The organism is Streptomyces sp. NRRL B-24484 (assembly GCF_000717715.1).
Taxonomy (GTDB): Bacteria; Actinomycetota; Actinomycetes; order Streptomycetales; family Streptomycetaceae; genus Kitasatospora.
This window is the reverse complement of sequence record NZ_JOAI01000012.1, coordinates 1-55771: the sequence shown is the minus strand read 5'-3', so window position 1 is coordinate 55771 and position 55771 is coordinate 1. Positions and strand designations below refer to the sequence as shown.

Here is a 55771-nt window from a genome sequence, read left to right as displayed (position 1 = left end):
CGCCCTGGACGGCCGGGACCACCGGGTGCCCGCGGGCTCCACCGCCTCCTACGAGGCGTCCGCCGCGCACGCCTACCGCAACGAGGGCGAGGTGCCCGTCCGGCTCACCCTCGTCGTCTCGGTGCCCCCGCCCCCGCCCTCGCGCTGACCCCCCCGCACGCACGGCGGCGCCCCCTCCCCGGGCCGGGGAGGGGGCGCCGCAGGATTCGGGCCGTCAGTCGCGGCCGTACCGCCGCCGGTACTGCTCGATCCGGCCGGCCTGGTCGAGCACGCGGGCGCGCCCGGTCCAGACGGGGTGGCTCGCCGACGAGGTCTCCACGTCGACCACCGGGCGGACGGTGCCGTCCTCCCAGACCACCGTGGACGAGGACGTCAGCGTCGAGCGGGTGAGGAAGGCCAGGTCGCCGGCCTTGTCGCGGAAGACGACCGGACGGTAGGCGGGGTGGATGCCGTTCTTCATGGGGCTGCTCCTTCGGGGGCCGGGGTGGGTCGGTGGGCTGGGGCGGACCGGGGCGTGCGGCCCCGGCTCAGCGCGCTTCGCGGAAGGCCACGTGCTGCCGGGCGACCGGGTCGTACTTGCGCAGCACCAGGCGGTCCGGGTCGTTGCGGCGGTTCTTGCGCGTCACGTAGGTGAATCCGGTGCCGGCGGTCGACGTCAGCCGGACGACCGGGCGCAGTTCGCTGCGGGCCATCTGCTCCTCCTCGGTGGGCTCCGACCCCGGTTCCGGACCCTTGTCCGAAACGGAAGTCGTTTTCGTACGGCTCCAACGCGGGCCCGGGGCTTTCCATTCCCGCACCGTTCGTCCCCTTCCCGTTCCCTCGTCCGCCGACGGCTCGCCGCGCGCGCCCTCCCGCGGGCCGCACCCCCTTTCCGGCCCTTTCCGGGCCGTGCCGTCCGGCTCGCCCGGCTCGACGGGCGCGCGCCGTCCGCAGTTCGTAGGCTCGTGGCATGTCCGATGCGTACGCGGCGCGGCGGGAGCGCCTCAGGGAGCACTGCAGTGCGTCGGGGGTCGACGCGGCCCTGGTCACCCGGGCCTCCAACGTCCGCTACCTCACCGGCTGCCCGCCGTGCGGGGCGAGCCTGCTGGTCACCCGCGAGCGGGCCCTGCTGGCGCTGCCCGACGACCTGCCGCCCGAGGAGGGCGGCGAGCACCTGCTCGGGCCGGACATCGGCCAACTGCTGGTGCCCGCCGACACCGACACCGCGCTGGCCGCCGCCGAGGCCGCCGGCCGACTGCGGGTCCTCGACCTCGCCGTCGAGGAGCACGACCTCACCGTCCGCCGCCACCGCGCGCTCGCCGACGTCGCCGAGGGCGTCCGCCTCGGCGACCTCGGCACCGCGGTCGAGGGGATGCGCGTCGTCAAGGACGAGCACGAGATCGCCGACCTGCGGATCGCCGCCGAGATCGCCGACCAGGCGCTCAGCGAGCTGCTGGAGTCGATCCTGGTCGGCCGCACCGAGCGCCACCTGGCGATGGAGCTGGAGCGCCGCATGATCGACCACGGTGCGGACCGGGCCGCCTTCCCGGTCTCCGTGGGCACCGGCAGCCACTCCGGCCTGGAGGCCCACCAGCCCACCGACCGCCGGGTCGAGGAGGGCGACTTCCTCACCGTCGTGCTCGGCGCCTGCTACCGCGGGTACGGCGTCTCCACCGCGCGGACCTTCGTGATCGGCGCCGCCCCGGCGCCCTGGCAGGTCGAACTCCACCGGCTGGTGTTCCGCGCCCAGCGGGCCGGCCGGGAGGCCCTCGGCCCGGGCGTCCCGGAGTCCGTACCCGATCTGGCGGCCCGTGAGGTGCTGCAGGCCGCGGGCCACACCGACAGCCCGGCGCACCCGGTCGGACACGGCATCGGCCTGGAGATCCGGGAGGCGCCGCGCCTGGGACCCGCCGACATGGGTAAACTGGACAATCGCGTGCCGGTCACCGTCGGCCCGGGGGTGCACCTCCCGGGGCGGGGCGGGGTCCGGATCGAGGACACGCTCGTCGTGCGCCCCCTCGAGGAGGGCGGGCCCGAGCTGCTCACCATCACCACCAAGGAGCTCCTCGCCCTGTAGCCCGCACAGCGGGCGGCAGGAGGCGCAGCCCTTGGTTCCTTGACAGCTATATCAGGAGTTAGTGCGCTCGTGGCTTCTACGAACGATCTCAAGAACGGCATGGTCCTCAAGCTGGAGGGCGGCAAGCTCTGGTCCGTCGTCGAGTTCCAGCACGTGAAGCCCGGCAAGGGCCCCGCCTTCGTGCGCACCAAGCTCAAGGAGGTCCTGACCGGCAAGGTCGTCGAGAAGACCTTCAACGCGGGCATCAAGGTCGAGACCGCCAACGTCGACAAGCGCACCATGCAGTACTCGTACCGCGACGGTGAGCAGTTCATCTTCATGGACATGGACACCTACGACCAGGTGCCGGTCGACGCCAGCACCGTCGGCGACTCCGCCAAGTACCTGCTGGAGGGCTTCGAGGCCCTGGTCGCCCAGAACGACGGCGTCCCGCTGTACGTCGAGCTCCCGGCCGCCGTCGAGCTCACCATCGCCGAGACCGAGCCGGGCGTCCAGGGCGACCGCTCCACCGGCGGCACCAAGCCGGCCACCCTGGAGACCGGCGCCGAGATCCAGGTCCCGCTCTTCGTCACCACCGGTGAGAAGGTCAAGGTCGACACCCGCGACGGCAGCTACCTCGGCCGGGTCAAGTAATCGTGTCCAACGCGCGCACCAAGGCCCGCACCCGGGCCTTCCAGATCCTGTTCGAGGCCGACCACCGGGGGGTCGCGCCCGAGCGCGTGCTCGCCGAGTGGGTGGGCCGGGCACGGGAGGCCAAGCCGGGTGAGACCACCCCGCAGGTCGGCGAGTACACCATGCAGCTGATCGAGGGGTACAGCGAGCACGCCCGCCGGATCGACGAGCTGATCTCGACGTACGCCGTCGGCTGGACGCTCGACCGGATGCCGATCGCGGACCGCAACGTCCTGCGGATCGGTGCTTACGAGCTGATCTGGGAGGACGGCGTCCCGGACGCGGTCGTCCTCGACGAGGCCGTCGAGATCGCCAAGGAGTACTCCACCGACGAGTCCCCGGCGTTCGTCAACGGCATGCTCGCCCGCCTCATGGATCTCAAGCCGCAGATCCGTCGCGCCTGAGACCCGTCGCGCGCGGCACCCGCCGCGCCCGGCGTCCGTCGCGCCCCGGTGGCGCGCTCGCACGGACGGCCCGAGAGGCCGCCGGACCGATCGGTCCGGCGGCCTTCGCGCGTTCCCGGGGGAGGCGTAGGCTACTGGTGAGTAGTGGCCGATGCGAAGGGCGTACCACCGATGACCACCGCGACACGCAGCGAGTTCGACCAGGGCATCGCGCTCACCCCGCACGCCGCGGAGCCCGGCCGCTACGACGCCGAACTCGGTGCGGGCTGGCAGATCGGCGGGGGCGTCAACGGCGGCCTGCTGCTCGCCGTCGCCGGGCACGCCCTCTCCCTCGCCAACGGCGACCACCGCGACCCGTTCTCCATCACCGGCCACTACCTCTCCGCCTCCCGCCCCGGCCCGGCCGCCGTCCGCACCGAGACCGTCCGCCGCGGCCGCACGCTCACCACCGGCACCGCCTCGCTCGTCCAGGACGGCGAGGAGCGGCTCCGCGTGCTCGCCACCTTCGGCGACCTCGACACCCTCGACGGCGAGGTCGCCACCAGTGCCGCACCGCCCGTGATGCCGCTGCCCGACGAGTGCATCGGCGTCGAGCACGCCCCGCCGCAGCTCGTCGAACAGGCCGCGCTGCTGGAGCGGTTCGACCTGCGGCTCGACCCGGCCACCGTGGGCTGGGCCCTCGGGCAGCCGTCCGGCAACGGCCGCATCCAGGGGTGGTTCCGGCTCGCCGACGGACGGCAGCCCGACCCGCTGCTCCTGCTGCTGGTCGCCGACTCGCTGCCGCCCGTCACCTTCGACCTCGGCCGGCCCGGCTGGGCGCCGACCGTCGAACTCACCGTCCACCTCCGGGCGAAGCCGGCGCCCGGCTGGCTCCGCGTCGCGCACGCGACCCGGAACCTGGCCGGCGGTTACTTCGAGGAGGACTGCGAGATCTGGGACGAGACCGGCCGCCTGGTCGCCCAGTCCCGCCAACTCGCCCGCGCCCCCAGGTCCTGACGGGCCGTCGGCCCCGGGGGTACGTGGGCATCCGCCCCCGAGGGGTCGGCCGTGCCCCGGGAGGGCTCGTTGCTTTCAGTTACAGGGCTGTGACAACCGGTGCGTGTGCGGCCCGCGGGGATGGGGAGGAACAGGGGCGACCGACCGCACCACCCGCAGGAGTCGACGATGTCCCGCAACCCCCGGGCCCCCCGGCCCTCCCGCTGCACCGCCAACGCCGCCGCCGGCCGGCCGCACGGCGACGAGGCCTTCGTGACGGGCATCCTGACCAGCGCCGAGGACTTCGAGCGGGCCCGCGCCTGGCACCTCACCGACGCCCGGGACTTCGACGGCTACCTGCTGGACACCGCCGTCCTGCTCGCCGAGGCGCGCCGCACCTACGGCACCGTCCAGGCCCGGATGTTCCACGTCGACGACTTCGCCGACTTCTGCCTGCTGCACCGGCTCGACCCGGCCGAGCCGGCGGCCCGGGACCGCTACCTCGTCAACCCGCCGCTGCAGACCCAACTGCTGCCCTATCAGGGCGAGGAGCTCGTCGGCGACTTCGTGCCGAGGCTGGTCCGCGCGCGGGACAACGGCCTGACGCTGCGCCACGTCGAGCTGCTGCTGGACGGCGGCGCGGACGGCTGCGGCGCGGACGGCGCCCCGGAGGAGGCGGGCGTGCAGGTGCGCCAGGCTCACCAGCGGGGGGCCGAGCTGTTCCGGAGGATGCTGGTCGGCGCAGGGTTCGGCGCGTACCGCTTCCTGTGCGCGGTGGAGGCGCCCGGCGGCAGGCTGGAGGCGGAGGCCCGGATCCTGCACTGGGAGGACGGGGTGGTGCGGATCAACGACGAGGACCTCGACCTGGTCTGCGCGGTGCTCTGCGCGGGCCTCTACCGGGAACTGCCGGGGGCGGCGCTGCTGCACGGCTCGCAGGGGGCGGCCGGCGCCTGCGGCGAGTACCGGCAGGTCGCGTGGGCCTGCCCCCCCGGGGCCCGCGGCGCCCCCCGGGCCGGGGAACGACCCGGGGGGGGGCGGGCGGCCCCGCCCCCCCCCCCCGCCGTGACGTTTCTGCACAGGGGGGAAGGGTCAGCCCGCGTCTTCCTCGCGGACGGCGCGGCGCGCGTCCGGGTTCAGCACGCCCCAGCTGATGAGCTGCTCGGTGAGGATCGACGGCGACTGGTCGTAGATCACGGCGAGGGTGCGGAGGTCGTCCTGGCGGATCGAGAGCACCTTGCCGTTGTAGTCGCCGCGCTGGCTCTGGATGGTGGCCGCGTAGCGCTGCAGCGGGCCGGCCTTCTCCGACGGGACCTGGGTCAGTCTCTCCAGGTCGAGGACCAGGCGCGGCGGCGGCTCGGCCGCACCGCCCGGGGTGCCGCCGGGCAGCAGCTCCTGCACCGGTACGCCGTAGAACTCCGCCAGCTCGGCGAGGCGCTGGACGGTCACGGCGCGGTCGCCGCGCTCGTAGGAGCCGACGACGACAGCCTTCCAGCGACCCTGGGACTTCTCCTCGACGCCGTGCAGGGAGAGACCCTGCTGAGTGCGGATGGCCCGGAGCTTGGCCCCGAGCTGCTTCGCGTAGTCGCTGGACATTGATCTCCCCGGACAATATTGCTTCGCGTGCAGTGAAGAGCCACGAGAGCGCGGGTGGTGACCGCGGACCGTTCGTCCGAACCGGTGGGTACGGCGCCGGTCCCGTAACTCACTGTGAGGTTACGTAGAGTGAGGTAGTCGCGTCAAGCCGAATGGGGCAGTCGTGCGAATAGCGCGGCGGCGGGCCGCCCCGCAGGCCCCGGAATGCGGGCTGACCTGCGAGGACACCAAACGGAACGGCGCCCTCCCGGGCCGTGGTGCCCGCACTGATAGCATGGGCGCGGCCCCGGTGCGCCGGGTGCCAATCCCAGACATCCTTTAAGACCCGTCCCGTGAGGCGGGGAAGGAGGTCCGCTTCGGCATGACCACAGACGGAACCACTGCGCCGCGTCCGCCGCACCAGGTGCTGGACGCCACCGACATCGCCCGGGTCGTCACCCGGATCGCCCACGAGATCGTGGAACGCGCCAAGGGTGCCGAGGACGTCGTCCTCCTCGGCATCCACACCCGCGGTGTCCACCTCGCCCGCCGGCTGCACGCCAGGCTGGTGCAGATCACCGGCCGCGACATCCCGCTCGGCACCCTGGACATCACGATGTACCGGGACGACCTGCGGCTGAAGCCGGCCCGCGCCCTGGAGCACACCGAGATCCCGGCCTCCGGCATCGACGGCAAGCTGGTCGTCCTCGTCGACGACGTGCTCTTCTCCGGCCGCACCATCCGCGCCGCGCTCGACGCCCTCAGCGACATCGGCCGCCCGCGCGCCGTCCAGCTCGCCGTCCTGGTCGACCGCGGCCACCGCGAGCTGCCCATCCGCGCCGACTACGTGGGCAAGAACCTGCCCACCTCGCTGCGCGAGGCCGTCCAGGTGCAGCTCGCCGACAGCGACGGCCGGGACGCCGTCCTCGTCGGCGACCGCGACTACACGGCCCGGTCCACCCAGGCGCTCGCCGCCGACCCGCACCTTCCGGAGTGACCCGCGTGAAGCGCCACCTCGTCTCCACCGCCGACCTCGCCCGCGACGACGCCCTGCTCATCCTGGACACCGCCGAGGAGCTCGCCCAGCTCTCCGGCCGCGCCGTCAAGAAGCTGCCGACCCTGCGCGGCCGCACCGTCGTCAACCTCTTCTTCGAGGACTCGACCCGCACCAAGACGTCCTTCGAGGTCGCCGAGAAGCGGCTCTCCGCGGACGTCATCAACTTCTCCGCCAAGGGCTCCTCGGTCTCCAAGGGCGAGAGCCTCAAGGACACCGCGCTCACCCTGCAGGCCATGGGCGCCGACGCGGTCGTCATCCGGCACCACGCCTCCGGCGCGCCGGCCCGGCTCGCACAGTCCGAGTGGCTGCACGGCAGCGTCATCAACGCCGGCGACGGCACCCACGAGCACCCCACCCAGGCCCTGCTCGACGCCTTCACCATGCGCCGGCACCTCAACCCGGGCCCCGGCCGCGACCTCGCCGGCCGCCGGGTGACGATCGTCGGCGACGTCCTGCACAGCCGGGTCGCCCGCTCCAACGTGCACCTGCTGACCACGCTCGGCGCCGAGGTCACCTTCGTCGCCCCGCCGACCCTGGTGCCGATCGGCATCGAGAACTGGCCCTGCCAGGTCAGCTACGACCTCGACGCCGTGCTGCCGAAGACCGACGCGCTGATGATGCTCCGCGTCCAGCGCGAGCGGATGAACGCCGCCTTCTTCCCCACCGAGCGCGAGTACTCCCGCCGCTACGGCATGGACGGCATCCGGATGGCGCAGCTCCCCGAGCACGCGATCGTGATGCACCCCGGTCCGATGGTCCGCGGCATGGAGATCACCGCCGAGGTCGCCGACTCGCCGCGCTGCACCGTGGTCGAGCAGGTCGCCAACGGCGTCTCCATCCGGATGGCCGTCCTCTACCTGCTGCTCGGCGGCGCGACCCTCGCCGACAGCCCCCGCACCGACTCCTCGGAGACCGCCCAGTGACCAGCTACCTGATCCGCAACGCCCAGATCCTCGGCGGTGCGCCCAAGGACATCCACATCGCCGACGGCGTCGTCCGGGAGATCGGCGAGGGCCTGACCGCCGAGGCGGACGTCGACATCGACGCCCACGGCCTGATCGCCCTGCCCGGCCTGGTCGACCTGCACACCCACCTGCGCGAGCCCGGCCGCGAGGACGCCGAGACCGTCCTCACCGGCACCCAGGCCGCCGCCAAGGGCGGCTACACCGCCGTCCACGCGATGGCCAACACCTTCCCCGTCGCCGACACCGCCGGCGTCGTCGAGCAGGTCTGGCGGCTCGGCCAGGAGTCCGGCTACTGCGACGTCCAGCCGGTCGGCGCCGTCACCGTCGGCCTGGAGGGCAAGAAGCTCGCCGAGCTCGGCGCCATGCACGACTCCGCCGCCGGCGTGCGGGTCTTCTCCGACGACGGCAAGTGCGTCGACGACGCCGTCATCATGCGCCGCGCCCTGGAGTACGTGAAGGCCTTCGACGGCGTCGTCGCCCAGCACGCCCAGGAGCCCCGCCTCACCGAGGGCGCCCAGATGAACGAGGGCCAGGTCTCCGGCGAGCTCGGGCTCGGCGGCTGGCCGGCCGTCGCCGAGGAGTCGGTCATCGCCCGCGACGTGCTGCTCGCCGCGCACGTCGGCTCCCGCCTGCACGTCTGCCACGTCTCCACCGCCGGCTCGGTCGAGATCATCCGCTGGGCCAAGGCCAAGGGCTGGAACGTCACCGCCGAGGTCACCCCGCACCACCTGCTGCTCACCGACGAGCTGGTGCGCACCTACGACCCGGTCTACAAGGTCAACCCGCCGCTGCGCACCGCCACCGACGTGGAGGCGCTGCGCGCCGCGCTCGCCGACGGCACCATCGACGCGGTCGCCACCGACCACGCCCCGCACCCCGCGGAGGACAAGGACTGCGAGTGGGCGGTCGCCGCGATGGGCATGGTCGGCCTGGAGACGGCGCTCTCCGTCGTCCAGCAGACGATGGTGGACACCGGCCTGCTGAACTGGGAGGCGGTCGCGGACCGCATGTCGTACCGCCCGGCGCGGATCGGCCGTCTCACCGGCCAGGGCCGCCCGATCTCGGTGGGTGAGCCGGCGAACCTGGTGCTGTTCGATCCCGCGTACCGTGGTGCCGTGGATCCCGAGAGCTTCGCCACCCGCAGCCGAAACACCCCCTACCGCGGCCTGGACCTGCCCGGACGCGTGCACGCGACCTTCCTGCGCGGCCGCGCGACCGTGCTGGCCGGCGAGCTGGCCGACCGGGACGGGCTGGCGTGACCGGCCTCGCCGCCGAGCAGGCCAGGGTCACCAACTGGCCCGGCTACATCGGCTGGACGGTCGGCCTGCTGATCCTGATCGCCCTGGTCTACTGGCTGATGCGGCAGGGCTGGAACTGGCGCCGGACGCTGCAGTCCGAGCTGCCGCCGCTGCCCGCCGCGCCCGCCGACCCCGGGGCGCCGCTGCTGCAGGCGAAGGGCCGCTACCACGGCTCCACCACGGCCGGGAACTGGCTGGACCGGGTCGTCGTGCACGGCCTCGGCACCCGCAGCCTGGCCGAGCTGACCCTGACCGAGCAGGGACTGCTGGTCCGCCGCCCCGGCGACGAGGACCTGTGGATCCCCGCCGCGGCGCTGACCGGCGCCCGGCGCGACTCGGGCATCGCGGGGAAGGTCGTCCCCGCCGGGCTGCTGGTCGTCACCTGGGACCACCGGGGCACCGCCCTGGACTCGGGCTTCCGGGCCGACCACCCCGACGAGCACACCGCCTGGGTCGAGGCGGTCGAGGCTCTGACCGAACGAACGAAGACGAAGAAGACGGAAGAGGCCGCAACATGACCGCACCTGCCCCCACCACGCCTCGCACCAGGCGGGAGCGAGTGCCCGCCGTGCTCATCCTGGAGGACGGCCGGACGTTCCGCGGCCAGGCGTACGGCGCCGTCGGCGAGACCTTCGGCGAGGCGGTCTTCAACACCGGCATGTCCGGCTACCAGGAGACCCTGACCGACCCGTCGTACCACCGCCAGGTGGTCGTGATGACCGCCCCGCAGATCGGCAACACCGGCTGGAACGACGAGGACGACGAGTCCAAGCAGATCTGGGTCGCCGGGTACGTCGTCCGCGACCCCGCCCGGGTCGCCTCCAACTGGCGCTCCCGCCGCTCGCTGGACGAGGAGCTGGCCAACCAGGGCGTCGTCGGCATCAGCGGTATCGACACCCGGGCGCTCACCCGCCACCTGCGCGAGCGCGGCGCGATGCGCGTCGGCATCTTCTCCGGCGAGGCCCTGGCCGACGAGCAGACCCTGCTCGGCCGGGTGCTGCAGGCGCCCGAGATGAAGGGCGCCGACCTGTGCGCCGAGGTCGCGACCACCGAGCCCTACGTCGTCCCGGCGATCGGCGGGAAGAAGTTCACCGTCGCCGCGCTGGACCTCGGCATCAAGGCGATGACCCCGCAGCGGATGGCCGAGCGCGGCATCGAGGTGCACGTGCTGCCCGCCGACGCCACGATCGAGGACGTCTACGCGGTGAACCCCGACGGCGTCTTCTTCTCCAACGGCCCGGGCGACCCGGCCACCGCCGACCACCAGGTCGAGGTGGCCCGCGGCGTGCTGGAGCGGGGCACCCCGTTCTTCGGCATCTGCTTCGGCAACCAGATCCTCGGCCGCGCCCTGGGCTTCGGCACCTACAAGCTCAAGTACGGCCACCGCGGCATCAACCAGCCGGTGCAGGACCGCACCACCGGCAAGGTCGAGGTCACCGCGCACAACCACGGCTTCGCCGTGAACGCTCCGCTGGACCGGGTCAGCGACACCCCGTTCGGCCGCGTCGAGGTCTCCCACGTCTGCCTGAACGACGACGTGGTCGAGGGCCTGCAGTGCCTGGACACCCCCGCCTTCTCGGTGCAGTACCACCCGGAGGCGGCGGCCGGCCCGCACGACGCCGCGTACCTCTTCGACCGCTTCGTCAACCTGATGGCCGGCGCCCCGGCCCGTACCACCGCTGGGAGCTGACCCGTGCCGAAGCGCACCGACATCAAGTCCGTCCTGGTGATCGGCTCCGGCCCGATCGTCATCGGCCAGGCGGCGGAGTTCGACTACTCCGGCACCCAGGCCTGCCGCGTCCTCAAGTCCGAGGGCCTGCGCGTCGTCCTGGTCAACTCCAACCCGGCGACGATCATGACCGACCCGGAGATCGCCGACGCCACCTACGTCGAGCCGATCACCCCGGAGTTCGTCGAGAAGATCATCGCCAAGGAGCGCCCCGACGCGCTGCTGCCGACCCTCGGCGGCCAGACCGCGCTCAACACCGCGATCTCCCTGCACCAGGCGGGCACCCTCGACAAGTACGGCGTCGAGCTGATCGGCGCCGACGTCGAGGCGATCAACAAGGGCGAGGACCGCGACCTCTTCAAGGGCGTCGTCGAGGCCGTCAACGCCAAGATCGGCCACGGCGAGTCCGCCCGCTCGGTGATCTGCCACTCGATGGACGACGTCCTCAAGGGCGTCGACACCCTCGGCGGCTACCCCGTCGTCGTCCGCCCCTCGTTCACCATGGGCGGCGCCGGCTCCGGCTTCGCCCACGACGAGGAGGAGCTGCGCCGCATCGCCGGCCAGGGCCTCGCCCTCTCGCCGACCACCGAGGTGCTCCTGGAGGAGTCCATCCTCGGCTGGAAGGAGTACGAGCTGGAGCTGATGCGCGACAAGCACGACAACGTCGTGGTCGTCTGCTCCATCGAGAACTTCGACCCGATGGGCGTCCACACCGGCGACTCCATCACCGTCGCCCCGGCGATGACCCTCACCGACCGCGAGTACCAGATCCTCCGCGACATCGGCATCGCCGTCATCCGCGAGGTCGGCGTCGACACCGGCGGCTGCAACATCCAGTTCGCCGTCAACCCGGAGGACGGCCGGGTCATCGTCATCGAGATGAACCCGCGCGTCTCCCGCTCCTCGGCGCTCGCCTCCAAGGCCACCGGCTTCCCGATCGCCAAGATCGCCGCCAAGCTGGCCGTCGGCTACACCCTGGACGAGATCCCCAACGACATCACCGAGCAGACCCCGGCCTCCTTCGAGCCGACGCTCGACTACGTCGTGGTCAAGGTCCCGCGCTTCGCCTTCGAGAAGTTCCCGTCCGCCGACGCCACCCTCACCACCACCATGAAGTCGGTGGGCGAGGCCATGGCGATGGGCCGCAACTTCCCCGAGGCGCTGAACAAGGCGCTGCGCTCGCTGGAGAAGAAGGGCAGCCAGTTCACCTGGGCCGGCCCCCTCGGCGACAAGGCGGAGCTGCTCGCCAAGGCGGTCGTCCCGACCGACGGCCGGATCAACACCGTCATGGAGGCGATCCGGGCCGGCGCCACCCCGGAGGAGGTCTTCGAGTCCACGAAGATCGACCCGTGGTTCGTCGACCAGCTCTTCCTGCTCGACGAGATCGCCGGCGAGCTCGCCGAGGCCGAGAAGCTCACCCCCGAGCTGCTCCGCCACGCCAAGCGGCACGGTTTCTCGGACCAGCAGATCGGCGAGATCCGCGGCCTGCGCCCGGACGTCGTCCGCGAGGTCCGGCACGCCCTCGGCATCCGCCCGGTCTTCAAGACCGTCGACACCTGCGCCGCCGAGTTCGCCGCCCGGACCCCGTACTTCTACTCGTCCTACGACGAGGAGACCGAGGTCGCCCCGCGCACCAAGCCCGCGGTGATCATCCTCGGCTCGGGCCCGAACCGCATCGGCCAGGGCATCGAGTTCGACTACTCCTGCGTGCACGCCTCCTTCGCGCTCGCCGAGGCCGGGTACGAGACCGTGATGGTCAACTGCAACCCGGAGACCGTCTCCACCGACTACGACACCTCCGACCGGCTCTACTTCGAGCCGCTCACCCTGGAGGACGTCCTGGAGATCGTCCACGCCGAGCAGCAGGCCGGCCCGCTCGCCGGCGTCATCGTGCAGCTCGGCGGCCAGACCCCGCTCGGCCTCGCCCAGGCGCTCAAGGACAACAGCGTGCCGATCGTCGGCACCCAGCCCGAGGCGATCGACCTCGCCGAGGAGCGCGGCGCCTTCGGCCGCGTGCTGCGCGACGCCGGCCTGCCCGCCCCCAAGCACGGCACCGCCTTCTCCTTCGACGAGGCCAAGGCCATCGCCGACGAGATCGGCTACCCCGTGCTGGCCCGCCCGTCCTACGTGCTCGGCGGCCGCGGCATGGAGATCGTCTACGACGAGGCCTCGCTCGCGTCCTACCTGGAGCGCCACGCCGGCCTGATCTCCGAGCACCCGGTGCTCATCGACCGCTTCCTCGACGACGCGGTGGAGATCGACGTCGACGCCCTCTACGACGGCACCGAGCTCTACCTCGGCGGCGTCATGGAGCACATCGAGGAGGCCGGCATCCACTCCGGCGACTCCGCCTGCGCGCTGCCCCCGATCACCCTCGGCGGCTACGACATCAAGCGCCTGCGCACCTCCACCGAGGCGATCGCCCGCGGCGTCGGCGTCCGCGGCCTGATCAACATCCAGTTCGCGCTGTCCGGCGACATCCTCTACGTGCTGGAGGCCAACCCGCGCGCCTCCCGCACCGTGCCGTTCACCTCCAAGGCGACCGCCGTGCCGCTGGCCAAGGCCGCCGCCCGGATCTCGCTCGGCTCCACCATCGCCGAGCTCCGCCAGGAGGGCCTGCTGCCGGCCGAGGGCGACGGGGGCACGCTGCCCGCCGACTGCCCGATCTCCGTCAAGGAGGCCGTGCTGCCGTGGTCGCGCTTCCGCGACGTGGCCGGCCGCGGCGTCGACACCGTGCTCGGCCCCGAGATGCGCTCCACCGGCGAGGTCATGGGCATCGACCGGGTCTTCGGCACCGCCTACGCCAAGTCCCAGGCCGGCGCGTACGGCGCCCTGCCCACCAAGGGCAAGGTCTTCGTCTCGGTCGCCAACCGCGACAAGCGCAACCTGGTCTTCCCGGCCCGCGCGCTCGTCGAGCTCGGCTTCGAGCTGCTCGCCACCACCGGCACCGCCGAGGTGCTGCAGCGCGGCGGCATCCCCGCCACCGTGGTGCGCAAGCACAGCGAGGGCGAGGGCCCGAACGGCGAGCGGACCATCGTCCAGCTGATCCACGAGGGCGCCGTCGACCTGATCATCAACACCCCGTACGGCACCGGCGGCCGCCTCGACGGCTACGAGATCCGCACCGCCGCCGTCTCCCGCGGCGTGCCCTGCCTGACCACCGTCCAGGCGATGGGCGCGGCCGTCCAGGGCATCGACGCGCTGCACCGCGGCGACGTCGGCGTCATGTCGCTCCAGGAGCACGCGGCCCTGATCAACGCCGGCCGCAAGTAGTCCGACCACCGTGGGGGGCACCGGAGACCCGGGTGCCCCCCACAGCCCCCCTCCCGCCGCCCGACCACCGCCCCTGCTGGACGGGCTTCGCCCGACGATCCCAACAGGAAGGGCGCTGTGTACAAGCTCCTGTTCGACCTGGTCTTCAAGAAGATGGACCCGGAGAAGGCCCACCACCTCGCCTTCTTCTGGATCCGGCTGGCCGCCTCCGTCCCGGGCCTGCGGCAGCTCGCGAAGGCCGTCCTCGCCCCGCGCGACCCCGCGCTGCGCACCACCGCGCTCGGCCTGGACCTGCCGGGCCCGTTCGGCCTCGGCGCCGGCTTCGACAAGGACGGCATCGGCATCGACGGCCTGTCGATGCTCGGCTTCGACTTCGTCGAGATCGGCACCGTCACCGGTGAGCCGCAGCCGGGCAACCCCGCCCCGCGGCTGTTCCGGCTGATCGAGGACCGCGCCCTGATCAACCGGATGGGCTTCAACAACCAGGGCTCCGCCCGGGTCGCCGCCCGCCTCTCCGGCCGGATCCGCGCCACCGGCACCCCGGTCGTCGGCATCAACATCGGCAAGACCAAGGTGGTCGAGGAGGCCGACGCCACCGAGGACTACCTGAAGTCCACCCGGCGTCTCGCCCCGCACGCCGACTACCTGGTCGTCAACGTCTCCTCGCCGAACACCCCCGGCCTGCGCAACCTCCAGGCCGTGCAGATCCTCGGCCCGCTGCTGTGGGACGTCCGCAAGGCCGCCGACGAGGTCACCACCCACCACGTGCCGCTGCTGGTGAAGATCGCCCCCGACCTCGCCGACGAGGACATCGACGAGATCGCCGACATGGCGCTCACCCTCGGCCTGGACGGCATCATCGCCACCAACACCACCATCGGCCGCGAGGGGCTCGCCACCGACGCCGCCCGGGTCGAGGAGATCGGCATGGGCGGGCTCTCCGGCGCCCCGCTCAAGGCCCGCTCGCTGGAGGTGCTGCAGCGGCTGCGCGCCCGCACCGAGGGCCGCCTCGCGATCGTCTCGGTCGGCGGCATCGAGACCGCCGAGGACGCCTGGCAGCGGATCGTGCACGGCGCCGACCTGGTGCAGGGCTACAGCGCCTTCGTCTACGAGGGCCCGTTCTGGATGCGGCGGGTCCACAAGGGCCTCTCCGCGCGCCTGCGCGCCAGCGGGCACCGGACGATCGCCGACGCCGTCGGCACCGCCAAGGCGTAGCCGCCGGCCGCCGCGGGCGCGGGGAACGGCGCGCGGCGGGAGGATCGTGGCGTGACCTGCGGGCCGCCCGGCGAGTTGCAGGTGTGGACGCGGGACCCCGGGCGCGGACGTGCGCTGCGCGCCGGGGCGTCCCGGATCGATCGAGAGGTGTCGGACATGGCCCATCCGGTGCGGTGGCGGGCGGAGGTGTACGGGTGCACGGCGGAGGGCGCGTACCACCGCCTGGTGCTGGAGGTGCCCGAGGCCGCGTCCCGTGCCCGCCCGGGCCACTTCGCCTCGCTGGCCGGCGACCACGCGGTGGTCCGCGAGGCCGTCCCGATCGCCCGGGCCGACGCCACCACCGGGACCCTGGACCTGCTGGTCGCCGACGGCCCCCGTAGCGGACCGCTCGACCTGATCGCCCCGCTCGGCACGCCCTTCCCCGTCCCCGACGCGCCGGTACGGGCCCTGCTGGTCGGCCACGGCCAGCACGCCGCCCCGCTGCCGGCCCTCGGCGAGCAGCTCAGGGCCCACGGCGGCCAGCTCGGCTACCTGCTCGGCGCACCGACCGCAGCGGCCCTGCACGCCGTCGACGCGGCCCGGGCGCTCACCCAGGACGTGCTGGTGGTGACCGAGGACGGCTCGGCCGGCCTCACCGGCCTGGTCTCCGACCCGGTCGCCCAGGCCGCCCGGGCGATCGACGCCTCGGTCGTCTACGCGGCGGGCCCACCCGACGTCCTCGCGCTCACCGCGGCGGCCGTCGCCGACCTCGGCATCCGCTGCTGGGCCCTGCTCGCCACCGACCTGCCCTGCGGCACCGGCCTGTGCGCCGCCTGCGTCGTCCCGGTGGTCGGCGCCGACGGCGTCAGCCGGTTCGCCCGGGTCTGCACGGAGGGCCCGGTGTTCGACGCCACCCGGGTGCGCTGGGCCGACATCGGGGCGGTGCCGGCCGACCTGGAGGGCGCGTGATGGACCCGCAGGACGTCGATCTCACCGCGCCCTTCGGCCCGCTGACCCTGCCGAACCCGCTCACCACCGCGGCCGGCTGCGCCGGTCCCGTCCGCGAGCTCGCCAAGTTCGTGCCGCTGGACGCGCTGGGCTCGGTCACCACCCGCACGATCATGCCGCGGCCGCGGGCCGGCCACCCCACGCCACGGGCCGCCGCCACCCCCGCCGGGCTGCTCACCGCGCTCGGCCTGCCCGGCCCCGGCATCGACGCCTTCGTCGAGCGGGAACTGCCCTGGCTGGCCGAGCGCGGCGCCCGGGTGGTGGTGTCGATCGCGGGGGAGCGGATCGAGGAGTTCGCCGCGCTGGCCGCCCGGCTCGGCGGCCTGCCCGGCGTGGTCGGCCTGGAACTGAACATCGGCGGGCCCAGCCACGCCGACCTCGGCCTGGTCTTCGCCGCGAACCCGGCGATCTCCTACGACCTCGTCCGTGCGGTGCGCCGGGCCGCCCCCGCCGACCTGCCGGTCTACGCGAAGCTGGCGCCCGACGTGCTGTCGATCACCGACATCGCGGCGGCCTGCGTCCGGGCCGGCGCCGACGGCCTCTCGATGATCAACACCGTGCCCGGGCTGGACATCGACCCGGACACCCTGCGCCCCGCACTGGCGGCCGGGCCCGGCGGGCTCTCGGGACCGGCCGTGCGGCCCGTGGCGCTGCGCTGCGTGCACCTGGTGCACGCGGCGATGCTGGCCGGACGCCTGCCCACCGTGCCGATCCTCGGCATGGGCGGGGTCACCGACGGCCGGGACGCGCTGGCCTTCGCCGCGGCCGGCGCCAGCGGCGTCGCGGTCGGCTCCGCCCTGCTGCACGACCCGACGGCCCCGCTGCGCATCCTCGACGAACTGCGCACCGAGCTCGCCTCCCGCGGCCTCGCCGCCTTCACCGATGCCGTCGGTCTGGCCCACCGCCGGGACTGACCCCACCCCGACCCGCACGACCCGCACGACCCGCACGAGACCGTACGAGACCGTACGACGACCCCGACGACCGGAGGACATCCGTGACCACCCTCGCCCCGTTCGGCGCCCGCCTGCGCCACGCCCTCGACACCCGCGGCCAGCTCTGCGTCGGCATCGACCCGCACGCCTCGCTGCTCGCCGCCTGGGGCCTCGGCGACGACGTCGCCGGCCTGGAGACCTTCTCCCGCACCGTGGTCGAGGCGCTGGCCGACCGGGTCGCCGTGCTCAAGCCGCAGGCCGCCTTCTTCGAGCGGTTCGGCTCGAAGGGCATCGCCGTGCTGGAGCGCTGCACGGCCGACGCCCGCGCCGCCGGCGCGCTGGTCGTGATGGACGCCAAGCGCGGTGACATCGGCTCGACCATGGCCGCCTACGCGGAGACCTTCCTCGCGCCGGGCAGCCCGCTCTTCTCGGACGCCCTCACCGTCAGCCCCTACCTGGGCTTCGGTTCGCTGCAGCCGGCGGTGGACCTGGCCCGTGCCAGCGGCTGCGGCCTGTTCGCCCTGGCGCTGACCTCCAACCCCGAGGGGGCCGAGGTGCAGCGGGCGGTCGCCGCGGACGGCGAGAGCGTGGCCCAGGGCGTCCTGCGCCGGCTCGCGGCGGAGAACGCCGGCGCCGAGCCGCTCGGATCCTTCGGCGCGGTGGTCGGCGCGACCCTCGCCGAGGCCGGCGCGGACCTCGCCATCAACGGCCCGCTGCTCGCCCCCGGCGTGGGTGCGCAGGGCGCCACCGCGGCCGATCTGCCGCGGGTCTTCGGCGACTCCGTGCGCAACGTCGTGCCGAGCGTCAGCCGCGACGTGCTGAAGCACGGACCGTCGGTCGCGGCACTCCGAGAGGCGGCGGAACGATTCGCCCAGGATGTGAGCGGCGTCACAAAGGGCTGACCAATCGTCGCTGAGAGCGGTTGATTTGCCCGGAAAAGTCCTGTGTCCGCCCCGGCTGACCAGGACTTTTCGTGTTCTTTTCCTGACGTGGCGGCCTAAGTTGGGTAGTGTCCGGCGGTAGGTCACCGGAAGGCGGCGGAATTCCGCCGCCACGCAGGTCAGAGCCTGCTCTCCGGAGGCCGGGCACCACCAGTCATAGCTCATCCCTTCCATCCATACCTGAGGTGAACGGCGTGGCTCTTCCGCCCCTTACCCCCGAACAGCGCGCCGCTGCGCTCGCCAAGGCCGCCGAAGCTCGGCGGAAGCGCGCCGACGTGAAGAACAAGCTCAAGCACTCCGGTGCGTCGCTGCACGACGTGATCAAGGCCGGCAAGGCGGACGACGAGGTCATCGGCAAGATGAAGGTCTCCGCCCTGCTCGAGAGCCTGCCCGGCGTCGGCAAGGTGCGCGCCAAGCAGATCATGGAGCGCCTCGGCATCTCCGAGAGCCGTCGTGTGCGCGGTCTCGGTACCAACCAGATCGCCTCCCTGGAGCGGGAGTTCGGCGGCGCGGCCACCTGAGCCGGGCCCCCTGGTCCCCGGACGGTCCGCGATCCGGGATAATCGGTGCATGAGTGAGCGTCCGCGGCTGACCGTGCTCTCCGGCCCCTCCGGGGTCGGCAAGAGCACGGTCGTCGCTCATATGAGGAAGATGCACCCCGAGGTCTGGCTCTCGGTGTCGGCGACGACCCGCCACCCGAGGCCGGGCGAGAGGGACGGGGTCCAGTACCACTTCGTCGACAACGACCAGTTCGACAAGCTGATCGCCAACGGCGAGCTGCTGGAGTGGGCGGTGTTCGCCGGCAACCGCTACGGCACCCCCCGGCAGGCGGTCCAGGACCGACTCGACCGCGGCGAGCCCGTCCTGCTGGAGATCGACCTGCAGGGCGCCCGGCAGGTGCGCGAGTCGATGCCCGAGGCCCAGCTGGTGTTCCTGGCTCCGCCGAGCTGGGACGAGCTGGTCCGCCGGCTCACCGGCCGCGGCACCGAGCCCCAGCACGTGATCGACCAGCGGCTCGACGCGGCCAAGGTCGAACTGGCGGCCGAGACCGAGTTCGACACGACCCTTGTCAACACCTCCGTCGAGCAGGTAGCGGCCGAACTGCTAGCCTTGCTCGGTGTAGTCTGACCCGATCGGCTCGTCGAGCCGCTCGTCAGACTGTGTGAGACTGACAAATCCACTTTCGGAAGGTTTTCGCGTGTCCTCTTCGATGACCGCGCCCGAGGGCATCATCAACCCGCCGATCGACGAGCTCCTCGAGGCGACCGACTCCAAGTACAGCCTCGTGATCTACGCCGCCAAGCGCGCCCGCCAGATCAACGCGTACTACTCGCAGCTGGGCGAGGGCCTGCTGGAGTACGTCGGCCCGCTGGTCGACACCCACGTGCACGAGAAGCCGCTGTCGATCGCGCTGCGCGAGATCAACGCCGGCATGCTCACCGCCGAGGCGATCGAGGCCGCCTGAGCCTCCCCTGCGCAAGGGCCCGCCGGACTCGTTCCGGCGGGCCCTTCGCTGTGCTCCGGGTCATGGTGCACCCGCCGTCTGATGCGCCGTAGGGTGAGGGCGAGCCCCACCCGGGCGTGGCCGGACAAGGAGATCCACCCCCATGAACGCACCGCGCGTCGTCCTCGGCGTCAGCGGCGGCATCGCCGCCTACAAGGCCTGCGAGCTGCTGCGCCGGTTCACCGAGACCGGCCACCAGGTCACCGTGGTGCCGACCGAAGCCGCGCTGCACTTCGTGGGCGAGGCGACCTGGGCCGCGCTCTCCGGCCGCCCGGCCGCCACCGAGACCTGGGAGAGCGTGCACGAGGTGCCGCACGTGCGGATCGGCCAGAACGCCGACCTGGTCGTCGTCGCCCCGGCCACCGCCGACCTGCTGGCCAAGGCCGCCCACGGGCTGGCCGACGACCTGCTCACCAACACCCTCCTCACCGCCCGCTGCCCCGTGGTGCTGGCCCCCGCGATGCACACCGAGATGTGGGAGCACCCGGCCACCCAGGAGAACGTCGCCACCCTGCGCCGCCGCGGCACCGTCGTGCTGGAGCCCGCCGTCGGCCGGCTCACCGGCAAGGACACCGGCAAGGGCCGGCTGCCCGAGCCGTCCGAGATCTTCGAGGCCTGCCGCCGGGTGCTCGCCCGCGGCGCCGCCGAGCAGGACCTGGCCGGCCGGCACGTGGTGGTCTCCGCCGGCGGCACCCGCGAGCCGCTCGACCCGGTGCGCTTCCTCGGCAACCGATCCTCCGGCAAGCAGGGCTACGCGCTGGCCGCGACCGCCGCCGCCCGCGGCGCCCGGGTCACCCTGCTCTCCGCCAACGTCGAGCTGCCCGACCCCGCCGGGGTGGACGTCGTCCGGGTGTCCACCGCGCTGCAGCTGCGCGAGGCCGCGCACAAGGCGGTGCTGGACGCCGACGCCGTGGTGATGGCCGCCGCGGTCGCCGACTTCCGCCCCGCGGAGTACGCCACCGGCAAGATCAAGAAGGTGGACGGCGCCGATCCGGCACCGGTCGTGCTCGTCCGCAACCCCGACATCCTCGCCGAACTCTCCGCCGAGCGGGCCCGCCCGGGCCAGCTGGTGGTCGGCTTCGCCGCGGAGACCGACGACGTGCTCGCCAACGGCCGGGCCAAGCTCGCCCGCAAGGGCTGCGACCTGCTCGTGGTGAACGAGGTCGGCGACGGCAAGGCGTTCGGCCAGGACACCAACGCGGCCACCGTCCTCGCCGCCGACGGCGGCGAGACCCCGGTGCCGCACGGGCCCAAGGAGGCCCTCGCCGACGCCGTCTGGGACGCCGTCGTCGCCCGTCTCGGCTGACGGGACGGGGTGACGGTCACACGACTGCATCAGTGGGGGAGTGCCCGTTGCGGGTGCTCCCCCGTTACACTCCAGGAATCAAGTCTTTCCGGATGCCCCGACAACCGGGGCATTCAGTCAGCAGCCGCTGCAACCCCAGGGAGCGCTGTGTCTCGCCGCCTGTTCACCTCGGAGTCCGTCACCGAGGGACACCCCGACAAGATCGCTGACCAGATCAGCGACACCATCCTGGACGCCCTCCTCAAGGAGGACCCGAGCTCGCGCGTCGCCGTGGAGACCCTGATCACCACCGGCCTGGTGCACATCGCCGGCGAGGTCACCACCAAGGCCTACGTGCCGATCGCACAGCTCGTCCGCGACAAGATCCTCGAGATCGGCTACGACAGCTCGAAGAAGGGCTTCGACGGCGCCTCCTGCGGCGTCTCGGTCTCGATCGGCTCGCAGTCCCCGGACATCGCCCAGGGTGTGGACACCGCGCACGAGCACCGCGTCGAGGGCGAGGACGACGAGCTCGACAGGCAGGGTGCCGGCGACCAGGGCCTGATGTTCGGCTACGCGTGCGAGGACACGCCGGAGCTGATGCCGCTGCCGATCACCCTCGCGCACCGCCTCTCGCGCCGCCTGTCCGAGGTCCGCAAGAACGGGACCATCCCGTACCTGCGCCCCGACGGCAAGACCCAGGTCACCATCGAGTACGACGGCGACAAGGCCGTCCGGCTCGACACCGTCGTGGTCTCCTCGCAGCACGCGAGCGACATCGACCTGGAGTCGCTGCTCACCCCGGACATCCGCGAGTTCGTCGTGGAGCCGGAGCTGAAGGCGCTGGCCGAGGAAGGCATCAAGCTCGTCACCGAGGGCTACCGCCTGCTGGTCAACCCGACCGGCCGCTTCGAGATCGGCGGCCCGATGGGCGACGCCGGCCTCACCGGCCGCAAGATCATCATCGACACCTACGGCGGCTACGCCCGCCACGGCGGCGGCGCCTTCTCGGGCAAGGACCCGTCCAAGGTCGACCGCTCCGCCGCGTACGCGATGCGCTGGGTGGCGAAGAACATCGTCGCCGCGGGCCTCGCCCGCCGCGCCGAGGTGCAGGTCGCGTACGCGATCGGCAAGGCCGAGCCGGTCGGCCTGTTCGTCGAGACCTTCGGCACCGAGACCGTCCCCGTCCTGGACATCCAGAAGGCCGTGACCGAGGTCTTCGACCTCCGCCCGGCCGCGATCATCCGCGACCTGGACCTGCTGCGGCCGATCTACGCCCAGACCGCCGCGTACGGCCACTTCGGCCGTGAGCTGCCGGACTTCACCTGGGAGCGCACCGACCGCGTCGAGGAGCTGAAGAAGGCCGTCAGCGCCTGACCCACCCTGCTCCGGCAGTCCGCAGGCGGCGGCCACCCCCACGGGGGTGGCCGCCGCCTGCGTCGGTCTGTCGGCGCGATCTGATAGCCATGAGGGCGATGAGCAGCACAGACGGCGCCGGCGAGCAGCTGGCCTTCATCCGGGAGACGGTCCGCCGGTCCAGGCCGAGGGCGGCCCGCGGCACCGAGCTGGCCGCCGAGCTGCCGGTCGCCCGCGTCCTGGTCGACAAGGGCGTGCTCAGCCTCGACCAGTACTTCGACTACGCGGTGCCCGCGGCGATGGCCGAGGACGCCCGGCCCGGCGTCCGGGTCCGCGTCCGCTTCGGCGCCCGGGTGGGCGCCTCCGGCCGACGCGAGGGCGGCGCCCTGCACGACGGGTACGTCGTCGAGCGGCTCGCCTCCTCCGACTACGCCGGCCCGCTCGCCCCGCTCGCCCGGGTGGTCTCGCCCGAGCGCGTCCTCGCCCCGGCCCTGCTGCGGCTCTGCCGCGCCGTCGCGGACCGGTACGCCGGCACCCTCGCCGACGTGCTCCAGCTGGCGATCCCCCCCCGGCACGCCCGCGCCGAGTCCGAGCCCTCGCCCGCCCCGCTGCCCCCGCCGCCGGCACCCGAACCGGGCAGCTGGTCCCGCTACCCGCAGGGCCCGGCCTTCCTCGGCTCGCTCGCCGCCGGCCACGCCCCCCGGGCGGTGTGGACGGCGCTGCCGGGCCCCGACTGGCCGCAGGAGATCGCCCGCGCGGTCGCCGCCGCCCTCGCCGCCGGCCGCGGCGCCCTCGCCGTGCTGCCGGACGGCCGCGCCGTCGCCCGGGTCGACGCCGCGCTCACCGCCCTGCTCGGCCCCGGCCGGCACACCGTGCTCGCCGCCGACGCCGGACCGGAGGAGCGCTACCGGAACTGGCTCGCCGTCAACCGCGGCTCCGTCCGGGCCGTGATCGGCACCCGCGCCGCCGTCTTCGCCCCCGTCCGCAACCTCGGGCTGCTCGCCGTCTGGTCGGACGGCGACTCCAGCCACAGCGACCCCAACGCGCCGTACCCGCACGTCCGCGAGGTCGCCCTGCTGCGGGCCGCCGACGAGGGTGCCGGGGTGCTGCTCGGCGGCCTGTCCACCACCGTCGAGGCGGCGCAGCTGGTCGCCACCGGCTGGGCGCGCCCGCTGACCGCCGACCGGGAGACCGTCCGGTCGCTCGCCCCGCGGATCCGCACCGTCACCGACCACGACCAGGCCCGGGACGCCGCCGCGCAGGCCGCCCGACTGCCCTCGGTCGCCTGGGAGACCGCCCGGGACGCCCTGAACCGCGGGCCCGTCCTCATCCAGGTGCCCCGGCGCGGCTACCTGCCCCGGCTCGCCTGCGACCGCTGCCGCACCCCGGCCCGCTGCCGGCGCTGCGCCGGCCCGCTGGAGGCCGGCGGCGCCGACACCCCGCCGCAGTGCACCTGGTGCGGCACGCCCGAGACGGACTGGCACTGCGTCGAGTGCGGTTCCTTCCGGATGCGGGCCCAGGTGGTCGGCGCCCGCCGTACCGCCGAGGAGCTGGGCAAGGCCTTCCCGCGGGTGCCCGTCCGCACCTCCGGGCGGGACGCGGTGCTCGCCACGGTGCCCGGCACCCCCTCCCTGGTGATCGCCACCCCGGGCGCCGAACCGCTCGCCGAGGGCGGGTACGCCGCCGCCCTGCTGCTCGACGGCTGGGCCCTGCTCAACCGGCCCGACCTGCGGGCCGGCGAGGAGACGCTGAGGCGCTGGCTGACCGCCGCGGCGCTCGTCCGGCCGGCCGGGGCGGGCGGCACCGTCGTGGTCGTCGCCGAGCCGACCGCACGGCCGGTGCAGGCCCTCGTCCGGTGGGACCCGGCCGGGCACGCCGCGAGCGAGCTCGACGAACGGGCCGAACTGCACTTCCCGCCGGTCTCCCGGATGGCCTCGGTGACCGGTGCACCGCAGGCGGTCGCCGACCTGCTCGGGCTCGTCCGGCTGCCCGAGGGGGCCGACGTGCTGGGGCCCGTGCCCGTCCCGGCCGGCCGCGGCGAGGAGCTGGAACGCGCACTGATCCGGGTCGCCCCCGGCCGCGGGGCGGCGCTCGCCTCGGCGCTCAAGGCGGCGCAGATCGCGCGGCTGGCGCTGCGCACGGGGGAACAGGTGCGGATCCGGGTCGACCCGCCGGACATCGGCTGAGGCGGATGTGCCCGCCGGGGCAGGCGCCGGTGGCGGCGTCGTGGGGGAGCCCGGTCGCGGGTCGATGTGTCGACGTATCGACGTCGGCCGAAGCCGGCCCGGGCGGGCGGCTGGAGCGCGCCGTGCCCGGCTCGGCTTCGGGCGCGGGGCGCGGGGAGCGGGTGCGGGCGACCTCCAGGAACGGTGATCACACCGTGACCTGCGGCGGGACGGTGATCACCAGGGTGGGCCCGTGCCGATCAGTGACAGTGAGCCGGGCCGCCAGCGGCCGGCCGACGACCCGTTCGACGTGGGTTTGGACGAGGACTTCGTCCCGGCCGCGCCGCTGAAGAGGGCCCGGTACCGGGCCTGCTGCGGCCGGGTGCGCTGCCGCCCCCGCCGAAGCGGGTGTGGCCGCGGTACGCCGCACTGGCCGCGGCCGCCGCGGTGCTGACCGTCCTGGCCTTCCGGTTCGTCGGGCCGGACGAGGACGGCGAACGGTCGGCCGCCCCGACCGCCGGCGCCACCGCGGCGACCGCCGCGCCCTCTGCCTCCTCCTCCGCCTCCTCCTCCGCTTCTGCCGCCGCCCGGCTCCCGGACCGCCCGCCGGCGCCGCTGGCCGACCTCTTCCCCGCCGAGGTGCGGACGGCCTCCGGCGCGGTGTACACCAGGGTCGTGTCCGAGGACCTCGGGACCTGTCCCGAGCCGACCTGGGTGGGCCCGGACCTCGCGGCCCTGATCGCCGAGGGCAAGGGCTGCCTCGGCCACCAGGTCGCGCTGTACAAGGACGCCCGGAACAACCGGTTCAACCCGGCGGTCTTCACGATGAGGGACCAGGCCGACACCGTGAAGCCGGTCACCCGCCTCGTGGTGGACCACGACTCGTACCAGGTCGGCGCGCAGGTGCCGCCGCCCGGCTCCGGTCTGCCGACGCTCGCCCGGGACAGCGGCCTGGTACAGGCCTTCTCCGGGGTCGGGCGGTCGTCGCCGGGGTCGGGCAGTGGTCCGACGGCCGGGCCGCCGACCACGGGGCCCTGACGGACCTGGTGGAGCCCCTGCTCACGGACGTGACGAACCGGGCCATGGCCTACGAGGTCCGCGGCTGACGGGCCCGCCCCGCGGTCTGCACGTGCCCCGGCGGGGCGGCAGACCGCGGCGCCCGCGGGTAGCCCGGTCGCGGGCGGGTTCAGCGGGTTCAGCGGGTTCAGCGGGTTCAGCGGGCGATGCGGGCGTTCGGCTGGTCGGCCAGGCCGCCCTGCCAGGCCTGCGGCACCGTCCGGGAGAGGGCGCCGGGCAGGGGCGGCTCGACCTGCTCGTGGAGCGGCTCGGGCGCGTGGTCGTCGCGCGGCGTCGCGGGTGCCGGGACGCTGGCCGCCAGCAGCTCGTTGGCGGGTCGGCGCATGCCGTACCGGCGGTGCACCGCCTGCTTGGTGACGCCCAGCGCGGAGCCCACGGAGTCCCAGGAGAAGCCGAGTGCCCGGTCGAACTCGACCGCCGCCGCGACCAGCGTCTCCACGCTCTCGCGCAGCTCCTGCGCCAGCCGGACGGTCGGGGCGGGAGCCCGCCCGTACACGACGAAGCCCGCCGAGGTGCTGGGCCGCCGGGGCCGGTAGACGTTGCCCAACTGGGCGGTCAGGGTGCGCAGCGCGTCCACCTGGCGCCTCACCCGCTCGATGTCCCGCACCAGCAGGTGCAGGCTCGCCCGCGCCCGCGCATCGTGGTTGATCTGCTCGGCCATGGCCTCTGCGCCACCTCTCCGTACGGTCGGCGTGGACCGCGACGCATGCGTCCCGGTCAATTCCACTTGACCAACGCCCGACCCCTGGCCCGGGTAACGCGCCTGGCCGAGAAGGTCGGTGGGGCACGACCGGGACCGGCCGCCGGGCGACCGCGACGGGGCGCCCGCCCGCACCCGCCCCGCCGGACCCGGGCCCGGCCCGCGGCGCCGATTGCATAGACTCTGCAGGTACGCCTCCCTGCCGCCGATGTCCCGAGGAGCCCCCGCAGCCATGGCGATCCAGCCGATCAGGATCTTCGGCGACCCGGTGCTCCGGACGAAGGCCAAGCCGGTGACCACCTTCGACAAGGAGCTGCGCCGCCTGGTGAAGGACCTCACCGACACCATGCTCGACGCTCCCGGTGCCGGCCTGGCCGCCCCCCAACTCGGCATCTCCCTGCGGGTGTTCACCTACAACGTGGACGGCGTGGTGGGCCACCTGATCAACCCCGACCTGTCGCTCACCGACGAGGAGCAGGACGGCCCCGAGGGCTGCCTCTCGCTGCCGGGCCTGCGCTTCGACACCAGGCGCGCACACGGCGTCGTCGCCAAGGGCGTCAACATGTACGGCGACCCGGTGACGATCGAGGGCACCGAGCTGCTCTCCCGGTGCATCCAGCACGAGACCGACCACCTCGACGGCATCGTCTTCATCGACCGCCTCGACCGCGAGGCCCGCAAGGCCGCGCTCAAGGCGATCCGCGAGGCCGACTGGGGCGACGGCCCGGCGCCGACCGCCCGGATTTCCCCGCACTCCACCTTCGGCTCCGCCCGCTGACCACCTCCGCCACCCGCCGGGCCCCGCCCGCGGGGCCGGAGCACGCATTCCGAGAAAGGCACCCATGCGCCTCGTCTTCGCCGGCACCCCCGAGGTCGCCGTCCCCGCCCTGGACGCCCTGCTGGCCTCCGACCGGCACGAGGTGGTCGCCGTGGTCACCCGCCCCGACGCGGTCTCCGGCCGCGGCCGCCGCACGGTCGCCAGCCCGGTCGCCCGGCGTGCCGAGGAGGCCGGCATCGAGGTGCTCCGGCCGGCGAAGCCCAGCGACCCGGACTTCCTCGCCCGGCTCGCCGACCTGGCCCCGGACTGCTGCCCGGTCGTCGCCTACGGCGCCCTGCTGCGCCCGGCCGCCCTGGAGATCCCCCGGTACGGCTGGGTCAACCTGCACTTCTCGCTGCTGCCCGCCTGGCGCGGCGCCGCCCCCGTGCAGCACGCGGTGATGGCCGGGGACGAGGTCACCGGCGCCTCCACCTTCCAGATCGAGGAGGGGCTGGACTCCGGCCCGGTGTACGGCGTCGTCACCGAGGAGATCCGGCCCGCCGACACCAGCGGCGACCTGCTCACCCGGCTCTCGCACTCCGGAGCCCGGCTGCTCGCCGCCACCATGGACGGCATCGAGGACGGCGCCGTGCACGCCGTGCCGCAGCCCGCCGAGGGCGTCACCGTCGCCCCCAAGATCAACGTCGAGGACGCCCGGATCGACTGGACACACCCCGCGCTGCGCGTCGACCGCCTCGTCCGCGGCTGCGCCCCCGCCCCCGGCGCCTGGACGGTCTTCCGCGGCGAACGCCTCAAGCTGGCCGGCCCGGTCACCCTGCTCCCCGGCTCCGCCGAGCTCGCCCCCGGCGAGACGGCCGTCGCCAAGCACAGCGTCCGGGTCGGCACCGGCAGCCACGACATCGAGCTCGGCGAGGTCCAGCCGCAGGGCAAGAAGCAGATGCGCGCGGCAGACTGGGCCCGAGGGGTCCGCATCGAGTCCGGCGAGCGGCTCGGCGACTGAACCCCCGGGCGGCCGGCACCCCGGCCCCGATCCACCCCCACCTTTCGTCCGCAGCACATTCGAGGCACCACGTGACCACGCCCAGCGCCAAGCGCGCCCCCCGCCCGCACCGCCGCCCCAAGAAGGACCCGGCCCGGATCGTCGCCTTCCGCGCCCTGCGCGCCGTCGACGAGCGCGACGCCTACGCCAACCTCGTCCTCCCGCCGCTGCTGCGCGAGGCCGAGCAGAAGGGCATGGAGCGCCGCGACGCCGCCCTCGCCACCGAACTGGTCTACGGCACCCTGCGCCAGCAGGGCACCTACGACGCGATCATCGCCGCCTGCATCGACCGGCCGCTGCGCGAGGTCGACCCGCCGGTGCTCGACGTGCTCGCGCTCGGCGCCCACCAGCTGCTCGCCACCCGCATCCCCAGCCACGCCGCCGTCTCCGCCACCGTCGAACTGGCCCGGGTGGTGCTCGGCGACGGACGGGCCAAGTTCGTCAACGCGGTGCTCCGCCGGATCAGCGCCCAGGACCTCGACGCGTGGATCGAGCAGGTCGCCCCGCCGTACGACCAGGACGCCGAGGACCACCTCGCCCTCGTCCACTCCCACCCGCGCTGGGTGGTCTCCTCGCTCTGGGACGCGCTCGGCCGCTGGCAGCCCGACGCCTCCGGCCGCGCCGCCGTCGAGGACCTGCTGCGCGCCGACAACGACCGCCCCGAGGTCACCCTGGTCGCCCGGCCCGGCCGCGCCACCGTCGACGAACTCCGCGAGGCACTGCCGGAGGCCGCCGAGGGCCGCTGGTCCCCGTACGCGCTGCGGCTCGCCGAGGGCGGCGACCCGGCCGGGGTGACCGCTGTCCGCGAGGGCCGGGCCGGCGTCCAGGACGAGGGCAGCCAGCTGGTCGCCCTCGCGCTCGCCGCGGCGCCGCTCGACGGGCCGGACGGGCTCTGGCTGGACGGCTGCGCCGGCCCCGGCGGCAAGGCCGCGCTGCTCGCCGCGATCGCCGCGGAGCGCGGGGCCGCCCTGGTCGCCTCCGAGAAGCAGCCGCACCGCGCCCGACTGGTCGCCCGCGCACTCGCCGGCAACCCCGGCCCGTACACCGTGATCGCCGCCGACGGCACCCGTCCCGCCTGGGCGCCCGGCACCTTCGACCGCGTCCTGGTCGACGTGCCCTGCTCCGGCCTCGGCGCGCTGCGCCGCCGCCCGGAGGCCCGCTGGCGCCGCCGCCCCGAGGACATCGCCGGCTTCGGCCCGCTCCAGCGGGACCTGCTGCGCGGTGCGATCCGCGCCGCCCGGGTGGGCGGCGTGGTCGGCTACGCCACCTGCTCGCCGCACCTCGCCGAGACCCGCGCGGTGGTCGACGACGTGCTGCGCGGCGAGGGCGGCGTCGAGTGGATCGACGCCCGGCCGCTGCTGCCCGGCCTGCCCGGCCTCGGCGAGGGCCCGGACGTCCAGCTCTGGCCGCACCTGCACGGCACCGACGCGATGTACCTCGCGCTGCTGCGGCGCACCGCCTGATCCCGCGCGGGGGCCGGCGGAATTGATCCACCGCCTGAACGAAAACCTGGACAGCGGCGGCCGGTGTGGCCGAGGGTGGGAATCATGGAGTTCACCCACCTCGGCCGCACCGGCCTCACCGTCTCCCGGCTCTGCCTCGGCACCATGAACTTCGGTCCGCACACCGAGGAGGCCGACGCCCACCGGATCATGGACACCGCCCACGAACTGGGCATCAACTTCTTCGACACCGCCAACGTGTACGGCTGGGGCGAGAACAAGGGTCGCACCGAGGAGATCATCGGCAACTGGTTCGCCCAGGGCGGCGGCCGCCGCGAGCGCACGGTGATCGCGACCAAGCTCTACGGCGACATGGGGGAGTGGCCCAACGAGGGCAAGCTTTCCGCGCTCAACATCCGCCGCGCCGTGGACGCCAGCCTGAAGCGGCTGCGGACCGACCACATCGACCTGTACCAGATGCACCACGTCGACCGGGCCACTCCGTGGGAGGAGATCTGGCAGGCGATGGAGGTGCTGACCGCCCAGGGCAAGATCGTCTACGTCGGGTCCAGCAACTTCGCCGGCTGGCACATCGCCCGTGCCCAGGAGACCGCCCGCGCCCGGAACTTCCTCGGCCTGACCAGCGAGCAGTCGCTCTACAACCTGCTGGAGCGCAGCGTCGAGCTCGAGGTCCTGCCCGCCGCGCAGCACTACGGCCTCGGCCTGATCCCGTGGTCGCCGCTGCACGGCGGCCTGCTCGGCGGCGTCCTGCGCAAGGAGCGCGAGGGGGTCCGCCGGGCCTCCGGCCGGTCCGTCGAGACCCTGGAGAAGCACCGCGAGCAGATCGCGGCGTACGAGGACCTCGCCGCCGAACTCGGCCACGAGCCCGGCGACGTGGCGCTGGCCTGGCTGCTCTCCCGCGAGGGCGTCACCGCGCCGATCGTCGGCCCGCGCACCCTGGACCAGCTGCACGCCGCCAACCGTGCGCTGGACGTGTCCCTCGACGCCAAGACCCTGGAGCGCCTGGACGAGATCTTCCCCGGCCACCGCACCGCACCGGAGGACTACGCCTGGTAGAACAGGTGTCCTGCCCGGGCGGCCGAGCCCGGGCAGGACACGGGGGAGGGGCGGCGTCATGGAGGCGCAGGAGCGCGCGGTGCCGAAGTCGGTCTGGGTGGTGGTAGGAGTGTTCGCCGCGTTCTGGGCGGTCGTCCTGGGCGGGTGCACGCTGGTCGTCCAGCGGGACGAGGCGCGCGCGGAGGACCGGTACACCTCGACCGACTGGTTCGACGAGGTGTTCCCCCGGCTCGGGCCGGCCGTCTCCGGCACCTGGCGGTCCACCGACGGGCCGCGCGACCTGGTGCCCTCGCCGGACCCGGGGCTGGCCGGCTTCTTCCGGCTGCCGCCCGGCCGGATCGCCGAACTGACGGCGGGTCGGGAGTGCGCGCCGGTGGCGGCGCCGGACCTCACCGGCTACTGGCAGAAGGAACTCGCCGGGAAGGGGCCCGAGGGCGCGTCCTGGATCGGCTGCCCCTCGCTCGACGCCGAACTGGCCCCGCAGGCCCCGGCTCACGCGTCCTTCTGGCTCGACCGGGCGTCCGACACCGTCTACGTCTCCGGCATCGACCTCTAGGCCCCCTCCGGCCGGGCCCGCGGGTGCCGGGGCGGTCTTCGCTGCGCGAGTTATTGACGGTCAATCTAATACGGTCTACGGTCCTGGCAGACCCCACCCGAGCGACCGAGGAGCCGACCCTCATGGCGACCACCGCGCGCAAGGCCACCGCAGCCGTCCCGGAGGAGCGCGACGTGCAGCGCCGGCGCACCGCCGAGCGCCTCCTCGCCTCCTCCGCCAAGCTCTCCTTCGATCCGCTGAAGGACGTCGACTGGGACAGCAGCCCCGTCCCCGGCGCCTACTACGTCGCCCCGCACCGGATCTCCCTCTACGGCACCGAACTCTGGGAGCGCCTCGACGAGGAGCAGCGGATCGAGCTCAGCAAGCACGAGGTGGCCGCCGTCGCCAGCGTCGGCATCTGGTTCGAGGAGATCCTCATGCAGATGCTGCTGCGGCACGCCTTCGACCGGGACCCGACCAGCGCGCACGTCCAGTACGCGCTGACCGAGATCGCCGACGAGTGCCGGCACTCGGTGATGTTCGCCCGCATGATCGCGTGGATGGGCGCGCCCGCGTACGGCCCGGGCCGGCTCGCCCACGAGCTCGGCCGGGTGTTCAAGGCGATCTCCACGCACAGCCAGACCTTCGGCGGGACGATGTACGTCGAGGAGATCCTGGACGCCTTCCAGCGCGAGATGATGGCCGACGAGTCGCTGCAGCCGCTCTCCCGGCAGGTGGCCCGGATCCACGTCATCGAGGAGTCCCGGCACATCACGTACGCCCGCGAGGAGCTCGTCCGCAAGGACCTCGGGCCCGTCCGCCGCCGCGTCGAGCAGCTGCTGATGGGGATCGTCATCCACGTCGCCACCACCCACCTGATCAACCCGCGGGTGTACGCCGCGGTCGGCATCGACCCGAAGGAGGGGCGGCGGGCCGCGAAGCGCAACCCGAACTGGCGGGTCGCCAAGACCGAGATGGCCGCCAAGGTGGTCGGCGTGCTCGACCGCGCCGGGCTGGTCGGCCGCACCAACCGCTGGCTGCTGCGCGGCGCCGGCGTCCTCTGAGCGGGGGCGGGTCGCGGGCGGGTAGCGGGTGAGCGGCGGGTGGGCCGTGGGTGGGCCGCCGGTGGTCCGTGACCGGGTGGGGCGCACCCGCACGGCCCGGGCGGGCCGGGCGGCGTGCGCGTCCGGGCCCCACCGGCGAGGCGAGCCGTCCCGCCGTGCGTCAGAATGATCATTGTGCAGCCGATCAGCCACCCGGTTCCCTACTACGCGCAGTGGGAATCCCCCGAGCTCGTCCCCGACCTCCTGGCCGGCACCGTCCTCGCCGAGGACGATCCGCGCTGGGAGGAGTCGGGCGCACCGGACCGGGACGAGTACGCGTACTGGTCCTGGCGCGCCTGCGGCATGGCCTGCCTGCGGATGGCGCTGGACCACTGGTGGGGCGTCGCCCCGCCGATCGTGCGGCTCGCCGAGGAGAGCCGCGAGGCCGGCGCCTACGTCCGCCACCCCGACGGGCGGCTGGACGGCCTCGTGCACGCGCCCTTCGCCGCCTACGTCCGCGAGCGGTGGGGCCTGTTCGCGGACGCCCGCGCCCCAATGCCCGCCGCGGAGCTGCGCGGCCACCTCGACGCCGGCCGGCTGCCGATGATCTCCGTCCACCCGTCGATCCGCACCCTGGAGCCGGCCCCGCCCCGCGCCGGCGGCCACCTGGTGCTCGCCGTCGGCGCGGACGACCGGGCCCTGCTGATCCACAACCCGTCCGGCTTCCCCGACGAGTCCCAGCAGTACGCCCGGGTGCCCTGGGCGGACCTGGACCGCTTCTACGCGGGCCGCGGCATCGTCCTCGGCCCGCCCACCCCGCGCCGGGCCGAATAGCCCCGGACGGGTCGTCAGCCGTCCGGTCGCCACCACGGCCAGCCGGCCGCCGGTGGCCACCACCGCCGGTGGCCACCGACGGCGGCCCCGGCGACCGTGTCGCGAAACCGCGAGCGGCCCACCCCTCCGTCTTGGTCCAATACGGAACATGACTGCACAGCACCAGAACGCCGAGTTGTTCCGTTCGCTCCACGACGCCGCCGCCCCGCTGGCCCTCGCCAACGCCTGGGACGCCGCGAGCGCCCGCCTGGTCGAGGCGGCCGGCGCCAGGGCCGTCGCCACCACCAGCGCCGGCGTCGCCTGGGGACTCGGCGCCGCGGACGGCAACCACCTCGACCGCGACCAGGCCGTCGCCCTGATCGGCCGGGTGGTGGCCGCCGTGTCCGTCCCGGTGACGGCCGACATCGAGAGCGGCTTCGGCGCCACCCCGGCCGAGGTCGCCGACACCGTCGCCCGGGTCGTCGCCGCCGGCGCCGTCGGCATCAACATCGAGGACGCCCGGACGGACGGCGGCACCGGCCTGCGGCCCACCGCCGAGCAGGCCGAGCGGATCGCCGCCGCCCGCCGCGCCGCCGACGGGGCCGGGATCCCGCTCTACATCAACGCCCGCGTGGACACCTACCTCCGCGCCGTCGGGACGGAGGAGACCCGGCTCAAGGAGACGCTGGAGCGCGCCGAGGCCTACCTGGCGGCCGGCGCCACCGGCATCTTCGTCCCCGGCGTCACCGACCCCGCGGTCGTCGCCGCCCTGACCGCGGGCATCGACGCCCCCGTCAACATCCTCGCCGGCCCCGGCGCCCCGTCCGTGGCGGAGCTGTCCGAGCTCGGGGTCGCCCGGGTCAGCCTCGGCTCCTCGGTCGCCGAGGCCGCCTACGCGGTGGTCCGCAAGGTCGCCGCCGAACTGACCGCGACCGGCACCTACGGCGGCCTCGCCGACGCCCTCTCCTACGGCGAGCTCAACAGCCTGATGAAGGGCTGAGCCCGCAGCCGCGCCGCCGTGGGCACTTCGGCCCACGGCGGCGCGGCGGCGCGGACGGGTGCCCGGCGTGGCGGGCACCCGTCCGACGGGTGGCGCACGAACGCACCGGGCGCCGGAGTCTGAGATCATCCGGGTGCCTGCTCCGGGAGCACGCCCGTGCCCCCGTACGGCGCAGGGCCCGGCGCAGGCGACGTCCGAGGCCGGCCGGAACGGATCCGCACGGCCGCGACCGCGCCCGGGAGACCGCCGTGACCAGTGCCGAACCGCTGCCCGACGCGCCGCTGCTCCGGGCCGACGCCGTGGACGTCGTGCGCGACGGCCGTTACCTCCTGCGGGACGTCTCGCTCACCGTCGAGGCCGGCCAGCACTGGGCCCTGCTCGGTGCCAACGGCGCAGGCAAGTCCACCCTGCTCGCGCTGCTCGGCGCGGTCTCCCACCCCACCCACGGCGAGGTGCACGTCCTCGGCCGGCGGCTCGGACGGGTCGACATCCGGGCACTGCGCACCCACCTCGGCCACGTCAACCCGCGCCACCCGCTGCGCTCACCGCTGCCCGTCCGCACGGTGGTGCTGACCGGTCTCACCAACAGCATCGAACCCGAGCCCCGCTGGCGGCCCACCGCCGAGCAGGCCGCGCACGCCGAACACCTGCTGGACACCATGGGCATGGCGCACCGCGCCGACGACCCCTGGACGACCCTCTCCCAGGGCGAACGCGGCCGCGCCCTGATCGCCCGCGCGCTGATGCCGCAGCCCCGGCTGCTGCTGCTCGACGAGCCCGCCACCGGACTCGACCTCACCGCCCGCGAACTCCTGCTCGGCAGCCTCGACCTGATGCGCCGCCGCCACCCCGGCCTCGCCACCGTGCTGGTCACCCACCACCTGGAGGAACTGCCCGAGACCACCACCCACGCGCTGCTGCTGCGCGAGGGCGGCTGCGTCGCGGCCGGCCCGGTCGACGAGGTCGTCACCACCGAGCTGATCAGCGACTGCTTCGGACACCCCATCAGCATCGCCCGGCACGACGGCCGGTGGACGGCCCGCGCCGCCCGCACCACCCCGACCGACCTCTGACCCGACCGACCTCCGACCCGACCGACCTCCGACCCGGCTGCCGCCCGGCCCGCCGCGGTCGCGGTTCAGCCCGCCGTCGGCAGACCGATCGGGTTGGCCCGGGGCAGCTCCGCCCGGCAGGCCGTGGCGATCGGGCGCAGCGCCGCCGCCAGTTCGTCCAGCTCGGCCCGGTGGAAGCCGTCCCAGACCCGGGCGGCCGCCAGGTCGGTGGCGGCCTCCAGCGCGCGGTGCCGGGAGCGGCCCTCCGCGGTGACCGTCCCGTCCCCGTGCAGCCAGCCGCGTCCGGCCAGCCGGCCCGCGGCGGCGTCCCACTGCCCGTCCGTCCAGCCGCGGTGCGGCTGCAGCACCTCGCGGCGGGTGTCCAGGGCGCAGCGCAGCACCAGCGCCTCGCAGCCGTCCAGGCCCTCGGCGACCAGGGCGGCGACGTGGCCGTCACCGCGGTGCTCGCGCAGCACCGTCGTCGCCTGCCAGAGCCGGCCCAGCCGGTCCGCCGGCCGCGGCAACGCCGCGTTGGCGGCGGCCAGCACCCGGCCGCCGCAGTCCAGCCCGTCGACCGCGCGCTCCAGCAACTCCGCCGAGCGTCCGACCAGATCAGGCTTCACCGCCCCCAGCACCCGCTCCAGGGCGGCCCGCGCCCCGGCCAGGCGCGCCTCCAACGCGGCCTCCGGCGAGGCCCGGTGCCAGATGTCGGGCAGCGCCCGCTCCACCATCGACGGCGCGAAGTTGAAGAACGCGGCGACCACCGGGGCCGCGTCCACCGGGCCGAGCGGGGCCGCCCGGCCGCCGAAGTAGCCGCGCCAGTAGCCGCGCAGACCGACCGACTCGTAGGCGACCCGGCCCTCCGGGGCGAAGTAGGTGAGGGCGTGCACCGGCTCGAAGAGCCACCACAGGGCACGGGCGGGACGGACGTGTTCGGCCACGGACCGACAGCCTCTCCGGAACCCGGCGGTTCCTGGTGCGGGCCGGGGCGCGCACCGTACCGGCGCCTCCCCGGGCGGATCTGCGGGCGGTCGGGCGGACCCGCCGGGGCCGACCTGTGACGCGGGTCACCCGCGGGTCGCGGCTTTCCCTCCGGCCGCCGCTTCACGCGATGATGGGAGGGAGCGGCCGCAGACGACCGCCCGCACCGAGCTGTGAAGGTACCCGGATATGGCGCAGATCAACCCCAGCATCCTCTCCGCCGACTTCGCCCGCCTGGCGGACGAGGCCGAGGCCGTCCGCGGTGCGGACTGGCTGCACGTGGACGTGATGGACAACCACTTCGTCCCCAACCTCACGCTGGGCGTGCCGATCGTCGAGTCCCTCGCCAAGGCCACCGACACCCCGCTCGACTGCCACCTGATGATCGAGCAGCCCGACCGCTGGGCCCCGCAGTACGTCGAGGCCGGCGCCGGCTCGGTCACCTTCCACGTCGAGGCCGCCGCCGCGCCCGTCCGGCTCGCCCGGGAGATCCGCGCCAAGGGCGCCCGCGCCTCGATGGCCCTGCGTCCCGCCACCCCGATCGAGCCCTACGAGGACCTGCTGCCCGAGCTCGACATGATCCTCATCATGACCGTGGAGCCGGGCTTCGGCGGCCAGGCCTTCCTGGACATCATGCTGCCCAAGATCCGCCGCACCCGGGAGCTGATCTCCAAGCACGGCCTCGACCTGTGGCTGCAGGTCGACGGCGGTGTCGCCCCGTCCACCATCGAGCGCTGCGCCGAGGCCGGGGCCGACGTCTTCGTCGCCGGCTCCGCCGTCTACAGCGCCGACGACCCGGCCGAGGCCGTACGCGCCCTGCGTGCCCAGGCCGACGCCGCGACCGCCGGCGCCCACTGGGCCTGCCGCCACTGAGGCGGGAGCGGCCGTCCGCGCCGCCCTCCTCCTCCGCAGGGTCTCGGCCGGCCGGAACTGACGGCCCGTAGAGTAGAGGCCCAAGATCGATCGGGGGAGGGGCCTTGGAGGCGAGCGGCGAGGAACGCACGGCCGGAGCGGCTGCGGCGGTCGGGAGGATCCCGGAACAGTCCCGGGGGGCGGAGCGGCCGCGTGGGCCGGGGCGGGCCGCACCCGCCGGTGCCCCGCCGGACGGCGGCCCGGACGGTGCCGAGCCGTCCGCGGGGCAACCGGAGACCGGCACGGGCCGGCGCGGATTCCTGCGGGCCCTGCTGGTCGCCGGCATCGGCGCCGCCGCGGTCGGCGGCGCGATGGTCGAGGACGTGCTGCCCGGCGGGGCCCGGCTCCGCCGCGCGATCGGCATGACCGGCCCGGACGGCACCGTCCCGGCCGTCGAACCCGGCCCCGTCCGCACCGACCAGCTCGCCTCCAAGGCGCGCGGCCGCCGCATCGAGCTGACCGTAATCTCCCCGCCCGGCACCGCGCCCCGCGCCGACCTGCCGGTCTGCCTCGCCCTGCACGGCCGCGGCGGCTCCGCGGCGGCGCTCGTCGACCTCGGGCTGCCGCAGTTCCTGGCCGCCGCGACCGCCAAGGGCGTGCCGCCCTTCCACCTCGTCGCGGTGGACGGCGGCGAAGCCACCTACTGGCACCGCCGCACCCCCGGGGACGACCCGATGGCCATGCTGCTCGACGAAGTCCCCGGGTGGCTCGCCGCCCGCGGCCTGGCCGCCCCCACCGGCGTGCTCGGCATCTCCATGGGCGGCTCCGGCGCCCTCCAGTACGCCCGCGCCCGCGACGGCGGACTCGCCGCCGCCGCGCTGCTCAGCCCCGCCCTCTTCACCTCCTGGGACGACGCCCGGCCCGTCGACGCGTACCAGGACGAGGCCGACTGGGTGGCGCACGAGCCGCTGCGCCACCTCGACCGGCCGCTCACCCGCCGGCTGGCCGTCTGGTGCGGCACCGAGGACCCGTTCTGCCCCGCCGCCCGCCGGCTCGCCGACCGGGCCGCGGAGACGCACTTCCCGCGCGGCGCGCACACGGACGGCTTCTGGCGCCGCGTCCTCCCCGACGCGACGGCCTTCCTCGGCCAGGCCCTCGCCCGCCGGACCTGACCCGGGGCCGCCCCGGCCCACCCGTGCCGCCCGCGGCTCGCCCGTCCCGCACCTGCCGGGCCGCGACCGGGCACGGGGGGATACTCGCGGCATGAGCAACCTCGACGTCCGCCCCGCCGCCTCCCGCTGCGGCGGCGAGGCCTCCGACGGTCCGGTGAAGCAGCTGGTGGCCGGCCGCGAGGTGCCGCTGGGCGAGTCGACCGTGGCTACGGGCCGGACGACATCGCCGACGAGCCCGGCATGCAGGTCCCGCCGCACCCGCACATGGGCCTGCAGACGGTGAGCTGGCTGCACGAGGGCGAGGTGCTGCACCGTGACAGCCTCGGCAGCCTGCAGGCCGTCCGGCCGTACGAACTCGGGCTGATGACCTCGGGCCGGGCGATCTCGCACTCCGAGGAGTCGCCGCGCGAGCACGCCCGGCTGCTGCACGGCGCCCAGCTCTGGGTCGCTCTGCCCGACGCCCACCGCCACACCGCCCCCGCCTTCGAACACCACCCGGAGCTGCCGGAGGTCACCGCGGGCGGGCTGCGAGCACGGGTCGTCCTCGGGACGCTGGACGGTGCCACCTCCCCGGGCACCATCTACAGCGCCCTGGCCGGCGCCGACCTCGCCCTCCGCGAGGGCGCCGCCCACCGGCTGCCGCTGGAGCCCGGTTTCGAGTACGCGGTGCTGTCGATGACCGGCAGCGTCGACGTGGACGGCGTCCGGGTCGAGCCGGGCTCGATCCTCTACCTCGGCTGCGGGCGCCGCGAACTGCCGCTGCTCGCCCGCACCGACGCCGCCCTGCTGCTCCTCGGCGGCGAGCCCTTCGAGGAACAGCTCGTCATGTGGTGGAACTTCGTCGGCCGATCCGGTGACGAGATCGCCCAGGCACGGAAGGACTGGGAGGAGGGTGTTCGATTCGGCGAGGTGCACGGCTACGACGGTGCTCGCCTGCGGGCTCCGGCGCTGCCGGCGCTGCCTCTGAAGCCTCGGGGGCGTACACGCTGACCTGTGGAAATGATGGCTGACACGTGAGGGAGAGGACATCATCGGCCGAATCGTTAGAGGTGTCTCTCCTGTCCGGAGTCGAGAGCCGGCTCGCCCTGTTCTCGAGCGCGGGGAGGCACCGTCCCCAGCTGTGCCGAGTCTCGCGTTCGGACTCGTGCGGCAGGGTGTGGTCGGATCGGTGCCGACTTTTTGCTGACCTTTCCGACGAACCGTCAGTTGAGCTCACTCTGGCTGGCGCAGACGTCGGGAGGTCTGGTTGGGCGCTGCTTGTCAGTCCTGCCGCCGGCTCTACGCCGCCACCTCCGAGATGGTCCACCTCATCGGCTGGGATGGACCAGGACGCCGGCCACCAGAACCTCGCCGAGGACTACTGCAACCACGCCTACGTCCTCGCCGGCGAAGCGGGCGACCCCAAACTCGCCTGCACCGCCCTGCGCGGTCGCGCCATCCGCGTCATCGACCTGCACCGCCCCGCGCCCTCGCCGTCCGCCTCGCCGAACAGTGCCTCGAACAAGCCTGCGGCCTCGGCGCCAAAGCCCTTGCGTACTACGAGACCATCCCTGCCGACGCCGCCGCCCTCGACGGCAACCGCCACCTCGCCTGCAGTACATCGCCGCCTCCCAGACCCACGGCTGCGCCGCGCCGCCAGTGCACCGCACACGGCCGGGCGGCCTCGGCCGGCCGGGCGCGCAGACTCGCGCCGCCGCGCACCGCGTCGGGGGAGGCCGCCGGAACGCGTGCGCGCCTTCCCGGCCCGGGCGGCGGTCGGTCGTACGGTCGTTCTGCCGAGGCGATGTCCACCCCGTCCCCCGTGGCCCCAGGCCCGGTCGTACTCCCCCTGGCGGCTGGGCCATCCCCGGCTATGGCACACGAGTGTGCGGTTCACCGAGTACCTGCACAGCGAGGGCATCGGGTCATCGGTCGGGCGCGTCGGGGACGCGTACGACAACGTGCTGATGGGAACCATCAACGGCCGCCACAAGGCCGAGTGCATCCGCACCAAGGCCTTCCACGACGGCCCCTGGAAGACGATCTCGGACGTTGAGTACGCCACCAGGGCTCGCTGGGCGGGTCGGAGCCTGCATCGGCGGTCATCCTCCCGGGTGACGATCGGCATCGTGACCCACTCGACGAGAGCATGCGGCAGGTCCGGTGCAGGCAGGATAGGTGACCAACGAGGCTCCCTGGGTGGTTGCTTGAGACGTGAGACATCTCGCTCTATCGCCCGGGAGCCTCGTTCGTTCTGCCCTCACGCCGACCGGCCAGCCGCCACCCGATCGGTGCCCGCCCTGAAAGGCGCGGTCAGCTGGACGCGATGACTACACCGTTCGTGCGAGCGATGAACTCGCCGGGTGAGGCGCTCCCAGCCTCATCGACCAGCCGTTGGAACTCGGCGATGCCATCGACGATCTTGCCGCGGACCTCGAAAACCCAGTCCGTGACGGGCTCTTCGTTCATCGCGGCCGCGAGACTGTTCATTAGCTTGCCCCGAACGGGAATCCTGTCGTCGGATCCCGGGATCGGGTGCGCTGACGTGTAAGTCACTGACCAGTTGTTGATTGCCATGTCATCGCACGATAGTGGATATGCTCGGCCGGGATGGGCGGTTTACTTCAGAAGCCACTATCTTGCCGAACTTGATCGCTGAGTTCCTCCGCTCGAAATCGAAGCTAAATTTCACCGCACAGGCGAGCTTGCGCACCCAGCTGGCCTGCGGTGATGCAAAACTATGCAATTTGAGAATCTGGGGATCGGCAAATTAAGAATGTCTGGTGTGTCTTGCGGCAAGGATTGTGGCAGTATGGCTGCGACTGGTGGGCTCGCGTGTTGAGGTGTCGCGTATTCGTCAGAGGGGATGTGGTGAAGTTCCCCTCGGATGTTGGACGGTGCACTGCGGCTCGCGGTGCTGCGCCCCGTTCTCCTTCTCTCGTCCACCACGGCGATCTGGGACCGCTTGCGATGCACGTCGATCCCGACGTGGACAGACATTGCCGGGCCTCCTTTTGACCGCCGGCACCCGTTCACCGGGGACGGCCTCACGCTCCGGGCGAGCTCGTAAAATCGCATGAGCCGGCTCCGCCCGCGCTCGATGACCTGACTGAGCAGCCCGGTTCCCGCACCACGGTGATGGCACCGGCCTGGGCCGGATGCCGGATGGGTGCATCCGTCCCGACGCTGCGGTTCAGCGGGTAGACCAGACCGCCTCCGCTCCCTTGGGATGCGGCGGGCCGGGGCGTTGGGCGGCCGTGTGCGGCTGGCGGGTCCCGGCGAGCAGGTCCGTCGGCTGCTGGAGCTGACAGGGCTGGACATGGTGGTCGAGGTGTTCGCCGACGCGAGGGAGGCGTGCCGTGCATCCGGCTTCTGACGGGCCCGGCGCACGAGGCCCTTCCGCGGGCCGGGATTCGGGGGCTTCTGGAGCGCAGGGCCATCCAGGAACGGATGCCGTCGCATCCACCTCCGACAGCGCCGTCGCGGGTGGTGCGCTGCTGGCCGCGCTCTTCGAGGCGGTGGAAGCCGGGGTGTACGCCGTGGACGCGGCTGGCCTGGTGATCGCATGCAATCCGTGGGCGGAGCGGCTGCTGGGCTATGCGCCGGGGACGCTGATCGGCGTGGACGCACACCGCACCCTGCACCCGGCAGACACCGGCGCGGGCAGTGTGCCGGCCCAGCGCCCGATCCTCACCGACATCGCGCAGGGCAGGCGGGTCAGCGGCGACCGCGCCGTCCTCGCGCGCGCCGACGGCACCGTCATGCCCGGTGTGGTGGACCGCGGCGCGGCTTCTCAGCGCCCCGGCAGCGTACCGCCGCTGGTCTCCGGGACGCCGGTCCGGCCCGGGCGTGGTCATGCCGGCAGCGTGGGCCGGTGCTCAGGGTGTGGCCGTGCGGTTCGGCCTGCGCCGGCGGTGGGGATGCGCAGGGCGAGGAGGGCGATGTCGTCGGTGGCGTCGGGGGCGAGGCCGGTGAGGAGTTCGTCGCAAAGGGTGTCGGGGGTCTCGCGGGAGAGGGCGGCGGCGTGCTGGCGCAGCCGGGCCAGGCCGCGGTCGAGGTTTTCGCCGCGGCGTTCGATCAGGCCGTCGGTGTAGAGCAGGACGGTGGACAGCGGCGGCAGCGGATCAGTGGCGCTGGGGCGTGGCAGGGCGGTGTCGACGCCGAGGAGGACGCCGGCGCCGCCTTCGAGGAAGCGGGTGTCGCCGTCGCGGGTGACCAGCAGCGGCGGCGGGTGGCCGGCGCCGGCGTGGTCGAGCTGCCACGGCCCACCCGTCGGCCCTTGGACGATGGCATAGACGCAGGAGGCGGTCGTGCCGGGGTAGAGGGCGTGCTGGGCGAGGTCGAGGCGGTGCAGGATCCGGCCGGGCGGTTCCCGGCGGTCGCAGGCGATGCCGCGGAGCATGTTGCGCAGCTGGCTCATGGTGACGGCCGCATGCAGGTCGTGGCCGGTGACGTCGCCGATGATCAGTGCGGTCCGCCCGGCGGGGAGAACGAAGGCGTCGTACCAGTCGCCGCCGACCTCGGCGGTGCCGTGCGCGGGCGCGTACCGTGCGGCCAGGGTGAGGTGGTTCGGTTGGGGGACGGCGGGGAGCAGGGAGCGCTGGAGGCGTTCGGCGATGTGCTCGGTTTCCCGGTGCAGGCGGGCGTTGTCGATCGCGAGGGCGATGCGGTGGGCGATGTCCTCGACCAGTGGCAGGTCAGATTCCGTGAGCGGGGGCCGGTTACCGGCGCGGGCGACGGTCACGGCGCCGAGGACCTCCCGGCGGGAGCGCAGCGGCGCGATCACCGCGCACGCGGCCTCGTGCTGTGCCAGGGCGCGGTCCTCGGCGGCGTCCCACGGATCGTGCCGGAGCACGGGGCGCAGATCGGCCTCGGCGAGCAGCAGCGGGCCGGCGCCGCGCAGCACCCGGGCGAGCGGGCCGGTCGCGGCCTCCGGCGGCCGCGTCACGGTTGCCGACCGCCCGTCGTCCCGCGGCGGGGTGCCGCGGCGGGAGGCGGTGATCCGTTCCAGGCGCCCGTCGTCGGCGAGCAGGTCGATCGCGCACCAGTCGCCCAGGCGCTGCGCGAGAATCCGGCAGGCCCGCTCCAGCCCGGCCCGCGCATCCAGGGTGCCGGCCAGCGCCGAACTGATGTGCGCGAGCGCGGTCAGCCGGTCGAGCGCCTGCTGCAGCGCCTCGTCCACGTCATATTCATCCACATATGCACCCTGCCCCACAGCGGCCGCAAGGACCCGGACCGCCGTCGCAACACGACGCTGCGCCGCTGTAGCGGCGGATCCGCTTGTGGGCGAGCAGTTCGCCCTTCTCGTCGAGCGGACGTGCGCGGCTGCACCGTCGTTTCGGGTTGGGGCGGATGGGGAGACGCTGGACGGTCGCCTGCCCCCGATGACGCGCCCGAGTCGCGCTCGGTCCCCGTCGTCGGGAAGTGACGGGACATCATGACGTCCCCGCGTGCCGTGGTGGATCAGGCCCCTCGGCCGCGTCGCGTGTGTCCGGCGCTCGCCGGGAACCTGGTGGCGCGCCCGGAGCATCGCTCCCCGTCGTGGGCAAGGGCCCTCGCACCGTCGTGTGTGCCCCTGGACGCGGTGCCCGATCGGGAAGGGGGCACGGGCCGAAGGGATGACTTCATGAACAACACCACCAAGGTCGCTCTGGGCGCCGCCGTCGCCGGCGGATACGTGCTCGGACGCACGAAGAAGGGGCGGCTCGCCTTCGCCGTCGCGACGTACATCGCCGGAAGGCGGTTCGGCCTCGATCCGAAGCAGCTCGCCACCGAAGGGCTCAAGAAGCTGGGTGAGGTTCCGCAGGTCGCGGAGCTCAGCGAGCAGGTCAAGGGGGAGCTCCTGGAGACGGGCAAGAAGGCATTGGTCGCTGTGGCCAACCGGCGTGTCGGCGAGTTCGCCGAATCCCTGCACGAGCGCACGAGCCGGAGGACGAGGAAGAGCCCGAGGAGCCGGAGGACGAGGAAGAGCCCGAGGAGCCGGAGGACGAGGAAGAGCCCGAGGAGCCGGAGGAGCCGCGGCAGAAGAGGGCTGCGGGGCGTCGCGCAGCCACGAGCGGCGCCGGGCGTGCCTCGCGGCCGGCCCCCAGGGCCGAGCCCGAGCCGTCGCCCGAACGCAAGCCTGCGAAGAAGGCCCCGGCCAGGAAGGCGCCTGCGAAGAGCGCCTCCGCCGCCGGAGGTTCAAAGGGTCGCGCGGCGCCGGCCAAGAAGACTGCGGTCAAGAAGGCGGCCCCGGCTGCCAAGAAGGCGCCGGCGAAGACCGCTCCCGCCGCCAAGCGTTCGGCGAGCCGCACCAGATCGGCGAAGGCCCCGGCCAAGAAGACTGCGGGCCCGAAGGCAGACGCCCCGGCCAGGAAGAGTGCGGCGAAGAAGACCGCATCCAGCAGGTCCTCCACACGCTCCACCGGCAGGAGGTAGGCCATGGCCACGACGGAACGTGAGTCGCGCGAGAAGTCCCCGGAAGAGTCGTCCGAAAAATCGGGTTTCGACAAGTTGCGTGAGGAGGCCGTCCACTTTCTCGGGGCCCAGGTGGAGCACTTGGTCGAGAAGGCCGGCGACAAGGTCTCCGACCTGACGGGGCAGCTCGGGGAGGTCGCCGAGAACGGCGGAGTGCTGCCGAAGGTCGGTGCCCGTGTCCTGCAGGGTGACTCGCCGATCAAGGCCTTCCTCGGTGAGAAGGCGAAGAGCGTCAAGGACAACGTCGTCGACAAGGTCAAGGGGGCGTTCGGCGGGGGCGGCAAGCCCGGGCGGAAGTCCGGCAAGAAGCCGATGAACATGATCGAGACCCTCGACGTCGGGGTGCCCGTGCGTACCGCGTACGACCACTGGACCAAGTACGAGGACTTCAGTGGTTTTGCCAAGGGAGTGCAGAGCGTCTCCCAGGGCGACGAGGTCACCACCGACTGGAAGGTCAAGGTCGGGCCGTCGAAGCGGAGTTTCAAGGCCACCGTCCAGGAGCAGGTGCCGGACGAGCGCATCGTGTGGACTTCGCAGGGTGCCAAGGGCAGCACCCGCGGCGCTGTGAGCTTCCACGAGATCACTCCCACGCTGACCCGCATCGTCCTCGTCGTCGAGTACTACCCCGCGGGCTTCTTCGAGAAGACCGGGAACATCTGGCGCGCCCAGGGCCGCCGCCTGCGGCTGGACTTCAAGAACTTCCAGCGCTACGTCTCCCTGACCAACGACGAGGCCGAGGGCTGGCGCGGCGAGATCCGCGACGGCGAGGTCGTCAAGACCCATGACGAGGCCATGGAAGAGGAGGAGGCCGCCCGGGAGCGGGAGGACCAGGAAGGCGAGGACCAGGAGTACGAGGACGAGGACGAGGACGAGCCTGCAGAGGGTGACACCGAGGACGAGTACGACGACGAGGACGAGCCTGCAGAGGGTGACACCGAGGACGAGTACGACGACGAGGACGAACCCACGGAGGGTGACACCGAGGACGAGTACGACGACGAGGCGGAGTACGAAGAGGACGCTCCGGAGGACGAGGACGAGGACGAGTACGAGGACTTCGAACCGGATGAGGAGGAGGACGACGACCGCGCCCGCCGCTGACCGTCGAACAATCCTCCCATTCCCACCGGCGAGTTACGGCGCCGCCTTCCGATGGCGGAGGGGGCGGCCGGGCGAAGGGCCCGGCCGCCCCTCAATCGTGCCGCTCCTGCGACGGGAGCCGGGGGGATGGATCCGTCCGATCTGGGCCACGCATGCTGAGGTTGTGCGCGCCCGACCAGTGGTTGCTGGATCCGCTATAAGGGCAACGCCGCTACGCCGCGCTGGGCGGCGGCTGGCGTGCGACAGGGCCGAGGCTCGATGCCGCGGTCGGGACCGCCACCGCCGGCCTGGTCTCCGTTACGGGCTCCGCAACCCGTACCGGGTAAAAGTGCGCGATTGACCACCACTCCGGCGTCCGCAGCGACCATGTCTACAGTCCAGGGCCTTGACCGTGCCGACCGGTGGGGCATCTGTGCCGGCGAATGGCCCCGCCTTGTTCGGCCTGGGCGCTGCGCTCGTCTCGGCGATGGGATGCGGGTGTTGCAGCGCGCCGGACCGCTGTCCTCAACCGGCCGGTCGGCGCCGGTGGCTTGGCGGGAGTGCCGCGGCCTCGGCCGTGAGCGGCCCGGCGGCACGGTCGGAACCGACTGTGCCGCCGGGCCTGGGGGAGGGACGGGGGTGCGTCTCAGTAGTAGTGGGGGCGGCTGCCGACCTGGTGGCCGACCGCGCCCATGATCCACAGGATCAGGCCGATGACGACCAGGACGGCGCCGATGGTCCACAGGAAGCCGATGCCGGCGACGAGTCCGATGACGAGGAGGATGGCTCCGAGAATGATCACGATGGTCTCCGTTGCAGGTTCCCCCCTCGTGGTTCTCCGTCAGTGCGGGGAAGGTGCTTTGCCTTTCCTGTTCTCGTTCTCCGTTCCAGAGGGTTTGCGTCTGCCGGCCCCGGTCGTGGTCCGCGGAGTCCGGTGTTTGTGTCCGGCGCTCGTCGGCGTTCCGGGCCGGGGGGTGAGGGTGGTGGTCAGGCCGGTGAGGAGGATGTCGAGGCCGCGCTCGAGTTCGGCGGCGCCGTCGTAGGTGGCGAGGGCGGTGGCGAGGGAGCGCAGGAGGGGGAATTCGCCGAGCGGCAGGCGGTGGAGTCCCAGGCGCAGCAGGTCGTCGGTCTCCTCGGGGTTGTCGATGAGTTCCTGGAGTTCGTTGAGGACGTGGCCGTGCAGGAACCCGAACAGGGCGCGGTAGATGTGCAGCGCGTCGGGGCCGTCGAAGCCGGCCCGGGTGAGCAGGGCTAGAACGGCTTCGAGCGGGCGGAGCGTGCCCCGGGGGCGCAGGGCCAGCGGGGTTGCCAGGGGCCGGGTGACCAGGAGCGGTACGACGTTGGGGTGCTCGAGGGCGAGCCGTCGGTAGTCGCGGGCGACTGCGCGCAGTTGGGCCGCCCAGTCGGGGTCGGTGGAATCGACCGTGAGTTGGCCGAGGACCGTCTCGGCGACGCCGTCGAGCAGGGCGGCCTTGTTGGCGGCGTAGCGGTAGAGGCTCATCGGGTCGTGGTCGAGGGCGCGGGCCAGGCGGCGCATGGACAGTTTCTCCACGCCATCGCAGTCGATGATCTCCAGCGCGCAGGCGAGCATTCGCTCGCGGCTCAGCTTTCCGTCCGTGTGTCGAGCGTGTTCCCGGACGGCCGGGTCGGCCGGGGTCTGGGGCATGTCGGTCCTCCTGTCGCTCGTGGTAACCGCCGACGAACTTAAAGTTCGTAGACCTACGGTGTAGCTATAAGTCTACGCCCGGAGTTAGCTGTAGGTATATAACGTAGACCTTCGGGAGTCGTCATGATCTTTGTTCTTCTCGGACTTCTTGTTCTGGTGGCCGCGGCCGTTGTCGCAGTCGCCGGAATATTCACCAACACCGGCGCTGCACACGAACTCACGAATGCGTTCTCGGTGTTCGGACACCACATGACCGGCTCCACCGGCACGCTCTTCCTCTTCGGCATCATCGTCGGGGCGGCGGGCATGCTCGGACTCGGACTCCTGTTGACCGGCGCGCGCCGTTCCTCACGTCGCGGCAGCGAGGCACGCCACGGACTGCGCGACTCCCGCCGTGAGACGGCGGCCGTCGCCGAGAGCCGCGACGACCTGGTCGACCAGCGCGATGCCGCCCTCGCGGAGGCGACCTCGGCCGCCGGCCGGGACCGGGACGGCATCGCCGGCGAACGCGACGCCCTCGCCGCGCAGCGCGACGACCTCGCCCGGCAGCGGGACGAGTTGATGAGTGATCAGCGCCGCGCCTTCCGCGAGCAGACGGCCGGCACCCGCGTGGCCCCGATGCCCTCGGAGTCGGCCGGCACCCGCGTGGCCCCGATGCCCTCGGAGGGCGACGGCAACCCGCGCGCGGACGACGAGCCGGAGCCCGACGGGCAGCACGGGCTGCACCTGTTCGGGCACAGTTCCGCCCCCCGCTGAGGCAGGTGGCAACTGCCACCACGTCACGACACGCGAGAAGGAGATCAGCCATGGGTATCGGCAAGAAAACCGCCCACAAGGCCGAGGAAGTCAAGGGCATGGCGAAGAAGGCCGCCGGCGCCGCCACCGGCAACCGCAGCCTGGAGGCCGAGGGGCGCGCCGAGCAGATGAAGGGCGACGCCAAGCAGGCCGGCGCCAAGGCGAAGGACGTCTTCAAACACTGACCGCCCGGCCACTGGGCCGTACAGCGGTCCGCCACCGGGCCGGGTGCGCGGCAATCCCCGAGCGGCACCGCCGCCGAGGTGTCCGCACCTGGCCCCAGATCCAGCCACCCCACCATCCGGCGTCAATGACCGTTTGGCTCCGAGCGAAGAGCCCCCGCCGACGCGTGACGCCAACCGCCCTACGGCGGCCGACACAACCCAGCAGGTGATGATCATGACCGCGAAGAAGTCCCACCCGGCGATGGCAGAGGGCCAGGCCAGCGGTTCGCCGGAGCGGACCAGCACGGCTGGTCCCCCGACATCGACGCCGAGCACCAGGAGCCCAACGACAGCGCCCACCGCTCGTTCCACCCCGGGACCTACGCCCCCAAGCCCGGACCCGGCCGTGAGAAGGCCGCCGAGAAGGAGCAGGGCGTCCCCGGCGACACCGTCGAGGGCGTGAGCCGCCGCGGTGAGAAGCAGGGCCCCGGGAAGCACACCTACGACATGGGCCGGCAGGGCCCTTCGGGCCGCCCCAGCGGCGGCCGCACCGAGAAGGCCCACACCGGCGTCGACCCCCAGGAACCCGACGGCCCGACCTCGGGCCACTGACCGGGCAGGCGCCACACGGAAGCTGTCCGGCGGACATCCGATGGACGAGGTGAGGGACGGTCTTGAGCGATTAGATGGGCCCGATGGGTTCGGATCGGAACGGCACCCGGAGGCGGCGTCCGCACGGAGTGTGCGGGACCGGGCCGGCGGGGGCCCGGGGTCGTTGCCGACAACGCGGCCGAGGGTGCGGGCACGGTCAAGTTACAGGCGTCGCAGGTGGCCGGTGAGGTGGGTCGCAGCGCGTGACCTGCTGGGCGAGGCCCGCGGGCAGCCGCAGGACCCGGTCCGCGCGCAGACCGGTGGGCTCGCGGAGAATGTGCGGCAACCGGCGTTCGAGCTGCGGGACATGGCCGGTCGAGGGAAGCCGGATTCCACGCCAGCGCGGCGGTCGCTCAGATCGCGGACCGGAGTCACAGGGTGGCCGACCGCCTTGACCGGCGGGGCCCCGGCTGAACTTCCACAGGGTTCGTTCTCCGGGCAGTTGTCCCGGGCTACGGACCGGTCCCCGGGCCGTGGGAGGCGGAACCCGCAGGGGTGGTGTGCTGGTGTTCCCTGACGGCGACCCGGGCGAGGTTGCCGAGCAGTCGGCGGTTGCGCAGGTGCAGCAGGAGCTCGCTCGGTGGTCCCTGGAAACGCGCTCCGGGGCCGGTCAGGGGGTGTTCGTCGAGGAGGACCAGGGTGTTGTCGCCCCAGGGGACGAGTGTGAACGCGATGCGGGCGGCGCCGAACGGGTCGGCCTTCGCTTCGAGTTCCAGGCGGATGCCGGGCTCGCAGATCCGCACCACGCAGCTGTCGTCGACGGTGAGCGGGCCGAGGCCGGCCCGGAAGTGCAGTGCGGCGCCGACGGCGGGCCAGCCGGGGTCGACGTGGTCGATGTCCTGGGTGCCGACGACCCACTCGGCGTAGCGGCGGCCGTCCGCCAGGACGTCCCAGACCGCTTGTGGTGGGCATTCCACGAACTGCTGGCGCCGTGCCATGCGGTTCCTCCTGGGTGCTTGTCGCTGTGCCGGACCGGGGGCCCGGCATGTTCGGTCGGGTGGCTGTCAGTTCGGCTGCTCGCGTCGGCCCGACAGCAGCCGCTGGGCTGCGGCGAGACCGGGCGAGAGCACGCGGCCGGCCAGGAGCCGCTGCGAGCGCAGGGCCGCGCGGGCGGCGTTTGCTCCGCAGGCACCGTGGACACCGCCCCCGGGGTGGGCGGACGACGAAGCCAGGTAGAGCCCGGTCACGGGAGTTTCGGGGCGTCCGGTGCCCGGCACGGGCCGGAAGACGAGCTGCTGGTGGAGCGCGGTGGTGCCGCCGTTGATGGCGCCGCCGACGAGGCTCGGATCCAGGGACTGCAGAAGGGGCGGGGTGAGGATGCGCCGGGCGGCGATCCGGGTCCTGAATCCCGGTGCGAAGCGCTCCACCTGCTGTTCGATGCGCTCCGCCATCGCCTCCGCCTCCCGGGGGTCCCATCGGCCGGTGATGGCGTCGGGGCCCAGATCGTCCGTGATCGTCTGGGGCACGTGGGTGTAGGCCCAGGCGGATTCGGTTCCGGCCGGGGACCGTGCAGGATCGGCGGTGGTCATCTGTCCGAGGAGCAGGAACGGCCGTCGGGGGAGCCGGCCGGTGGTCAACTGCTGCGCGTAGTCGCTCAGCTCGTCCATGTCGGCGCCCACGTGCACGGTCCCGGCAGCGGCGGCTGCGGGCGCCGTCCAGGGGATGGGGCCGTCCAGAGCCCAGTCGATCTTGACGGTGGAGAAGTCCCACTGGAAGCGCCGCAGGTCCGCCGGCATCCGGGGCGGGAGGTGCTCCCACCCCACCAGGGCGCCGTAGAGGGCGGGGGCGGGGACGTCCGCGAGGACCGCGCGACGGGCCGGGTGCGCCTGGCCGTCGGCGGTGCGAACCCCCAGTGCGCGGCCGCCGCGTACGACGACCTCTACCACGGGGGCGTTGCAGTGGACGCGTCCCCCCAGGGCTTCGAGGCGGCGTACCAGCGCGCCCGTCAGGGCGGCGGCGCCGCCCACCGGAACGGGCCACCCGACCTGCTGGCCGAGCATGGCCATCAGCCAGCCGAACGCCGTACTGCCGACGCTCTCGGGCATCAGGTCGGCGTGCAGGACACACCCGGCGAGCAGCAGACCGGCGCCGGGTTCGGTGAACTCCTCCTGCGCGAGGCGGCGCACCGGCAAGGTCAGGAAGCGCAGCGCCCGCAGTCCGCCCGCGGCGCGCAGCCGCGCGGCCATCGCGGCACCCGACCGCACCGGCGGGAAGGGGGTGAACAGCGTGCGCACCAGGTGGGGGTCCAGGTCGTCCCACAGCCGGGAGAGCCGCTGCCAGGCCTCGGCATCCGCGCCGCCGAACGCGCTCGCCAGGCTCGCGCATGTCGCGGCGGCACCCCGGTGCAGGGTGGCACAGCGTCCGTCGGGCATCGGGTGGGCCAGCACGGTGGGTGCGTGGCTCCAGCGCAGTCCGTGACGCTCGAGGTCCAAGGCCCCGATGGCGGGGGAGGCCGCGGCGAGGGGGTAGAACGAGCTGAACACGTCGTGGACGTAGTCGGGGTGAACACCCCGGTCGCTGCGGACGGCGCCGCCGGGTTCCGGCTGGCCTTCCAGAACGTCGACCTGCCAGCCGGCGTCGGCCAGGATGTTGGCCGCCACCAGCCCGTTGGGGCCGGCACCGACGACGATGGCATCAGGCATGAGCCTCCTTGCATCCGTCCCCCGTCCAGCACGCTACCCGGCGCGTTGCGGTGCAGCCTGCCGGAGGACGGGCACTGCCGCCGCACACAGTCGACCGACCGGACCGGGCCAGCGCCGCCGGGCGTTAGGCATCAGTCGGAACTGGTTTGCGGCATGCCGAAATGCCGGTCACCGGAATGGCTGATGCGCGTGCTTCTACCTGGCGTCGGGGTGGGGGATCCGGTCGGTGTCGAACTGCCCGCTCGCGATCTCCCCGGCCAGTTCCGCGAGTCGGAGCCGGTGCGCCCGGGCGTAGGTGCGGAAGGCGGTGAACGCGTCGTCCAGGGGGAGTTGCCAGCGTTCGGAGAGGACGCCTTTGGCCTGTTCGACGGCGATTCGGCTGGTCAGCGCGGACTGGAGCTGGCCGCGTTCGGTTTCGCTGTCCTCGAGGGTGCGCTGCTGGAGGATGGCGACGGTGGCGACGTCCGCGAGTGCCTGGGCGAGCAGGATGTCGTCGGCGCTCAGCCGCCCGGGTGTGCTCTGGAAGAGGCCCAGGGTGCCGATCACGCGCCCGCGCCGGCGCATGGGGATCGCGTTGGCGGCCACGAATCCGACCTCCCGGGCCTGGGTGGCGAAGGCCTGCCACTCCGAGGCGACCTTCAGATCGGTGAGGTCGATGCCGACGCGTGCGGTGCCGGTGCGGTGGCAGTCCACGCACGGGCCCTGGTCGTGCTGGAGGGCGAAGAGCTCCAGCACGTGCGTGCGCTCGTCGGAGGCCGCGATGGTCATGAGCCGGTCCCGCTGGTCGGCGAGCAGAATTCCCGCCGCATCGACATCGAGGAGTTCCACGCAGCGCTCACACAGCTGCTGCAGGAACTCGATGACGCCGAAGTCGCCGGTCAGCGAGTTGGCGACCTCCACGAACACCTCGGTCAGTCGTTGCACACGCGTCATGAAATCGGTCTTTCTCTGCGCTTTGGATCAGACCTCCCTCTCATTTTCGCCCAGCCGGAGGCGGCGGTCGACGATGTCCCGGGAGATGTCGCCGACCGGTCGCCCGGACGCGTAGGCGTGGGCGCGAAGCCGGACCAGGGCCTCGGACAGCGGGACACCGAGCTGGACGCTGAGCATGCCGGTCGCCTGGTGGACGACGGCCCGCAGGAGCGCCGGCGGGTCCTCCTCTGGCGCGCCGGCGCCGTGGTCCGGGACGGCCAGGCAGAGCGAGGTGATCGCCGCGGCGAGGACGAGGGCGTCGTCGGTCTGTGCTCCGGTGAGCGGTCCGCGGGTGCGGCGCACTGCGGTGAGGGTGCCGACCCGGATGGCGCCGACGCCGAGGGGGAAGCAGAAGACCGTCAGGACGGGCAGCGCCGCCGACTCGGCGGCCAGCATCGGCCAGCGCTCGGCGCGGGTCCCGCTCAGGTCGGGGACCAGGACGGGCCGGCCGCGGACGGCGGCCTCACCGCTCGGGCCCGACCCGAGCACGTATTCGAGGTCCTCGAAACGGCGTGCGAGAGCGCCGGGGCGCCACAGGGGCTCGCGTCTGCCGGTATCGGTGGTGAGGAGCGAGACGGCGAGGCAGTCCACGCCGAGAGCGCGCCGCCCCGCCTCCCGGAGGGCGTCGAGCTCAAGGGTGCCGGCCCGTCGTCGGAGCCGGGGCAGGGTGCGGGCCATCAGGTCGCTGATCATGACCGCTCACGACGCGTACCCGGCCGCGGCACTCGGCGCGTGGCCGGGCACCGAGGGGGGCGGGCCCGGTGCCGGGATCAGGTAGGCGGTGGTGTCGGCGAGGTCCAGCAGGTGGGCCACCGGCGCGGATGGGCGTCGCGCCGTCAGGATGCCTCCGCTCAAGGCAGCCCGGCGGGCCGCCGTCGCCGAGAGCAGGGTGAGGCCGCAGACGTCGCAGAAGGTGACGTCCCGGGTGTCGATGTCGATGGTGCTGATCCCAGCGCTCAGGCAGCGGTGGAGCGCCTCGCGCAGCGGCGCCAGGGAGCCGAGGTCGAGCTCGCCGGCCACGTGGACGGTGGCACGCCGGGCGGGCACGGAACGCAGAACGGTGACGCGGAGGGCCGGAGCGGGGGTGGGCATGGTACGGCTCCAAGTGATCAGGACAGCCGTCGGGTTTCGAGCCGGCCGGCCACGGGCCAGCGGACGTCGCGCACCCAGCCGAGGCGCTCCAACAGGCGGATGACGGCGGCCGTCGGGTCGATCTGCCCGCGGTCGACACCGTGGCGCGCGCAGGTGGGATCGGCGTGGTGGAGGTTGTGCCAGCTCTCGCCGAAGGACAGCAGTGCGAGGGGCCACAGGTTCGTTGCCCGGTCGTGGCGGCGGGTACGGAAGGGGCGCCGTCCGATCATGTGGCACAGCGAGTTCACGCTCCACGTCACGTGCTGCAGCAGGGCGACCCGGACGAGGCCGGCCCACACCAGGGCGGTGAGTGCGCCGTGCCAACTCCCGCTGACGGCCCAGCCGAGCCCGAGGGGCAGCGCCAGGGAGAGCACGCACAGGGCGGGGAACGCCCGGGAGACGGCTCGCAGGTCCGCATCGGCGAGGAGGTCCGGTGCGTAGCGGGCGGGCGGGGTGACGTCGGCGGTGAACAGCCAGCCGACGTGGGCATGGACCAGACCGCGCAGCTCACCGGCGAGGCTGGTGCCGAACCGGAACGGGGAGTGCGGATCGCCGGGACGGTCGGTGAAGGCGTGGTGCCGGCGGTGGGTGGCGACCCAGGTGATCACGTCACCCTGGAAGCTCATCGACCCGGCGATCGCCATCGCGATCTTCACCGGGCGGTTGGGTGTGAAACTGCCGTGCGTGAGTCCGCGGTGGAAGCCGAGTGTCACGCCGAGGCAGGTGAGGCAGTAGAACGCGGCGGCGAGGATCAGATCGGTCGGGCCGACGAGACTGCCCCACAGCCATCCGACGGCGATCACGAGCGCGATGAACGGGAACGCCACCACGACGGTGGTGGCAGCCAGTTGCCATCGGGGGACGCGGTGCCGGTCGGCGGGGTCGACACGAGGGAACGGCGAGACCCCGTCGTACGGCGCGGGGGCGCCCCGGCCGAGTGCCGTACCAGTGTCAGTTTCCGGCGGTGACGCCGTGCGGCGATCCGTGAGGGCCATCCCGACTCCTTCGCCTGCGATGCGGCGCATCCGGGGTCTGGGGCGGCAGATCCAACCCGACCGACTCTCGGGCCCGGGGGGGCATGCGGTCGTGGTCTCAAACGACAGCTACCCACATTCAGGCATCCCACACGGACCTCGCACGGGGAGGCGAGGCAGCGCCGGGCCCGGCCCCCGAAGACAGAGTTCCGGCGATCGGCTTGGCGTGCCGCCAGGCCTCGTCGACGAGCAGGACGGCGCGGGAGTCCAGCGTGGACTGCCCGCCCGCAACGGTGCCGGACTTGGCGTCCCGGGCCCCGCGGTCGTCCGCACCCGGTGCGGGCACGCCGGCCACCAGCAGCGCATCGAACTCGACGAACCGCGCGGCGGCATAGGTCCGCCGGACGGTGAGGTCCTCGGCCAGGGGAGCACCGGTGGGGGCGATGACCAGCGGAAGAAGTCCGGCGTCGAGGGCTTCTTCCCCGCAGCAGCCGGACGGTCGAGGGGCCGCGGGTGGCGCCGGTCAAGATGCCGATGCCGGCCGGGATGGCAGACGCCTACGTCTTCCTCGCCTCGCAGGAAGCGAGCTACATCACCGCCGAGATCATCAACGCCTCCGGCGGCACCCCACTCCCATCAGACCGGCGGTCACGTGGGCACGGGCTACGGCAACGACACCTGCGCCCGCGCTAAGGCCGGCGCGCAGGCTTGTCGTCGGCGCCGGCGGCGGGCGGCAGGCCCTTCTCGGCCCGCAGGGCCTCGAGCTGTTCGCGCAGGAGCCGGTTCTCCTCCTCCAGCGGCTCCCGACTCCCGGCCCGGGAGGACAGGGAGGGGTCGTGCTCCCACCAGTCGATGCCCATCTCCTTGGCCTTGTCCACGGAGGCGATCAGCAGACGCAGCTCGATGGTGAGCAGTTCGATGTCGAGGAGGTTGATCTGGATGTCTCCGGCGATGACGATGCCCTTGTCCAGCACGCGTTCCAGGATGTCGGCGAGGCTGGCCGAGGACTGCCCCCTGGTGGTCGCCGAGAAGGACGGAGGCAGGGCACCGCGGGTCCTCGGTGTGGTCCACCTCAAGGACGTGGTGAAGGCGGGCATGCGGGAGCGCTTCGAGGAGCTGCGCCGCATGGGCATCAGGACGGTCATGATCACCGGCGACAATCCGCTGACCGCCCGGGCGATCGCCGAGGAGGCGGGCGTGGACGACTTCCTCGCCGAGGCCACCCCCGAGGACAAGATGGCGCTGATCAAGAAGGAGCAGGCCGGCGGCAAGCTCGTCGCGATGACCGGCGACGGCACCAACGACGCCCCC

The 55771-nt window shown here is 73.4% G+C and carries 55 protein-coding genes and 6 pseudogenes (1 of these 61 cut by a window edge); 42 read left to right on the top strand and 19 right to left on the bottom strand.

Annotation, left to right across the window (positions count from 1 at the left end):
• Positions 1–148: the final stretch of a helix-turn-helix domain-containing protein gene (locus tag IE98_RS0113175; RefSeq protein ID WP_030268450.1), read on the top strand. It extends 434 nt beyond the left edge of the window; 148 of the gene's 582 nt are visible here — the last part of the coding sequence; the start codon falls outside the window, past its left edge; the stop codon is at positions 146–148.
• 66 nt (positions 149–214) lie between these two features.
• On the opposite strand, the gene IE98_RS0113170 is transcribed toward IE98_RS0113175, so the two are convergent.
• Both IE98_RS0113170 and rpmG read right to left on the bottom strand, forming a co-directional pair.
• A complete protein-coding gene (locus IE98_RS0113170) occupies positions 215–460 on the bottom strand; it encodes a type B 50S ribosomal protein L31 (RefSeq protein ID WP_030268448.1) in 246 nt (81 codons plus the stop codon).
• Positions 461–527: 67 nt separating this feature from the next.
• A complete protein-coding gene (gene rpmG / locus IE98_RS0113165) occupies positions 528–692 on the bottom strand; it encodes a 50S ribosomal protein L33 (protein WP_030268447.1) in 165 nt (54 codons plus the stop codon).
• 257 nt (positions 693–949) lie between these two features.
• Here rpmG and IE98_RS0113160 point away from each other — a divergent pair, with 257 nt between their 5' ends.
• From IE98_RS0113160 to IE98_RS0113145, 4 genes are all read left to right on the top strand, one after another.
• On the top strand, positions 950–2056 hold the full coding sequence (locus IE98_RS0113160) for a M24 family metallopeptidase (protein WP_030268446.1): 1107 nt from the start codon (positions 950–952) through the stop codon (positions 2054–2056).
• A 69-nt stretch (positions 2057–2125) separates the two neighbouring features.
• Positions 2126–2689, top strand: a complete 564-nt coding sequence (gene efp, locus IE98_RS0113155; RefSeq protein ID WP_030268444.1) for an elongation factor P — start codon at positions 2126–2128, stop codon at positions 2687–2689.
• Between the two features lie 2 nt (positions 2690–2691).
• A complete protein-coding gene (gene nusB, locus IE98_RS0113150; protein WP_030268442.1) occupies positions 2692–3132 on the top strand; it encodes a transcription antitermination factor NusB in 441 nt (146 codons plus the stop codon).
• 171 nt (positions 3133–3303) lie between these two features.
• The gene (locus tag IE98_RS0113145) at positions 3304–4128 is read left to right on the top strand and encodes a thioesterase family protein (protein WP_030268440.1); all 825 of its coding nucleotides are present in this window, start codon (positions 3304–3306) and stop codon (positions 4126–4128) included.
• A gap of 75 nt (positions 4129–4203) precedes the next feature.
• On the opposite strand, the gene IE98_RS46265 is transcribed toward IE98_RS0113145, so the two are convergent.
• Both IE98_RS46265 and IE98_RS46260 read right to left on the bottom strand, forming a co-directional pair.
• Positions 4204–5034 carry a hypothetical protein gene (locus IE98_RS46265; RefSeq protein ID WP_078660989.1) on the bottom strand — a complete coding sequence of 277 codons (831 nt, stop codon included), beginning with the start codon at positions 5032–5034 and terminating at the stop codon, positions 4204–4206.
• 162 nt (positions 5035–5196) lie between these two features.
• A complete protein-coding gene (locus IE98_RS46260; protein WP_014134541.1) occupies positions 5197–5700 on the bottom strand; it encodes a transcriptional regulator in 504 nt (167 codons plus the stop codon).
• Between the two features lie 361 nt (positions 5701–6061).
• Here IE98_RS46260 and pyrR point away from each other — a divergent pair, with 361 nt between their 5' ends.
• The 17 genes from pyrR (at position 6062) to IE98_RS49055 (ending at position 25427) form a co-directional block, all read left to right on the top strand.
• Complete coding sequence (pyrR, locus tag IE98_RS0113135; protein ID WP_030268436.1) at positions 6062–6676, top strand: bifunctional pyr operon transcriptional regulator/uracil phosphoribosyltransferase PyrR; 615 nt, start codon at positions 6062–6064, stop codon at positions 6674–6676.
• Between the two features lie 5 nt (positions 6677–6681).
• Positions 6682–7659: an aspartate carbamoyltransferase catalytic subunit gene (locus IE98_RS0113130; RefSeq protein WP_030268434.1), complete on the top strand. Its 978-nt coding sequence runs from the start codon at positions 6682–6684 to the stop codon at positions 7657–7659.
• Positions 7656–8960 carry a dihydroorotase gene (locus tag IE98_RS0113125; RefSeq protein WP_030268432.1) on the top strand — a complete coding sequence of 435 codons (1305 nt, stop codon included), beginning with the start codon at positions 7656–7658 and terminating at the stop codon, positions 8958–8960. Before IE98_RS0113130 ends, IE98_RS0113125 begins: the two co-directional genes overlap by 4 nt.
• Positions 8957–9517, top strand: coding sequence for a hypothetical protein (locus IE98_RS0113120; protein WP_030268430.1), 561 nt, complete (start codon positions 8957–8959; stop codon positions 9515–9517). The genes IE98_RS0113125 and IE98_RS0113120 overlap by 4 nt, the downstream gene beginning before the upstream one ends.
• On the top strand, positions 9514–10689 hold the full coding sequence (carA, locus tag IE98_RS0113115) for a glutamine-hydrolyzing carbamoyl-phosphate synthase small subunit (RefSeq protein ID WP_030268428.1): 1176 nt from the start codon (positions 9514–9516) through the stop codon (positions 10687–10689). The genes IE98_RS0113120 and carA overlap by 4 nt, the downstream gene beginning before the upstream one ends.
• A gap of 3 nt (positions 10690–10692) precedes the next feature.
• The gene (gene carB / locus IE98_RS0113110; RefSeq protein ID WP_030268426.1) at positions 10693–14001 is read left to right on the top strand and encodes a carbamoyl-phosphate synthase large subunit; all 3309 of its coding nucleotides are present in this window, start codon (positions 10693–10695) and stop codon (positions 13999–14001) included.
• 117 nt (positions 14002–14118) lie between these two features.
• Entirely contained in the window at positions 14119–15216 is a 1098-nt protein-coding gene (locus IE98_RS0113105; protein ID WP_030268424.1) for a quinone-dependent dihydroorotate dehydrogenase, read from the top strand.
• Between the two features lie 156 nt (positions 15217–15372).
• Positions 15373–16164 carry a hypothetical protein gene (locus IE98_RS0113100; protein WP_030268422.1) on the top strand — a complete coding sequence of 264 codons (792 nt, stop codon included), beginning with the start codon at positions 15373–15375 and terminating at the stop codon, positions 16162–16164.
• A complete protein-coding gene (locus tag IE98_RS0113095; RefSeq protein ID WP_030268420.1) occupies positions 16164–17117 on the top strand; it encodes a dihydroorotate dehydrogenase in 954 nt (317 codons plus the stop codon). Before IE98_RS0113100 ends, IE98_RS0113095 begins: the two co-directional genes overlap by 1 nt.
• Before the next feature lie 83 nt (positions 17118–17200).
• Positions 17201–18040: an orotidine-5'-phosphate decarboxylase gene (gene pyrF, locus IE98_RS0113090; RefSeq protein ID WP_030268418.1), complete on the top strand. Its 840-nt coding sequence runs from the start codon at positions 17201–17203 to the stop codon at positions 18038–18040.
• A 233-nt stretch (positions 18041–18273) separates the two neighbouring features.
• The gene (gene mihF / locus IE98_RS0113085; RefSeq protein WP_030268416.1) at positions 18274–18600 is read left to right on the top strand and encodes an integration host factor, actinobacterial type; all 327 of its coding nucleotides are present in this window, start codon (positions 18274–18276) and stop codon (positions 18598–18600) included.
• 49 nt (positions 18601–18649) lie between these two features.
• Positions 18650–19207, top strand: coding sequence for a guanylate kinase (gene gmk, locus IE98_RS0113080; RefSeq protein WP_030268414.1), 558 nt, complete (start codon positions 18650–18652; stop codon positions 19205–19207).
• Between the two features lie 70 nt (positions 19208–19277).
• On the top strand, positions 19278–19544 hold the full coding sequence (gene rpoZ, locus IE98_RS0113075; RefSeq protein ID WP_030240625.1) for a DNA-directed RNA polymerase subunit omega: 267 nt from the start codon (positions 19278–19280) through the stop codon (positions 19542–19544).
• A 142-nt stretch (positions 19545–19686) separates the two neighbouring features.
• Positions 19687–20889, top strand: a complete 1203-nt coding sequence (coaBC, locus tag IE98_RS0113070; protein ID WP_030268412.1) for a bifunctional phosphopantothenoylcysteine decarboxylase/phosphopantothenate--cysteine ligase CoaBC — start codon at positions 19687–19689, stop codon at positions 20887–20889.
• Positions 20890–21036: 147 nt separating this feature from the next.
• Complete coding sequence (gene metK, locus IE98_RS0113065) at positions 21037–22245, top strand: methionine adenosyltransferase (protein ID WP_030268410.1); 1209 nt, start codon at positions 21037–21039, stop codon at positions 22243–22245.
• Between the two features lie 98 nt (positions 22246–22343).
• Entirely contained in the window at positions 22344–24410 is a 2067-nt protein-coding gene (locus IE98_RS0113060; RefSeq protein ID WP_030268409.1) for a primosomal protein N', read from the top strand.
• 387 nt (positions 24411–24797) lie between these two features.
• Entirely contained in the window at positions 24798–25427 is a 630-nt protein-coding gene (locus tag IE98_RS49055) for a hypothetical protein (protein WP_030268408.1), read from the top strand.
• 175 nt (positions 25428–25602) lie between these two features.
• Here the strand turns inward: IE98_RS49055 and IE98_RS50090 are convergent, their stop codons facing one another.
• A complete protein-coding gene (locus IE98_RS50090) occupies positions 25603–26127 on the bottom strand; it encodes a hypothetical protein (RefSeq protein WP_234443529.1) in 525 nt (174 codons plus the stop codon).
• A gap of 271 nt (positions 26128–26398) precedes the next feature.
• Between IE98_RS50090 and def the strand changes: the two genes are divergently transcribed.
• From def to IE98_RS0113005, 9 genes are all read left to right on the top strand, one after another.
• On the top strand, positions 26399–26944 hold the full coding sequence (def, locus tag IE98_RS0113045; RefSeq protein WP_030268405.1) for a peptide deformylase: 546 nt from the start codon (positions 26399–26401) through the stop codon (positions 26942–26944).
• Between the two features lie 64 nt (positions 26945–27008).
• Entirely contained in the window at positions 27009–27944 is a 936-nt protein-coding gene (fmt, locus tag IE98_RS0113040) for a methionyl-tRNA formyltransferase (protein ID WP_030268403.1), read from the top strand.
• 71 nt (positions 27945–28015) lie between these two features.
• Positions 28016–29446 (top strand): RsmB/NOP family class I SAM-dependent RNA methyltransferase, encoded by a 1431-nt coding sequence (locus IE98_RS0113035; protein ID WP_030268401.1) that lies wholly within the window; start codon positions 28016–28018, stop codon positions 29444–29446.
• Positions 29447–29530: 84 nt separating this feature from the next.
• A complete protein-coding gene (locus IE98_RS0113030) occupies positions 29531–30502 on the top strand; it encodes an aldo/keto reductase (protein ID WP_030268399.1) in 972 nt (323 codons plus the stop codon).
• 58 nt (positions 30503–30560) lie between these two features.
• Positions 30561–31058 (top strand): hypothetical protein, encoded by a 498-nt coding sequence (locus IE98_RS0113025; protein ID WP_030268398.1) that lies wholly within the window; start codon positions 30561–30563, stop codon positions 31056–31058.
• 122 nt (positions 31059–31180) lie between these two features.
• Complete coding sequence (locus tag IE98_RS0113020) at positions 31181–32101, top strand: AurF N-oxygenase family protein (RefSeq protein WP_078660988.1); 921 nt, start codon at positions 31181–31183, stop codon at positions 32099–32101.
• Positions 32102–32275: 174 nt separating this feature from the next.
• Positions 32276–32914, top strand: a complete 639-nt coding sequence (locus IE98_RS0113015; protein ID WP_420706179.1) for a C39 family peptidase — start codon at positions 32276–32278, stop codon at positions 32912–32914.
• A gap of 148 nt (positions 32915–33062) precedes the next feature.
• Entirely contained in the window at positions 33063–33893 is an 831-nt protein-coding gene (locus IE98_RS0113010) for an isocitrate lyase/PEP mutase family protein (protein ID WP_030268393.1), read from the top strand.
• 248 nt (positions 33894–34141) lie between these two features.
• On the top strand, positions 34142–34966 hold the full coding sequence (locus IE98_RS0113005; RefSeq protein WP_030268390.1) for an ABC transporter ATP-binding protein: 825 nt from the start codon (positions 34142–34144) through the stop codon (positions 34964–34966).
• Positions 34967–35031: 65 nt separating this feature from the next.
• On the opposite strand, the gene IE98_RS0113000 is transcribed toward IE98_RS0113005, so the two are convergent.
• Positions 35032–35886 carry an SCO6745 family protein gene (locus tag IE98_RS0113000; protein WP_030268388.1) on the bottom strand — a complete coding sequence of 285 codons (855 nt, stop codon included), beginning with the start codon at positions 35884–35886 and terminating at the stop codon, positions 35032–35034.
• Positions 35887–36115: 229 nt separating this feature from the next.
• Here IE98_RS0113000 and rpe point away from each other — a divergent pair, with 229 nt between their 5' ends.
• The 4 genes and pseudogenes from rpe to IE98_RS50780 form a co-directional block, all read left to right on the top strand.
• Entirely contained in the window at positions 36116–36799 is a 684-nt protein-coding gene (gene rpe, locus IE98_RS0112995) for a ribulose-phosphate 3-epimerase (RefSeq protein WP_030268386.1), read from the top strand.
• 104 nt (positions 36800–36903) lie between these two features.
• The gene (locus IE98_RS0112990) at positions 36904–37950 is read left to right on the top strand and encodes an alpha/beta hydrolase (protein WP_052390472.1); all 1047 of its coding nucleotides are present in this window, start codon (positions 36904–36906) and stop codon (positions 37948–37950) included.
• A gap of 91 nt (positions 37951–38041) precedes the next feature.
• A pseudogene (locus IE98_RS42405) lies at positions 38042–38940 on the top strand (pirin family protein).
• A gap of 866 nt (positions 38941–39806) precedes the next feature.
• Positions 39807–40031, top strand: a pseudogene (locus IE98_RS50780) (IS3 family transposase); the annotation flags it as partial.
• Here IE98_RS50780 and IE98_RS47885 read toward each other — a convergent pair.
• Positions 39989–40115 (bottom strand): annotated as a pseudogene (locus IE98_RS47885) (IS5/IS1182 family transposase); the annotation flags it as partial. The pseudogenes IE98_RS50780 and IE98_RS47885 sit on opposite strands and share 43 nt — an antisense overlap.
• Positions 40116–40242: 127 nt before the next feature.
• Positions 40243–40506: a hypothetical protein gene (locus IE98_RS49045; protein ID WP_159400900.1), complete on the bottom strand. Its 264-nt coding sequence runs from the start codon at positions 40504–40506 to the stop codon at positions 40243–40245.
• 652 nt (positions 40507–41158) lie between these two features.
• Here IE98_RS49045 and IE98_RS52245 point away from each other — a divergent pair.
• Both IE98_RS52245 and IE98_RS52560 read left to right on the top strand, forming a co-directional pair.
• The gene (locus IE98_RS52245; RefSeq protein ID WP_324605764.1) at positions 41159–41305 is read left to right on the top strand and encodes an STAS domain-containing protein; all 147 of its coding nucleotides are present in this window, start codon (positions 41159–41161) and stop codon (positions 41303–41305) included.
• Positions 41289–41693: pseudogene (locus IE98_RS52560) on the top strand (PAS domain-containing protein); the annotation flags it as partial. The gene IE98_RS52245 and the pseudogene IE98_RS52560, both read left to right, overlap by 17 nt.
• A gap of 89 nt (positions 41694–41782) precedes the next feature.
• On the opposite strand, the gene IE98_RS42400 reads toward IE98_RS52560, so the two are convergent.
• Positions 41783–43126: a PP2C family protein-serine/threonine phosphatase gene (locus IE98_RS42400; RefSeq protein WP_078660985.1), complete on the bottom strand. Its 1344-nt coding sequence runs from the start codon at positions 43124–43126 to the stop codon at positions 41783–41785.
• Between the two features lie 1223 nt (positions 43127–44349).
• Between IE98_RS42400 and IE98_RS0112955 the strand changes: the two genes are divergently transcribed.
• Positions 44350–45486 carry an SRPBCC family protein gene (locus IE98_RS0112955; RefSeq protein ID WP_030268376.1) on the top strand — a complete coding sequence of 379 codons (1137 nt, stop codon included), beginning with the start codon at positions 44350–44352 and terminating at the stop codon, positions 45484–45486.
• A 625-nt stretch (positions 45487–46111) separates the two neighbouring features.
• Here the strand turns inward: IE98_RS0112955 and IE98_RS50085 are convergent.
• Together IE98_RS50085 and IE98_RS0112945 are read right to left on the bottom strand one after the other, a co-directional pair.
• The gene (locus tag IE98_RS50085) at positions 46112–46267 is read right to left on the bottom strand and encodes a DUF6131 family protein (protein ID WP_199922906.1); all 156 of its coding nucleotides are present in this window, start codon (positions 46265–46267) and stop codon (positions 46112–46114) included.
• A gap of 39 nt (positions 46268–46306) precedes the next feature.
• Positions 46307–47131, bottom strand: a complete 825-nt coding sequence (locus tag IE98_RS0112945; protein ID WP_078660984.1) for a TetR/AcrR family transcriptional regulator — start codon at positions 47129–47131, stop codon at positions 46307–46309.
• 123 nt (positions 47132–47254) lie between these two features.
• Between IE98_RS0112945 and IE98_RS47875 the strand changes: the two genes are divergently transcribed.
• The 3 genes from IE98_RS47875 (at position 47255) to IE98_RS50080 (ending at position 48702) form a co-directional block, all read left to right on the top strand.
• Positions 47255–47887 carry a hypothetical protein gene (locus IE98_RS47875; RefSeq protein WP_159400899.1) on the top strand — a complete coding sequence of 211 codons (633 nt, stop codon included), beginning with the start codon at positions 47255–47257 and terminating at the stop codon, positions 47885–47887.
• A gap of 50 nt (positions 47888–47937) precedes the next feature.
• The gene (locus tag IE98_RS46230; protein ID WP_078660983.1) at positions 47938–48111 is read left to right on the top strand and encodes a CsbD family protein; all 174 of its coding nucleotides are present in this window, start codon (positions 47938–47940) and stop codon (positions 48109–48111) included.
• A gap of 438 nt (positions 48112–48549) precedes the next feature.
• Positions 48550–48702: a hypothetical protein gene (locus IE98_RS50080; RefSeq protein WP_199922905.1), complete on the top strand. Its 153-nt coding sequence runs from the start codon at positions 48550–48552 to the stop codon at positions 48700–48702.
• Between the two features lie 491 nt (positions 48703–49193).
• On the opposite strand, the gene IE98_RS0112925 is transcribed toward IE98_RS50080, so the two are convergent.
• The 8 genes and pseudogenes from IE98_RS0112925 to IE98_RS0112895 all read right to left on the bottom strand — a co-directional run bounded on the left by IE98_RS0112925 (position 49194) and on the right by IE98_RS0112895 (position 55557).
• Positions 49194–49679: an SRPBCC family protein gene (locus IE98_RS0112925; RefSeq protein ID WP_043174081.1), complete on the bottom strand. Its 486-nt coding sequence runs from the start codon at positions 49677–49679 to the stop codon at positions 49194–49196.
• Between the two features lie 66 nt (positions 49680–49745).
• Positions 49746–51383 (bottom strand): phytoene desaturase family protein, encoded by a 1638-nt coding sequence (locus IE98_RS0112920; protein ID WP_030268367.1) that lies wholly within the window; start codon positions 51381–51383, stop codon positions 49746–49748.
• A gap of 195 nt (positions 51384–51578) precedes the next feature.
• Positions 51579–52316, bottom strand: a complete 738-nt coding sequence (locus IE98_RS0112915) for a GAF and ANTAR domain-containing protein (RefSeq protein ID WP_030268365.1) — start codon at positions 52314–52316, stop codon at positions 51579–51581.
• A gap of 27 nt (positions 52317–52343) precedes the next feature.
• A complete protein-coding gene (locus tag IE98_RS0112910) occupies positions 52344–53048 on the bottom strand; it encodes a GAF and ANTAR domain-containing protein (RefSeq protein WP_030268364.1) in 705 nt (234 codons plus the stop codon).
• A gap of 6 nt (positions 53049–53054) precedes the next feature.
• Complete coding sequence (locus tag IE98_RS0112905) at positions 53055–53447, bottom strand: STAS domain-containing protein (RefSeq protein WP_052390471.1); 393 nt, start codon at positions 53445–53447, stop codon at positions 53055–53057.
• A gap of 17 nt (positions 53448–53464) precedes the next feature.
• Positions 53465–54481: an acyl-CoA desaturase gene (locus tag IE98_RS0112900; RefSeq protein ID WP_078660982.1), complete on the bottom strand. Its 1017-nt coding sequence runs from the start codon at positions 54479–54481 to the stop codon at positions 53465–53467.
• Positions 54482–54599: 118 nt separating this feature from the next.
• Positions 54600–54914: pseudogene (locus IE98_RS49035) on the bottom strand (catalase HPII); the annotation flags it as partial.
• 235 nt (positions 54915–55149) lie between these two features.
• The gene (locus IE98_RS0112895; RefSeq protein WP_030268358.1) at positions 55150–55557 is read right to left on the bottom strand and encodes a gas vesicle protein; all 408 of its coding nucleotides are present in this window, start codon (positions 55555–55557) and stop codon (positions 55150–55152) included.
• Between IE98_RS0112895 and IE98_RS42395 the strand changes: the two are divergent.
• Positions 55472–55771 (top strand): annotated as a pseudogene (locus IE98_RS42395) (HAD-IC family P-type ATPase); the annotation flags it as partial. The gene IE98_RS0112895 and the pseudogene IE98_RS42395 overlap by 86 nt on opposite strands.

Excerpts from the sequence above, each read along its gene's own strand:
- IE98_RS0113170 (WP_030268448.1), bottom strand. The coding sequence starts at position 460 with ATGAAGAACGGCATCCACCCCGCCTACCGTCCGGTCGTCTTCCGCGAC.
- rpmG (WP_030268447.1), bottom strand. The coding sequence starts at position 692 with ATGGCCCGCAGCGAACTGCGCCCGGTCGTCCGGCTGACGTCGACCGCC.
- IE98_RS0113160 (WP_030268446.1), top strand. The coding sequence starts at position 950 with ATGTCCGATGCGTACGCGGCGCGGCGGGAGCGCCTCAGGGAGCACTGC.
- IE98_RS0113145 (WP_030268440.1), top strand. The coding sequence starts at position 3,304 with ATGACCACCGCGACACGCAGCGAGTTCGACCAGGGCATCGCGCTCACC.
- IE98_RS46260 (WP_014134541.1), bottom strand. The coding sequence starts at position 5,700 with ATGTCCAGCGACTACGCGAAGCAGCTCGGGGCCAAGCTCCGGGCCATC.
- pyrR (WP_030268436.1), top strand. The coding sequence starts at position 6,062 with ATGACCACAGACGGAACCACTGCGCCGCGTCCGCCGCACCAGGTGCTG.
- carA (WP_030268428.1), top strand. The coding sequence starts at position 9,514 with ATGACCGCACCTGCCCCCACCACGCCTCGCACCAGGCGGGAGCGAGTG.
- IE98_RS0113100 (WP_030268422.1), top strand. The coding sequence starts at position 15,373 with ATGGCCCATCCGGTGCGGTGGCGGGCGGAGGTGTACGGGTGCACGGCG.
- IE98_RS0113095 (WP_030268420.1), top strand. The coding sequence starts at position 16,164 with ATGGACCCGCAGGACGTCGATCTCACCGCGCCCTTCGGCCCGCTGACC.
- gmk (WP_030268414.1), top strand. The coding sequence starts at position 18,650 with ATGAGTGAGCGTCCGCGGCTGACCGTGCTCTCCGGCCCCTCCGGGGTC.
- coaBC (WP_030268412.1), top strand. The coding sequence starts at position 19,687 with ATGAACGCACCGCGCGTCGTCCTCGGCGTCAGCGGCGGCATCGCCGCC.
- IE98_RS0113060 (WP_030268409.1), top strand. The coding sequence starts at position 22,344 with ATGAGCAGCACAGACGGCGCCGGCGAGCAGCTGGCCTTCATCCGGGAG.
- IE98_RS50090 (WP_234443529.1), bottom strand. The coding sequence starts at position 26,127 with ATGGCCGAGCAGATCAACCACGATGCGCGGGCGCGGGCGAGCCTGCAC.
- def (WP_030268405.1), top strand. The coding sequence starts at position 26,399 with ATGGCGATCCAGCCGATCAGGATCTTCGGCGACCCGGTGCTCCGGACG.
- fmt (WP_030268403.1), top strand. The coding sequence starts at position 27,009 with ATGCGCCTCGTCTTCGCCGGCACCCCCGAGGTCGCCGTCCCCGCCCTG.
- IE98_RS0113030 (WP_030268399.1), top strand. The coding sequence starts at position 29,531 with ATGGAGTTCACCCACCTCGGCCGCACCGGCCTCACCGTCTCCCGGCTC.
- IE98_RS0113025 (WP_030268398.1), top strand. The coding sequence starts at position 30,561 with ATGGAGGCGCAGGAGCGCGCGGTGCCGAAGTCGGTCTGGGTGGTGGTA.
- IE98_RS0113020 (WP_078660988.1), top strand. The coding sequence starts at position 31,181 with ATGGCGACCACCGCGCGCAAGGCCACCGCAGCCGTCCCGGAGGAGCGC.
- IE98_RS0113010 (WP_030268393.1), top strand. The coding sequence starts at position 33,063 with ATGACTGCACAGCACCAGAACGCCGAGTTGTTCCGTTCGCTCCACGAC.
- rpe (WP_030268386.1), top strand. The coding sequence starts at position 36,116 with ATGGCGCAGATCAACCCCAGCATCCTCTCCGCCGACTTCGCCCGCCTG.
- IE98_RS49045 (WP_159400900.1), bottom strand. The coding sequence starts at position 40,506 with ATGGCAATCAACAACTGGTCAGTGACTTACACGTCAGCGCACCCGATC.
- IE98_RS52245 (WP_324605764.1), top strand. The coding sequence starts at position 41,159 with ATGCGGCGGGCCGGGGCGTTGGGCGGCCGTGTGCGGCTGGCGGGTCCC.
- IE98_RS0112955 (WP_030268376.1), top strand. The coding sequence starts at position 44,350 with ATGGCCACGACGGAACGTGAGTCGCGCGAGAAGTCCCCGGAAGAGTCG.
- IE98_RS0112945 (WP_078660984.1), bottom strand. The coding sequence starts at position 47,131 with ATGCCCCAGACCCCGGCCGACCCGGCCGTCCGGGAACACGCTCGACAC.
- IE98_RS47875 (WP_159400899.1), top strand. The coding sequence starts at position 47,255 with ATGATCTTTGTTCTTCTCGGACTTCTTGTTCTGGTGGCCGCGGCCGTT.
- IE98_RS46230 (WP_078660983.1), top strand. The coding sequence starts at position 47,938 with ATGGGTATCGGCAAGAAAACCGCCCACAAGGCCGAGGAAGTCAAGGGC.
- IE98_RS0112925 (WP_043174081.1), bottom strand. The coding sequence starts at position 49,679 with ATGGCACGGCGCCAGCAGTTCGTGGAATGCCCACCACAAGCGGTCTGG.
- IE98_RS0112920 (WP_030268367.1), bottom strand. The coding sequence starts at position 51,383 with ATGCCTGATGCCATCGTCGTCGGTGCCGGCCCCAACGGGCTGGTGGCG.
- IE98_RS0112915 (WP_030268365.1), bottom strand. The coding sequence starts at position 52,316 with ATGACGCGTGTGCAACGACTGACCGAGGTGTTCGTGGAGGTCGCCAAC.
- IE98_RS0112910 (WP_030268364.1), bottom strand. The coding sequence starts at position 53,048 with ATGATCAGCGACCTGATGGCCCGCACCCTGCCCCGGCTCCGACGACGG.
- IE98_RS0112905 (WP_052390471.1), bottom strand. The coding sequence starts at position 53,447 with ATGCCCACCCCCGCTCCGGCCCTCCGCGTCACCGTTCTGCGTTCCGTG.
- IE98_RS0112900 (WP_078660982.1), bottom strand. The coding sequence starts at position 54,481 with ATGGCCCTCACGGATCGCCGCACGGCGTCACCGCCGGAAACTGACACT.
- IE98_RS0112895 (WP_030268358.1), bottom strand. The coding sequence starts at position 55,557 with ATGCCCGCCTTCACCACGTCCTTGAGGTGGACCACACCGAGGACCCGC.